General features: G+C 38.8%; 57 protein-coding genes (2 of these 57 cut by a window edge). 42 read left to right on the top strand and 15 right to left on the bottom strand.

Going from position 1 to position 57,671, the window contains the following annotated elements; translation table 11 throughout:
* From pdxK to WKH56_RS25720, 3 genes are all read right to left on the bottom strand, one after another.
* Window positions 1–365, bottom strand: the start of a protein-coding gene (gene pdxK / locus WKH56_RS25730; protein WP_047749570.1) for a pyridoxine/pyridoxal/pyridoxamine kinase. 460 nt of this gene lie to the left of the window's left edge; only the first 365 of its 825 coding nucleotides appear in the window; the start codon lies at window positions 363–365; its stop codon lies beyond the left edge, outside the window.
* Between the two features lie 326 nt (window positions 366–691).
* The gene (gene ald, locus WKH56_RS25725) at window positions 692–1,825 is read right to left on the bottom strand and encodes an alanine dehydrogenase (protein WP_013059863.1); all 1,134 of its coding nucleotides are present in this window, start codon (window positions 1,823–1,825) and stop codon (window positions 692–694) included.
* 252 nt (window positions 1,826–2,077) lie between these two features.
* Entirely contained in the window at window positions 2,078–3,313 is a 1,236-nt protein-coding gene (locus tag WKH56_RS25720; protein ID WP_028411954.1) for a PucR family transcriptional regulator, read from the bottom strand.
* Between the two features lie 396 nt (window positions 3,314–3,709).
* Between WKH56_RS25720 and gndA the strand changes: the two genes are divergently transcribed.
* Window positions 3,710–5,122: an NADP-dependent phosphogluconate dehydrogenase gene (gndA, locus tag WKH56_RS25715; protein ID WP_310884137.1), complete on the top strand. Its 1,413-nt coding sequence runs from the start codon at window positions 3,710–3,712 to the stop codon at window positions 5,120–5,122.
* Window positions 5,123–5,164: 42 nt separating this feature from the next.
* Here the strand turns inward: gndA and zwf are convergent, their stop codons facing one another.
* Both zwf and WKH56_RS25705 read right to left on the bottom strand, forming a co-directional pair.
* Entirely contained in the window at window positions 5,165–6,667 is a 1,503-nt protein-coding gene (gene zwf / locus WKH56_RS25710) for a glucose-6-phosphate dehydrogenase (RefSeq protein WP_013085508.1), read from the bottom strand.
* 305 nt (window positions 6,668–6,972) lie between these two features.
* A complete protein-coding gene (locus WKH56_RS25705; protein WP_013085507.1) occupies window positions 6,973–7,419 on the bottom strand; it encodes a staygreen family protein in 447 nt (148 codons plus the stop codon).
* Between the two features lie 177 nt (window positions 7,420–7,596).
* On the opposite strand from WKH56_RS25705, the gene WKH56_RS25700 reads away from it, so the two are divergent.
* The 3 genes from WKH56_RS25700 to WKH56_RS25690 all read left to right on the top strand — a co-directional run bounded on the left by WKH56_RS25700 (window position 7,597) and on the right by WKH56_RS25690 (window position 9,079).
* Window positions 7,597–8,271 (top strand): uracil-DNA glycosylase, encoded by a 675-nt coding sequence (locus WKH56_RS25700; RefSeq protein WP_342836942.1) that lies wholly within the window; start codon window positions 7,597–7,599, stop codon window positions 8,269–8,271.
* A gap of 115 nt (window positions 8,272–8,386) precedes the next feature.
* Entirely contained in the window at window positions 8,387–8,692 is a 306-nt protein-coding gene (locus tag WKH56_RS25695; protein ID WP_231503786.1) for a YwdI family protein, read from the top strand.
* A 15-nt stretch (window positions 8,693–8,707) separates the two neighbouring features.
* On the top strand, window positions 8,708–9,079 hold the full coding sequence (locus WKH56_RS25690) for a DUF423 domain-containing protein (RefSeq protein WP_034264472.1): 372 nt from the start codon (window positions 8,708–8,710) through the stop codon (window positions 9,077–9,079).
* 24 nt (window positions 9,080–9,103) lie between these two features.
* Here WKH56_RS25690 and gerQ read toward each other — a convergent pair whose 3' ends face one another.
* The 3 genes from gerQ to hemQ all read right to left on the bottom strand — a co-directional run bounded on the left by gerQ (window position 9,104) and on the right by hemQ (window position 10,932).
* Complete coding sequence (gene gerQ, locus WKH56_RS25685; RefSeq protein ID WP_013059855.1) at window positions 9,104–9,583, bottom strand: spore coat protein GerQ; 480 nt, start codon at window positions 9,581–9,583, stop codon at window positions 9,104–9,106.
* 26 nt (window positions 9,584–9,609) lie between these two features.
* Window positions 9,610–10,032, bottom strand: a complete 423-nt coding sequence (locus WKH56_RS25680) for a cell wall hydrolase (protein ID WP_016765947.1) — start codon at window positions 10,030–10,032, stop codon at window positions 9,610–9,612.
* 156 nt (window positions 10,033–10,188) lie between these two features.
* Window positions 10,189–10,932: a hydrogen peroxide-dependent heme synthase gene (gene hemQ, locus WKH56_RS25675; protein WP_013059854.1), complete on the bottom strand. Its 744-nt coding sequence runs from the start codon at window positions 10,930–10,932 to the stop codon at window positions 10,189–10,191.
* A 276-nt stretch (window positions 10,933–11,208) separates the two neighbouring features.
* On the opposite strand from hemQ, the gene pta reads away from it, so the two are divergent.
* Entirely contained in the window at window positions 11,209–12,180 is a 972-nt protein-coding gene (gene pta / locus WKH56_RS25670) for a phosphate acetyltransferase (RefSeq protein ID WP_310884136.1), read from the top strand.
* Window positions 12,181–12,211: 31 nt separating this feature from the next.
* Here the strand turns inward: pta and lipL are convergent, their stop codons facing one another.
* Together lipL and WKH56_RS25660 are read right to left on the bottom strand one after the other, a co-directional pair.
* Window positions 12,212–13,063, bottom strand: coding sequence for an octanoyl-[GcvH]:protein N-octanoyltransferase (lipL, locus tag WKH56_RS25665; protein ID WP_063248436.1), 852 nt, complete (start codon window positions 13,061–13,063; stop codon window positions 12,212–12,214).
* Between the two features lie 128 nt (window positions 13,064–13,191).
* On the bottom strand, window positions 13,192–13,866 hold the full coding sequence (locus WKH56_RS25660; protein ID WP_033580385.1) for an RsfA family transcriptional regulator: 675 nt from the start codon (window positions 13,864–13,866) through the stop codon (window positions 13,192–13,194).
* Between the two features lie 201 nt (window positions 13,867–14,067).
* Between WKH56_RS25660 and WKH56_RS25655 the strand changes: the two genes are divergently transcribed.
* The 3 genes from WKH56_RS25655 to WKH56_RS25645 all read left to right on the top strand — a co-directional run bounded on the left by WKH56_RS25655 (window position 14,068) and on the right by WKH56_RS25645 (window position 16,326).
* A complete protein-coding gene (locus tag WKH56_RS25655) occupies window positions 14,068–14,292 on the top strand; it encodes a YuzB family protein (RefSeq protein WP_013059850.1) in 225 nt (74 codons plus the stop codon).
* 193 nt (window positions 14,293–14,485) lie between these two features.
* Window positions 14,486–15,793 (top strand): HD domain-containing protein, encoded by a 1,308-nt coding sequence (locus WKH56_RS25650; protein ID WP_013059849.1) that lies wholly within the window; start codon window positions 14,486–14,488, stop codon window positions 15,791–15,793.
* A gap of 23 nt (window positions 15,794–15,816) precedes the next feature.
* Entirely contained in the window at window positions 15,817–16,326 is a 510-nt protein-coding gene (locus WKH56_RS25645; protein ID WP_013085498.1) for a YwgA family protein, read from the top strand.
* 46 nt (window positions 16,327–16,372) lie between these two features.
* On the opposite strand, the gene WKH56_RS25640 is transcribed toward WKH56_RS25645, so the two are convergent.
* Window positions 16,373–16,558 (bottom strand): 2-hydroxymuconate tautomerase, encoded by a 186-nt coding sequence (locus WKH56_RS25640; RefSeq protein WP_063248435.1) that lies wholly within the window; start codon window positions 16,556–16,558, stop codon window positions 16,373–16,375.
* 273 nt (window positions 16,559–16,831) lie between these two features.
* Here WKH56_RS25640 and WKH56_RS25635 point away from each other — a divergent pair, with 273 nt between their 5' ends.
* Window positions 16,832–17,479, top strand: coding sequence for a site-2 protease family protein (locus tag WKH56_RS25635; protein WP_028411960.1), 648 nt, complete (start codon window positions 16,832–16,834; stop codon window positions 17,477–17,479).
* A 16-nt stretch (window positions 17,480–17,495) separates the two neighbouring features.
* Window positions 17,496–18,008, top strand: a complete 513-nt coding sequence (locus WKH56_RS25630) for a YwhD family protein (RefSeq protein WP_013085495.1) — start codon at window positions 17,496–17,498, stop codon at window positions 18,006–18,008.
* A 38-nt stretch (window positions 18,009–18,046) separates the two neighbouring features.
* Here WKH56_RS25630 and WKH56_RS25625 read toward each other — a convergent pair whose 3' ends face one another.
* Entirely contained in the window at window positions 18,047–20,113 is a 2,067-nt protein-coding gene (locus WKH56_RS25625) for a transglycosylase domain-containing protein (RefSeq protein ID WP_063248434.1), read from the bottom strand.
* A 266-nt stretch (window positions 20,114–20,379) separates the two neighbouring features.
* Between WKH56_RS25625 and speE the strand changes: the two genes are divergently transcribed.
* The 4 genes from speE (at window position 20,380) to argS (ending at window position 24,458) form a co-directional block, all read left to right on the top strand.
* Window positions 20,380–21,207: a spermidine synthase gene (gene speE, locus WKH56_RS25620; RefSeq protein ID WP_013059843.1), complete on the top strand. Its 828-nt coding sequence runs from the start codon at window positions 20,380–20,382 to the stop codon at window positions 21,205–21,207.
* Between the two features lie 75 nt (window positions 21,208–21,282).
* Window positions 21,283–22,161, top strand: a complete 879-nt coding sequence (speB, locus tag WKH56_RS25615; RefSeq protein WP_047749572.1) for an agmatinase — start codon at window positions 21,283–21,285, stop codon at window positions 22,159–22,161.
* 189 nt (window positions 22,162–22,350) lie between these two features.
* Window positions 22,351–22,791: a YwiB family protein gene (locus WKH56_RS25610; RefSeq protein WP_014457736.1), complete on the top strand. Its 441-nt coding sequence runs from the start codon at window positions 22,351–22,353 to the stop codon at window positions 22,789–22,791.
* The gene (argS, locus tag WKH56_RS25605) at window positions 22,788–24,458 is read left to right on the top strand and encodes an arginine--tRNA ligase (RefSeq protein WP_310884135.1); all 1,671 of its coding nucleotides are present in this window, start codon (window positions 22,788–22,790) and stop codon (window positions 24,456–24,458) included. The genes WKH56_RS25610 and argS overlap by 4 nt, the downstream gene beginning before the upstream one ends.
* Window positions 24,459–24,490: 32 nt before the next feature.
* Here argS and uvsE read toward each other — a convergent pair whose 3' ends face one another.
* Window positions 24,491–25,444 (bottom strand): UV DNA damage repair endonuclease UvsE, encoded by a 954-nt coding sequence (gene uvsE, locus WKH56_RS25600; protein WP_034263994.1) that lies wholly within the window; start codon window positions 25,442–25,444, stop codon window positions 24,491–24,493.
* Between the two features lie 24 nt (window positions 25,445–25,468).
* Complete coding sequence (gene cls / locus WKH56_RS25595) at window positions 25,469–26,662, bottom strand: cardiolipin synthase (RefSeq protein ID WP_051137078.1); 1,194 nt, start codon at window positions 26,660–26,662, stop codon at window positions 25,469–25,471.
* A gap of 198 nt (window positions 26,663–26,860) precedes the next feature.
* Here cls and WKH56_RS25590 point away from each other — a divergent pair, with 198 nt between their 5' ends.
* The 9 genes from WKH56_RS25590 to WKH56_RS25550 all read left to right on the top strand — a co-directional run bounded on the left by WKH56_RS25590 (window position 26,861) and on the right by WKH56_RS25550 (window position 40,120).
* Window positions 26,861–28,972: a (Fe-S)-binding protein gene (locus tag WKH56_RS25590; protein WP_063248433.1), complete on the top strand. Its 2,112-nt coding sequence runs from the start codon at window positions 26,861–26,863 to the stop codon at window positions 28,970–28,972.
* A gap of 104 nt (window positions 28,973–29,076) precedes the next feature.
* Complete coding sequence (locus WKH56_RS25585) at window positions 29,077–30,240, top strand: acetyl-CoA C-acetyltransferase (protein WP_028411968.1); 1,164 nt, start codon at window positions 29,077–29,079, stop codon at window positions 30,238–30,240.
* 15 nt (window positions 30,241–30,255) lie between these two features.
* Window positions 30,256–31,110: a 3-hydroxybutyryl-CoA dehydrogenase gene (locus WKH56_RS25580; protein ID WP_063248432.1), complete on the top strand. Its 855-nt coding sequence runs from the start codon at window positions 30,256–30,258 to the stop codon at window positions 31,108–31,110.
* 12 nt (window positions 31,111–31,122) lie between these two features.
* A complete protein-coding gene (locus WKH56_RS25575) occupies window positions 31,123–32,250 on the top strand; it encodes an acyl-CoA dehydrogenase (RefSeq protein WP_028411970.1) in 1,128 nt (375 codons plus the stop codon).
* An 11-nt stretch (window positions 32,251–32,261) separates the two neighbouring features.
* Window positions 32,262–33,395 (top strand): acyl-CoA dehydrogenase, encoded by a 1,134-nt coding sequence (locus WKH56_RS25570; protein WP_048021714.1) that lies wholly within the window; start codon window positions 32,262–32,264, stop codon window positions 33,393–33,395.
* Between the two features lie 27 nt (window positions 33,396–33,422).
* The gene (locus WKH56_RS25565; protein WP_014457745.1) at window positions 33,423–34,067 is read left to right on the top strand and encodes a TetR/AcrR family transcriptional regulator; all 645 of its coding nucleotides are present in this window, start codon (window positions 33,423–33,425) and stop codon (window positions 34,065–34,067) included.
* The gene (gene icmF / locus WKH56_RS25560) at window positions 34,064–37,306 is read left to right on the top strand and encodes a fused isobutyryl-CoA mutase/GTPase IcmF (RefSeq protein WP_140451804.1); all 3,243 of its coding nucleotides are present in this window, start codon (window positions 34,064–34,066) and stop codon (window positions 37,304–37,306) included. Before WKH56_RS25565 ends, icmF begins: the two co-directional genes overlap by 4 nt.
* 349 nt (window positions 37,307–37,655) lie before the next feature.
* Entirely contained in the window at window positions 37,656–38,192 is a 537-nt protein-coding gene (rpoE, locus tag WKH56_RS25555) for a DNA-directed RNA polymerase subunit delta (protein ID WP_033580392.1), read from the top strand.
* A 320-nt stretch (window positions 38,193–38,512) separates the two neighbouring features.
* Window positions 38,513–40,120 carry a CTP synthase gene (locus WKH56_RS25550; RefSeq protein WP_033580393.1) on the top strand — a complete coding sequence of 536 codons (1,608 nt, stop codon included), beginning with the start codon at window positions 38,513–38,515 and terminating at the stop codon, window positions 40,118–40,120.
* Window positions 40,121–40,158: 38 nt separating this feature from the next.
* Here WKH56_RS25550 and WKH56_RS25545 read toward each other — a convergent pair whose 3' ends face one another.
* Window positions 40,159–40,689 carry a DUF2529 family protein gene (locus WKH56_RS25545; protein WP_033580394.1) on the bottom strand — a complete coding sequence of 177 codons (531 nt, stop codon included), beginning with the start codon at window positions 40,687–40,689 and terminating at the stop codon, window positions 40,159–40,161.
* A gap of 237 nt (window positions 40,690–40,926) precedes the next feature.
* Between WKH56_RS25545 and WKH56_RS25540 the strand changes: the two genes are divergently transcribed.
* The 19 genes from WKH56_RS25540 to wecB form a co-directional block, all read left to right on the top strand.
* Entirely contained in the window at window positions 40,927–41,301 is a 375-nt protein-coding gene (locus WKH56_RS25540) for a response regulator (protein ID WP_087944205.1), read from the top strand.
* Between the two features lie 224 nt (window positions 41,302–41,525).
* The gene (locus WKH56_RS25535) at window positions 41,526–42,383 is read left to right on the top strand and encodes a class II fructose-bisphosphate aldolase (RefSeq protein ID WP_013059826.1); all 858 of its coding nucleotides are present in this window, start codon (window positions 41,526–41,528) and stop codon (window positions 42,381–42,383) included.
* Between the two features lie 137 nt (window positions 42,384–42,520).
* The gene (fsa, locus tag WKH56_RS25530) at window positions 42,521–43,165 is read left to right on the top strand and encodes a fructose-6-phosphate aldolase (RefSeq protein ID WP_063248430.1); all 645 of its coding nucleotides are present in this window, start codon (window positions 42,521–42,523) and stop codon (window positions 43,163–43,165) included.
* A gap of 207 nt (window positions 43,166–43,372) precedes the next feature.
* Window positions 43,373–44,659: a UDP-N-acetylglucosamine 1-carboxyvinyltransferase gene (locus WKH56_RS25525; RefSeq protein ID WP_028411974.1), complete on the top strand. Its 1,287-nt coding sequence runs from the start codon at window positions 43,373–43,375 to the stop codon at window positions 44,657–44,659.
* Between the two features lie 525 nt (window positions 44,660–45,184).
* Window positions 45,185–46,459 (top strand): transcription termination factor Rho, encoded by a 1,275-nt coding sequence (gene rho, locus WKH56_RS25520; protein WP_014457752.1) that lies wholly within the window; start codon window positions 45,185–45,187, stop codon window positions 46,457–46,459.
* A 154-nt stretch (window positions 46,460–46,613) separates the two neighbouring features.
* Window positions 46,614–46,814 carry a 50S ribosomal protein L31 gene (gene rpmE / locus WKH56_RS25515; RefSeq protein ID WP_013085477.1) on the top strand — a complete coding sequence of 67 codons (201 nt, stop codon included), beginning with the start codon at window positions 46,614–46,616 and terminating at the stop codon, window positions 46,812–46,814.
* A 204-nt stretch (window positions 46,815–47,018) separates the two neighbouring features.
* A complete protein-coding gene (locus WKH56_RS25510) occupies window positions 47,019–47,633 on the top strand; it encodes a thymidine kinase (RefSeq protein WP_153252841.1) in 615 nt (204 codons plus the stop codon).
* Between the two features lie 138 nt (window positions 47,634–47,771).
* Window positions 47,772–48,839, top strand: a complete 1,068-nt coding sequence (prfA, locus tag WKH56_RS25505) for a peptide chain release factor 1 (protein WP_013059820.1) — start codon at window positions 47,772–47,774, stop codon at window positions 48,837–48,839.
* Window positions 48,839–49,690, top strand: coding sequence for a peptide chain release factor N(5)-glutamine methyltransferase (gene prmC, locus WKH56_RS25500; protein WP_275210634.1), 852 nt, complete (start codon window positions 48,839–48,841; stop codon window positions 49,688–49,690). The genes prfA and prmC overlap by 1 nt, the downstream gene beginning before the upstream one ends.
* 121 nt (window positions 49,691–49,811) lie before the next feature.
* A complete protein-coding gene (spoIIR, locus tag WKH56_RS25495) occupies window positions 49,812–50,705 on the top strand; it encodes a stage II sporulation protein R (RefSeq protein ID WP_310884134.1) in 894 nt (297 codons plus the stop codon).
* A gap of 85 nt (window positions 50,706–50,790) precedes the next feature.
* Window positions 50,791–51,237, top strand: coding sequence for a GNAT family N-acetyltransferase (locus WKH56_RS25490; RefSeq protein WP_047749577.1), 447 nt, complete (start codon window positions 50,791–50,793; stop codon window positions 51,235–51,237).
* Window positions 51,238–51,429: 192 nt separating this feature from the next.
* The gene (locus WKH56_RS25485; protein ID WP_098627061.1) at window positions 51,430–52,470 is read left to right on the top strand and encodes an L-threonylcarbamoyladenylate synthase; all 1,041 of its coding nucleotides are present in this window, start codon (window positions 51,430–51,432) and stop codon (window positions 52,468–52,470) included.
* A gap of 67 nt (window positions 52,471–52,537) precedes the next feature.
* Complete coding sequence (locus tag WKH56_RS25480) at window positions 52,538–53,098, top strand: manganese efflux pump MntP (protein WP_028411979.1); 561 nt, start codon at window positions 52,538–52,540, stop codon at window positions 53,096–53,098.
* 231 nt (window positions 53,099–53,329) lie between these two features.
* Complete coding sequence (locus WKH56_RS25475; RefSeq protein WP_028411980.1) at window positions 53,330–53,758, top strand: low molecular weight protein arginine phosphatase; 429 nt, start codon at window positions 53,330–53,332, stop codon at window positions 53,756–53,758.
* A gap of 79 nt (window positions 53,759–53,837) precedes the next feature.
* Complete coding sequence (gene rpiB / locus WKH56_RS25470; RefSeq protein WP_028411981.1) at window positions 53,838–54,299, top strand: ribose 5-phosphate isomerase B; 462 nt, start codon at window positions 53,838–53,840, stop codon at window positions 54,297–54,299.
* A 35-nt stretch (window positions 54,300–54,334) separates the two neighbouring features.
* Window positions 54,335–54,886: a TIGR01440 family protein gene (locus tag WKH56_RS25465; RefSeq protein WP_028411982.1), complete on the top strand. Its 552-nt coding sequence runs from the start codon at window positions 54,335–54,337 to the stop codon at window positions 54,884–54,886.
* 117 nt (window positions 54,887–55,003) lie between these two features.
* The gene (locus tag WKH56_RS25460; RefSeq protein ID WP_013059811.1) at window positions 55,004–56,248 is read left to right on the top strand and encodes a serine hydroxymethyltransferase; all 1,245 of its coding nucleotides are present in this window, start codon (window positions 55,004–55,006) and stop codon (window positions 56,246–56,248) included.
* 213 nt (window positions 56,249–56,461) lie between these two features.
* Window positions 56,462–57,091, top strand: coding sequence for a uracil phosphoribosyltransferase (gene upp, locus WKH56_RS25455; protein WP_013059810.1), 630 nt, complete (start codon window positions 56,462–56,464; stop codon window positions 57,089–57,091).
* Between the two features lie 22 nt (window positions 57,092–57,113).
* On the top strand, window positions 57,114–57,671 hold the 5' portion of the coding sequence (wecB, locus tag WKH56_RS25450) for a non-hydrolyzing UDP-N-acetylglucosamine 2-epimerase (RefSeq protein ID WP_063248427.1). 594 nt of this gene lie beyond the right edge of the window; the window shows 558 of its 1,152 coding nt (coding positions 1–558); the start codon lies at window positions 57,114–57,116; its stop codon lies off the right edge, out of view.

Here is a 57,671-nt window from a genome sequence, read left to right as displayed (position 1 = left end):
TCCGGATGAAGCGCTTCGTCTTCTCCTTTACATACCATCACAGGATCTACTACAACATTTTTTAAATCGTATTCTTCAATTGTTTTTGCCGCTAGTTCAATAATTTCCACTGAGCCAAGCATACCCGTTTTTAGAGCTTGTACGCCTACGCCTTTTACAATTGTTTTCAGCTGCTGTTCAACAGTGGAAGCTTGTTGTGGAAATACGTTATGAGACCAGCTGTTATCGGGATCCATTGTTACAATTGTTGTTAAAGCTGTCATTCCGTAAACACCAAGTTCTTGGAATGTTTTTAAATCCGCTTGAATGCCAGCTCCGCCGCTGCTATCAGAACCAGCAATGGTTAATGCTTTATTCATTGTCATAAAAAATCCTCCCGTATTTTAAGTTCATAGAGAAAATAGAGTAAAACTTCCACCGGTCGGTCTTTAGCTGCCCAATGTGTTTTAGATAACTTTCTTCCATTCACTTTTCCTTCTATTTTATCGCTTTTAATGTAGATATTCAATTTCTAAAAACTGTATGAATCCTACGTGGAATTTAGAATTATGACGACTGCCTGTAAAGCATGCGTCAAATGAAAAGTAAAGATACACAAAACTTTAAATAGTCGTGGTTTTTACAGTTAATTGCTGTTCATTCAAAATAAAAACGCCCTTAACAGAAGGTTAAGGACGTTTTTTATTATTTATTAGATAGAAGCTAATTCTTTTTCAAGAGCTACGTCTACTGATACATAATCGTAACCTAAATCATGTGCAACTGCTTCATACGTAATAGCTCCGTTTGCAACGTTCACTCCTAATTTTAACGCTTCGTTTTGAGCGATTGCTTTGTGAACACCTTTAGAAGCAATTTGAAGTGCGTAAGGTACCGTTACATTTGTTAAAGCAATCGTTGATGTGCGTGGAACTGCTCCTGGCATGTTCGCAACTGCATAGTGTACAACACCGTGCTTTTCATAAGTAGGCTGATCGTGTGTTGTAATGTGGTCAATTGTTTCAACGATACCACCTTGGTCGATTGCTACGTCAACAATAACAGAACCTGGCTTCATGGTTTTCACCATTTCTTCTGTTACGAGTTTTGGAGCTTTTGCACCTGGGATTAATACTGCACCAATCACTAAATCTGACTCTGCTACTGCATCCGCAATGTTATAAGGATTTGACACTAGCGTATTGATTTGGTTGCCAAAGATATCGTCTAATTGACGTAGGCGTTCAGGACTTAAATCAATAATCGTTACATCAGCACCGAGGCCGATTGCGATTTTTGCAGCATTTGTACCAACACCGCCGCCTCCAATAATCGTTACTTTTCCGCGGCTAACTCCAGGAACACCCGCTAATAAAATTCCTTTTCCGCCGTTTGATTTTTGAAGGAATTGTGCACCAATTTGAGCAGCCATACGTCCTGCTACTTCGCTCATAGGTGTTAATAGAGGCAATGTACGATTGACTGCCACTGTTTCATAAGCAATAGCCGTTACACCGCTATCTTTTAATGCTTTTGCCAGTGCTGGTTCAGCTGCTAAGTGAAGGTAAGTGAATAAGATAAGACCTGGTCTAAAATAGCCGTATTCACTTGCTAATGGTTCTTTTACTTTCATGACCATTTCAGCTTGTGCCCACACGTCAGCTGCTGTCTCAACAATTTCAGCTCCGGCTTTTACATAATCTTCGTTTGTGAAGTTACTTCCAATACCCGCTTCATTTTCAATTAATACACGATGACCTGTACCAACAAATGATGCTACGCCTGCTGGTGTAATCGCTACTCGGTTTTCGTTGTTTTTGATTTCTTTTGGTACGCCAATAATCATGATTAATTTCCCCCTTGGTCGTTTGTATATCTTTAGTATAAAGAAAGTTTTGTGAAATTTCTTTGTCTAGAAAGAAGAATTGAAGAAGCGGTTTTTGTTTAAACACACAAATGTAACCGCTTACTTATCAGAATTTTTAATTTTTATGTCAGGTTATCTAACATTGTTAAGGGAAGAAAACATAAAAAAAGAGCTATTTATTTATCGTAAAATAAATAAATAGCTTTCTGTTAAAAAATATAACATTATCTGTTATTTTTTATATTTCATTAACTTAATATCAATATAAAGAGTCATTTTTTGATTAACATCCTTTAAGTTGATATCACCAATCTCTGAAATTCGCTTTAATCGATAGCTAAGTGTATTCATATGCACATTTAATTCTTTGGCTGCTTCATTAATATTGTTATCATTATTTAAAAATACTTCAAGAGTCTCCACCAAGTTACTGTTATGACGAAGGTCATAATCAGTTAGCTTCTTTAAAGAATGGTTTTCAAATTGATCTTGAACGCGCTTGTCTAAAATAACATCTAGAAATTGATAAATACCTAATTCTTGATAGTTAATAATCTCTTTTGTTTCTTCTGGAAACTTACTTTTCATATCTAATACGTTCAAAGCTTCTTTATAGCTTTTTTCGATATGATCGTGCGATGAATAAATACTGCTGCAGCTGGCTTTAATTTGAGTAACATCAAAGCGTTCATGCATGTTTCCTCTAAAATAGTCTACAAAATCTCGCTGTTCATCAAGAGGATTTTCAACCGCATCCAAAGAAAGCAGTAAGATTAAATCATTGCAATCAATCGTATAAAGAACGATTTTTAAGCGGTGCATTGTTTTCAACATATACGAAATTTGGCGTTCAGCTTCAGGCGTAATATCTTCTTGGAAGCGGAAGATAGCAATGGAAAACGCTGATGGAGCCGTAATTTGAGCTTCATAAAACGCTTCTGAAATTTCTTGACGAGACTTAATGTGGCCAGTTAATAATTTCCAGAAAAATTCCTGTGAGCGCTCTTCTCGTTTGTATTTTCGAATTTGAAGCTGCAGCAATTTGTTTTTTAATACATTCGCAGCTTTTTTTAATAGCTCCACCTCTTCATCGCCTAAGGCTTTCTCAATTTCCACAGCCCAAATGAATCCTAGAACTTCTTCATTTTTCCAGATAGAAATGGCTATACGATCTCCAAGCCCGATTTCATTTATATTTTTCACACGCACAGGTTCATTTGTCTCAAGCAGTTTCGGAATAATGCCTTCTTTCCATAAGTTGTTAATGACTTTTTCCGGAACTCTTCTTCCAATAATCGTAGCAATACGCGCTTGGTCCGTTCTTTCATCATGGGTGCTGTAAGCTAGTAAGCGATGATTAGCATCTTCAATCGTAATAGGGCAGTTCAATACCTCGCTAATGCGATCAGCAAATTCTTCAAGCGTATCAAAATTTTCTTTGAACGGATCTTTGATTGGTTTTGTCATATATAAAATCCCTCTTCGTAAAACAAAATAAGTACTAGTGCAGCTTTTTTAGCTGCAGTAAATATAGTAAAACGGTAACAACCGTGTTGATCATCAATTCATTGAAATGATTAACTGCTTAATATTTTAACAAAAGTAATTGTTTAAGAAAATGTTAAAATGCGTCTAAAGGTAGTTAAGAATGTACGGATGATTAGTAACTGCGTTCATTTCACTTATTTTATCGAAATTTTCTTCAAAATAATCAATGTTCGGTGAGCATGATTCTTTTCAAATGTGTATAATAAAACGTATGATTATGGTTATATCAAACTTGAATCTGTAACTTTCTTTATGATATGTTCAGTTACGATTAGGTTGACCAATTCATATTACACATGAAGGGAAGAATTTAACATGGCAAAACAACAAATCGGTGTTATCGGTTTAGCGGTTATGGGGAAAAACTTGGCGCTAAACATTGAGAGCAGAGGCTATTCTGTTTCAGTTTATAACCGCTCTCCTGAAAAGACAGAAGAGTTCCTAAAAACAGAAGCAGAAGGTAAAAATTTTGCAGGTACATACAGTGTGGAAGAGTTTATTAATTCTCTTGAAAAACCGCGTAAAATTTTATTAATGGTTAAAGCTGGTGCTGCTACAGATGCAACAATTGATTCGTTAAAACCATACTTAGAAAAAGGCGACATTTTAATCGATGGCGGAAATACATTCTTCCAGGATACAATTCGTCGTAACAAAGAGCTAGAAGAATTAGGTATCCATTTCATCGGTACAGGCGTATCCGGCGGAGAAGAAGGCGCATTAAAAGGACCTTCAATCATGCCTGGCGGACAAAAAGAAGCATATGAACTTGTAAAACCAATCTTAACAGCTATTTCAGCGAAAGTTGAAGGCGATGATTGCTGCACATACATTGGACCAAATGGTGCAGGTCACTACGTAAAAATGGTTCATAACGGCATCGAGTATGGCGATATGCAGTTAATTTGTGAAGCATACTTCATCATGAAAAACGTATTAGGCTTAGAAACAGATGAATTACATAAAGTATTTGCTGAATGGAATAAAGGCGAGCTAGATAGCTACTTAATTGAAATCACAGCTGATATCTTTACGAAAAAAGATGAAGAAACAGGTAAAGCACTTGTAGACGTTATTTTAGATACTGCAGGTCAAAAAGGTACAGGTAAATGGACAAGCCAAAGTGCGCTTGATTTAGGTGTACCACTACCAATCATTACGGAATCTGTATTTGCACGCTTTATTTCAGCTATGAAAGAAGAACGTGTAAAAGCAAGCAAAGTATTGAGCGGTCCAAATGCAGCTGCATTTGAAGGCGATAAAACCGAATTAGTAGAAGCAATTCGTAAAGCATTGTACATGAGTAAAATTTGTTCATATGCGCAAGGGTTTGCTCAAATGAAAGCAGCTTCTGAAGAATATGACTGGAATTTACAGTACGGTGATATTGCAATGATCTTCCGCGGTGGTTGTATCATCCGTGCACAATTCTTACAAAAAATTAAAGAAGCTTACGATCGCGATGCAGATCTAACAAACTTATTGTTAGACCCATACTTCAAGGATATCGTAGAAGGCTATCAGTCGGCTCTTCGTGAAGTTATTTCAATTGCGGTTAAACAAGGTATTCCTGTACCAAGTTTCTCAAGTGCATTAGCTTACTATGACAGCTACCGTACAGAAACGCTACCAGCGAACCTTTTACAAGCGCAACGTGACTACTTCGGAGCTCACACATATCAACGTGTTGATAAAGAGGGCGTATTCCATACTGAGTGGTTAAAATAAAAAACAAGAAAAGCAGCTGTATACTACAGCTGCTTTTTTTGTTTACTCTTTAGGTGAGAAGTTGTCTTCTCCGACTGGCCACCAGTGGAAACCGTCTTCAGCAAGCAATGCGTCTGATTCTTTTGGTCCCATTGAACCTGATTCGTAGTTCGGGAAGTTTTGTGCTTTTGTGCTTTCCCATGCTTCTGAGATAGTATCAACAAATTTCCAAGAAAGGGCTACTTCATCCCAGTGAGTAAAGTTCGTTGCATCTCCAAGCATGCAATCATAAATAAGGCGTTCATAAGCTTCCGGTGTATTCATTTTATCTCCACAGTTATTGCAATAGTTCAAGTTAATCGGTGTGGATGATGTGGCACCTGGCGTTTTACGCGCGTTCAAGTGAAGCGTAATGCCTTCTTCCGGTTGGATATGAATGACAAGCAAGTTTGGATGAATTTCTTTATCTTTATTGAAGTACAGGTTCATTGGTAAGTCTTTGAACTGTACAACAATTGTCGTTGCTTTTTCTTTCATGCGTTTACCTGTACGGATATAAATCGGTACGCCAGCCCATCTGAAGTTATCAATCATAAGCTTACCAGATACAAATGTAGCGGTATTAGACTCAGGATCAACCGAGTTTCCTTCGCGATAGCCGATAACTTCTTCTCCTTCAAGTACACCTTTGCCGTATTGACCTCGTACAAAATAATCATCTACTTCATCCACTGATAAAGAGCGAAGAGCACGCAATACTTTTACTTTTTCACTGCGAATTTCTTCCGGTGTTAATTTAATCGGCGGTTCCATTGCAAGTAGGGCCACCATTTGAAGCATATGGTTTTGTACCATATCTCGAAGGGCACCTGAAGATTCATAGTAACGGCCACGGTCTTCTACACCAAGCGTCTCACTAGACGTAATTTGGATGTTTGAAATGTATTGGTTGTTCCACATCGGTTCAAATAGAGCATTTGCAAAACGGATAACTTCGATATTTTGCACCATTTCTTTACCGAGATAGTGGTCGATACGATAAATTTGATCTTCCTTAAATGCATGGCGAATTTGTTCATTTAATTCTTTAGCAGAAGGATAATCATGGCCAAACGGCTTTTCAATGACTAGGCGGCTCCAGCCTTCTGTTTGTGTTAAACCTTCATTTTTTAAATTCGAAGCAATCGTTCCGAAAAATTCAGGTGCCATTGCTAGATAGAAAATACGATTTCCAGGCACGTTGTATTGCTCATCAAGGCTTTCTGTTAGGCTTTTTAATTCTTGATAAGAAGCGACATCTGTTACGTCAAACGGTTGGTAATAAAAATGTGAAGCAAACTTTTCAATGTCAGCGTCACTGTTTTTGAAACTGCTCACTGATTTTTTTACATTTTCGCGTAATTCGTCATTAGTCCAAGGTCTTCTTGCGACACCAACAACAGCGAAATCTTCCGATAGTTTGTTCGCTTTATATAAGCGGAAAATAGAGGGGAATAACTTACGTTTTGCTAAATCACCTGTAGCGCCAAAAATTACGATAATGGATTTTGGTTGTACATTTGTCATTACTTCTAGGACCTCACTTTGTCGTAGTTACGTTCAATTTTTTTCCGCTTTAACAGACAACACTTAAATGAAATCTGGGGATTCATTGCCCGTTAAACTCGGCCTTTATAAACAAACGAATGATTGCTTGTTTACCTTTTCCTTTATGTATAGAACTACTAATAAATTGTAACGATTTTAAAGGGTTAACGCAAATAGATTAAAACAATTTGTAGTTATTATTCCATGTTTTTAACAAGTTTAAAAGTATTTTGTTTCGAATACGGAGAAAAAGCTACCGTTATTTTAACAGTAGCTTTTCTCATTTATTTATATTGATACAGGGAACCGATAGATTTTTTTGTTGAAAATGGCAGCTCAGGGCTATCGGCAATGATAAAAATAGGACAGTGCATTAAAAGTGGATGTTTTTCGAAAAAGGAAGCATCAGCGTGATAGATAGACGATAGAATAACAGGGAGTTGTTCTAAAAAGTGAAGGTAGCGTGTAATGGTTTCATCTGTTGATGTATGCGCACCGATGTAATAATACACAGTAAGGGAATAAAAACCTTTATCGAAGACGAAGGATGCTAAATATTCGTTCCGCTCTTTTTGCATATGATCGTAGGCAAATTCAATGCCGATTTGAATGGAAGGAACAGAAGTGTGTTGACCTGGGAAAACGGTGTATTTTCTTGGTATCATTGGTTCAACGGGTGTAACACCCAGGCTGTAGGTTACGTCTATTTGGTGGGGATTGCTGATGATCATATGGAATCCCTCCTTTAATATAAAAATACACTCTTTATAAGTGTATACAAAGTTTCATTGAACATGACAATATTAAAATATGCCCAGGCTCTCAGCGTATTTAAAGCAGGCAACGTTTGAGCAGGCGGCAGAGTTTACGATAAAATAACAAAAAAGATTATTATGAGGTGATAAGCAATGAGTATTTTAAAAAATGACTGGGCTCCTTTATTAGAAGAAGAATTTCAAAAAGACTATTACATACAGCTTCGAGAATTTTTAGTGGATGAATATAATCACCACACCATTTATCCTGATAAATATGATATTTTTAACGCTTTACACTACACGGATTATAAAAATGTAAAAGTTGTCATATTGGGACAAGATCCTTATCATGGACCAAATCAAGCGCATGGACTGAGCTTCTCTGTTCAACCAGGAGTCAAAACACCGCCTTCTTTAGTGAATATTTACAAACAGCTGAAAAATGAAATGGACTATCACATTCCGAATAACGGTTATTTAGTCAAATGGGCAGAACAAGGTGTTCTTTTGCTTAACACTGTTTTGACGGTTAGAAGAGGGGAAGCGAATTCTCACAAAGGAAAAGGATGGGAACAGCTGACGGACCGCATTATTGAATTAGTGGCACAAAAAGAGGAGCCGGTCGTGTTTTTGCTGTGGGGCAAACATGCACAAGCTAAAAAAGAGCTCATTCATCATTCACACCATTTAATTTTGGAAAGCCCGCATCCTAGCCCATTTTCAGCTAATCGAGGCTTTTTTGGCAATAATCATTTTCAACGAGCAAATGAGTTTTTGCTCCAACACGGACGTCAATCCATCGATTGGCAAATTGATGATGTGTAAAAGTGAGCATTTCATGAAGATTAGCTTCAGACATAGCCTCCTATTTCATCTTTTGATAAAATAGCTGTATAAAGTCATATTGAATGTAAGATGAGGTGTCTACATGGATATAAAAATGGCGCAGCTCCTTGATAAAATTAGTGCAGAAGTACAAAAAGCGAAGCACCATTCGAATAGTGGGAACGTTCGAGATCAATTGGTTGCTATCAAAGCACTGTGTGAGCTTGCATTAGATCAAAATGAAGAGGTTTCAGCATCGAAACCTGTCTCGGTTTCAAAACCTGTTGTCATGTCTTCACCGGAAATTATGCAATCGCCTGAGATTATGCAGCAACAGATTATTCAGTCATCCAAACCTAATTTTGAAGGAACGAAATTGAAATCAGATGATGCAAACGGCGATAGTTTGTTTGATTTCTAAAGTGAGGAGAAAAAAATGAAACTATTTTTAATAATCGGTGCAATCAATGCGATGTTAGCGGTTGCTCTTGGTGCTTTTGGAGCACACGGGTTAGAAGGGAAAATCTCAGAGAAGTATTTAGAGGTATGGAAAACAGGAGTGCAGTACCAGATGTTCCATGCAATAGGACTATTTGTCATTGCGTTTCTATTAAGCAAATTTCCTCAGTCTTCTTTGTTAACAGCTTCGGGCTGGATTATGTTTGCAGGGATTGTGCTGTTTTCAGGCAGTCTCTATGTATTAAGTACTTCCGGTATTAAAGTTCTTGGCGCGATTACTCCGCTAGGTGGAGTTGCATTTATTGTGGCTTGGATTTTAATTGTTGTTGCAGCTGTAAAATGGCTATAAAAAAACCCCTGAAAAGGGGTTTTTTTAACGCGGAGAATAATTGCTCAACTGCTGTCCTCCACCGCTAAACGGATAATTATATTTGATTGGACCCTCAAAAGTAATGTAATCGAGATAAACCATAAGCAGTAAATAGCGGGTGCCAGTTTGCGGATCACTTAAAATGATATGATCGCGTCCGGCTGCTTCAATTTCTCCTCTAAAGACCTTCGCGTTCCACTGCGTATTATTTTCAAACGTCATATATACAGTCGCTATTTTTCCTCGATTCAAACGTAAAATATTTTCAATATATGATTCTTCAATGGGCAGTTGATTTGGGTCTTGCGGGGCACCACTGCCTCCAGAAGAGGTAGGGGGCGGACCTCCTTGACTTTGCCCTTGAACCTGCTGGCCGCCTGGCTGGGGCTGCTGCGGCTGAGGCATATAATAAGGGTAGTTTGGACTCATATACGGATTTTGCATATATTGCTGTTGCGGTTGATTAGACTTTGGTTTTTTCATAGGAACCTCCTTCAAACAAAAAGAAATTAGTAAACTCCTGGACAATCAGCTTGAGTTGGTGCAAAGAAACAGTGAGATTTAAATCGTCCTGTGTTATTTTGGTTATACCATTGAGCAGGACAGTCGCCGCTGGGCTTGAAAAACCACAGTGAGTTTTCCGCGGGGTTAAAACGTTCCCCTCTTAATACACGTCGTGCAAGTGTAATTTCAGACTGGCGGGCACGCTGATAAAAGTAGCCTTTTTGAGTTGCTTCAAATCCGCCTGGGTTTTGAAATACCATCTGACGAATGGTTCTTATATTTCTAAAATCCAAACAGGGAGCTTTAGCGCGGTTCACGCCTACATTTCCTACCAGTAACATCCCTTGTTTTCCTTCACTTTCAGCTTCAGCTCGAATGAGTCTGGCTAGGAGCTTAACATCTTCTTCGTTGTGTGCAACGACTGCCATTATCCCACCTCGCTTACTTGTGACACTGTTGTATATATATGGTCCTGTAGATGCGAATATGCCATGGGTAGAAAATAAAAAAACCTGTTTCCAAGTGGAAACAGGTTTTTTATATACTAAATTTTATAAAAGAGATGAACGCTTTTGCAGCTTAGTTTAAACGTGTAAAAAGCGTGCAATAGCTTCTTCTTTTAATAAATTTCCGACAAAGAAGCTGCCAAATTCCCCGTAGCGAGCACTTACTTCGTCAAAACGCATTTCGTATACTAATTTTTTAAATTGAAGAACGTCATCTGCAAAAAGAGTAACGCCCCACTCATAATCATCAAACCCAACAGAACCCGTAATGATTTGCTTTACTTTTCCAGCGTATTGACGTCCAATCATTCCGTGGCTGCGCATTAAGCTGCGTCGTTCTTCCATAGGAAGCATGTACCAATTGTCATTTCCTTGACGACGTTTATCCATTGGATAAAAGCAAACGTGACTAGCTTTTGGTAAAGTTGGATATAGTCTAGCTTGGATTTGAGGATTTTCATAAGGATCCTCCCCAGCAGGTAAGTAGTTGCTTAATTCAACTACTGATACATATGAATAAGTAGGAATGGTAAACTCAGCAAGCTTTGTTTTGTTAAATTCTGTTTCAATTTCATTTAGTTCTTCCATAGTAGGACGAACAAGCATTAGCATAAAATCTGCTTTTTGGCCGACAATGGTATATAAAGCATGACTGCCTTGCTTTTCAGCTTCAGTTCCTTTCCATTTCTCAATCAAACCTAAAAATTCATGGATGGCCGCTTGGCGATCGTCGCTTGATAACTGCTTCCAAGCGCCCCAATCGATTGAACGGAAATCATGAAGTGCATACCAACCGTCTAATGTTTGTGCTGCTTCTGCCATTTCGTTTCACTCCTATTGTCCGATTATGATAAATTCCAATTCTACTATATCATAGTTTGTCCGAAGAACTGGAATGAAAAACCTGTGATTTTGTGACTAAACTTTAAACAATTGTTGCAAAGTAAAAACAGGTTTTATTTTGAGTGTTAGCGGAAAATTAAGAATTAAAAGACTTTTTCGTAATCATGGATTCTTGAAGGACATGCCTTTGATTTTTAAAAAAAGTGGAGTATCCTATTATGAGAAAAGTTTTTTACATATCGAGGAGGATTTACTTTGAGTGATTTATTTACAGGTTTAAAACAAAAAGTATCAGCTAGCGATGTATCAATCGTATTCCCAGAGGGATTAGATGAGCGCGTATTAGGTGCTGTTTCTCGTTTAGCTGCCGACAATACCTTAAAGCCTATCGTTGTTGGAAATAAAGACGCGGTAGCATCAAAAGCAGCAGAATTAAACGTAAAATTAGACGGTGTTGAGGTTTTAGATCCTCAAAGCTACTCTGAATTTGATGAAATGGTGGCAGCATTTGTTGAGCGTCGTAAAGGCAAAGCAACAGAAGAAGATGCTCGCAAAATTTTATTAGATGAAAATTATTTTGGCACAATGCTTGTTCATATGAACAAAGCTGACGGTCTTGTAAGCGGAGCTGCTCATTCTACAGCAGACACAGTGCGACCTGCTCTACAAATTATCAAAACAAGACAAGGTGTTAAGAAAACATCTGGCGTATTTATCATGGTTCGCGGCGATCAAAAATACGTATTTGCTGACTGTGCAATCAATATTTCACCTGACAGCCAAGATTTAGCTGAAATTGCTATCGAAAGTGCTCGTACAGCTGAAATGTTCGATATCGATCCTCGTGTTGCTATGCTAAGCTTCTCAACAAAAGGATCAGCAAAATCTCCGGAAACAGAAAAGGTAGCAAACGCAGTAGAAATTGCAAAAGAATTAGCACCAAGCGTAACATTAGACGGCGAATTCCAATTCGATGCAGCATTTGTTCCTTCTGTAGCTGAAAAGAAAGCACCAGGTTCAGTGATCAAAGGAGATGCAAACGTATTTGTATTCCCAAGCCTTGAAGCAGGTAACATTGGTTACAAAATTGCACAGCGCTTAGGAAACTTCGAAGCAGTAGGTCCAATCTTACAAGGTCTAAACAAACCGGTAAACGATCTATCTCGCGGTTGTAACGAAGAAGATGTGTACAAGCTTGCTTTAATCACAGCTGCTCAAGCACTTTAATAAAAAAACTCCGTCCTAGGGCGGAGTTTTTTTATTCGGCTAATGAACCCAACGCTTTTTCATTGCGGTCATACATGCGCTGCAGCTGCGTCTCAAACAGCATTTGTTCGGTAGCATTTAAAGGCATATTTACAAGAGAAGAGCTCATGCTATTCAGTGTTTGCAATAAAAGCAGCATGACATCAGAAACGGTTAAATCAATCTGTAATAGTTCAGATAGAGAAGCCATTGTATGAGGCTCGATATTTGGGTATGAAAATTTAGTTTCTGTGTTTTGGAGCCCTTTTTTGTAAAACTCTTGAATGAGAGAAGCGCGTTTAGAGCCGCTTCCGTTAACGCATAAGTAAATTTGTACGGCCACACCGCCGCGAACGCGTCGCTGTGAAATGCCTGCAAATTTTTGATTGCGAATGCTCAAATCAAAGCTGCCGGGACAATAGGATCCTACGATTTCCTTCGCTTCAATTGCGGTACCGTAAGATGCAAACATGGCCTTAATCAAATCAAACATGGCTTCATAGCCACGATCAATATCAATTCCTTTTTCTGCATCTGGAAAAATTAAAGAAATGTTTAGAACATCTTGATCAAGTGCGACAGCGAGGCCGCCTGAATTGCGGACGATTGTTTTATACCCTTGTTCATGTAAATAAGCTGCACCTTCAGCCAGGTGAGGGAGCTTTGTATCTTGAATGCCTAATACAATCGTATCGTGATGCACCCATGAGCGCATGACAGCTGGAGATTCACCTCTTCCAACGGTTGTACAAAGCGTGTCATCGATGGCAAAAGAATGACGGGCATCAAAATGAGGACCTAGACTGGATTGATCAATAATACGCCAAGCGGGCTGTGCTAAAAGTTTCAAACTATTCTGCTGCATATCTCAAACCCCTTTATAAACAGTAAACGAACATATTATAGCATAAAGGCGTCAGGTCATTGTCTGTAAAATAGAAAAAGAAGAAAGCAGAGCCAAGTTTGACATCCCTCTTTCTTCGTTCGTGTAGCTTATTCAGCCATTTTCTCAAGATTTCCGTTACGATCCATTTTAAACGTAGTAGAAGAACGCTCTTCTTCATCAAATAGAGCTAACTTTCGCGCACGGTTCATGATTTGCATTAATGTTTCATAGTCTTCTTGAATAGTAGTAGCATTAGCTTCGAGATGTTTAATTTGTTTTTCCAACTCTGTGTTTTTCTTAGCTAACTCTGCATTTTCTTGCATCAAGCGTTTGTTTTCGCTTTGCAATGCTTGTAAATTGCTCGCTTGATTTGGCATTGTTTGCAAGAAGCGAATAACATCAGCCATTGAAAGCTCCTCACTGCTGCTTCTTTCTACGTGTGTTTCAGGTAAGCTATATGTTGCTGTAGGCGCAGACATCATTTGTTCCACATGCTCTACAGATGCTGGTGGCGTATATAATAATTTCTTTTTGCCCTGCTCTTGTCCAAGTGCACGCATACGCTGTTTTCGCTGTTTTTTAGCTAGCTGCAGTGCTTTTTCATACTGATGGCGTACAACAGCATTCCATCTGAATCCACATGCTGCTGAAGTTCGATTTAATTCATCTCCAACTTCTTCAAACGCATTTAACTGCGTACTTCCTTCGCGGACATGGCGCAATACTGTTTCAGCTAATAATAAGTCGTTTTCTTCTGTCCAAGCATCTTGTCTATCTTTCACTTTGTTCACTCCTCTATTTTCCATGACTCATAGTAATCATGTTTTGTAGTATCATCATGTACAAAAAATCCATACTTTATACCATTTCTTCTAGGAGTATGATAGATTTTGCTTCCTTCTTTAACTTGCATCGGACTTCAAATAGGGGTAAAATACCCCTTAGACAAAATGATGAACCAATTTTGAAAGGATTGTGTCAACATGGCAAATGAATTTAGAATTTGTGATGATTGTCAGGCAACAAACGTCAAAACGTTGTTACCTCGACTTAAAAAAATAGATGAACAAGCTGAAGTACAAATCGGTTGCCAGTCTTATTGTGGACCCGGACGTAAAAAGTCATTTGCATTTGTAAATAACCGTCCTGTAGCAGCGCCAACAGAGGACGAATTAATCGAGAAGATTGAAAAAAAAGTAAAAAAATAGATAGTGAAACAATAAATAGCTGCTTTTCTGCTACTTATTTGTCGAACGAGCTTCTTACAAACAGAATCGCCTTGTTTGTTAGGTAAATCACCTTGGTTGCTTGACAAGGTGATTTTTTATTCTGAATAGGAAAATAGGAAGTGAGTGTCGAAAAATTATAGCAACAACAAAGTGAAGATAGAGAGGTATGTAAATGACATATCCTAATGAAAAACTCAGTGAAGAAAAAGTATTTAAAGATCCTGTTCACCGCTATATCCATGTAAGAGATCGTGTTATTTGGGAGCTAATTGGGACAGCCGAATTTCAAAGGCTGCGTCGTATTAGACAGCTAGGAACGACATACTTAACGTTTCATGGGGCTGAACACAGCCGTTTTAGTCATTCCTTAGGTGTTTATGAAATTGTGCGCCGTATTATTGACGACGGTTTTCAAGGACGCCCTGAATGGAATGAAGATGAGCGTCTTCTTTGTCTTTGTGCTGCTTTACTGCACGATTTAGGTCACGGTCCGTTTTCACATTCATTTGAGAAGGTTTTCCACTTAGATCATGAAGAATTTACACAAGCCATTATCGTAGGTGACACGGAGGTAAATCAAGTGTTGACGAAAGTGGGAAAGGATTTTCCTAAAAAAGTGGCCGAAGTAATCGCGAAAACATATGAAAATAAGCTTGTCGTTAGTTTAATTTCCAGTCAAATTGATGCAGATCGCATGGATTATTTGCAGCGTGATGCGTATTACACAGGAGTAAGCTACGGTCACTTTGATATGGAACGAATTCTTCGTGTTATGCGTCCTCGGGAAGACCAAGCCGTGATTAAACACAGCGGTATGCATGCGGTTGAAGATTATATTATGAGCCGCTACCAAATGTACTGGCAAGTGTATTTTCATCCTGTTACGAGAAGTGCTGAAGTTATTTTGACAAAAATTTTACATCGCGCGAAAGAGCTCCATCATCATTACTATGAGTTCAAGCAGGAGCCCACTCATTTTTATTCGATTTTTGAAGAAGAAATATCGCTAAAAGAGTATTTGAAATTAGATGAATCTGTTATTTTATTTTATTTTCAAGCATGGGAAGAAGAAGAGGATGAAATTTTATCTGATCTATGCCGAAGATTTATGAATCGTCAGCTTTTTAAATACATTGAGTTTAATCCAAATTCACAAATGAAAATGTGGATGGAGCTTACAACACTTTTTAAAAAAGCGGGCATTAACCCAGATTATTATTTAGTCGTCGATTCTTCAAGCGACCTACCATACGATTTTTATCGACCGGGTGAAGAGGAAGAACGTTTGCCGATTCATCTGTTGATGCCAAATAATGAAGTGCGTGAATTATCACGTCAGTCGGAGATTGTTGAAGCAATTTCAGGGAAAAAGAGAACCGATCATAAATTATATTTTCCACAAGATCTCATTGATCAATTGTCGTCTAAGCGAAAAGTTAAAGATCAGATTATAAACTTACTAAAAGGAGATCAGAGTTAAATAGTATAGGAGTTGAAGGGGCTGTGTTAAACGATCACGCAAAGATTGTGAAAGTATTTTCCGCGGCGGGAGAAGTTGTTGGCAGAAAAAAGTTACAAAAGATGATATTTATCGGAAAAAAACTGAAGTTTCCTTTTTATGAAAAGTATAATTTTCACTTTTTTGGACCTTATTCTGAGGAATTAACGCTTCGAATTGAGGAGCTGTGTAACTTGGGCTTTTTAAGTGAAATTAAAGAGAAAAAAGGCGGGTATATGCAGTATCGTTACGTATTAACAGAAGCGGGAGAAGGATTTTTAAGTCACTATGACTTAGAGCTTCCTCACTTGCAGGAATGTATGAAGGATATGAACGAGCAAAGCTCTAAATTTTTGGAGCTCGTCTCTACGATTTTATATTTTGATAACTTACCTAAAGAAGAAGTAAAAGAAAAAGTGTTTACGTTAAAGCGTAAGCAAAACTATACAGAAGAAGACATTGCAGAAGCATACGAATATATTGAAAAACTTCAGGCAACTCTGTCTGTACATTAAAAAGATGCCATAGGTCAACTCCTATGGCATTTTTTTTATGTAGGCGTTATTGATCGCTCATGCGCTTGCCCGCTACAGCGTAATGGTTTTTAGACATTTCTTCGATGATAATGGATACTTTTTCAGGTGATGCACCTGTTGTTTCTACAACAGCATCCGTTACTTTTTCAACAAGAGCTCTTTTTTGATCCTCTGTACGGCCCTCAAGCATCTTAACAGTTACAACTGGCATAATGTGTACACTCCTTTTTGGTCAGTATATGATTAGTGTACCCGTTTTCTGAATAAAATGACAGTATGAGGTAGTGATGCAGGTCATAATCTGTAGTATACTTTTTATCATAACATCGATGCTAAAAACCAGGTGGGGCCATAGGGAGCCCATGTCTGGTTTTTGAGACCTTTGAGGCCATATTCAAGAAGTCTTGTATCCTTCTTCGTAAGCAAACGGTTTATTTAGTAGATATGATGTGTAGAAATTATTTTAAAATAAAGGAGATAAAGAGTGGAACATTTTTTAGCTTTTTCATTGCAAGACCTTCCTTACGTGGTGATGACCCTTATTGTTGCATTCACACTGCATGAGTTTGCACATGCGTATGTAGCTTATTTATTTGGAGACCACACGGCTAAAAAGCAAGGAAGGCTAACGCTTTCTCCGCTGGCACATTTAGATCCATTTGGAACGCTTTTGTTAATTATCGCAGGTTTTGGGTGGGCGAAGCCGGTTCCTGTTAATCGCTATTTCTTTAAAAAGCCTCGTTTAGCTGGTATTCTAGTATCGATAGCGGGACCGTTTAGCAACTTGTTGTTGGCATTTATCGGCTTGCTTATTTACTATTTGATGAACAATGCCGCAGTGGACAACGATGCGCTTTATCGTTTTTTTACATTATTTATTCAAATAAACCTAACACTAGGTGTATTTAACTTGTTGCCTTTTCCGCCTTTAGACGGCTACCGCGTGATTGAAGATCTCGTTCCGCCGTCTACGCGAGCCAAAATGACGCAGTATGAGTCTTGGGGTATTTTTGTATTTTTGATTCTTGTGATTACACCTCTGGATCGAATTGTAATCTGGCCGCTTCTAAACGGAGCAGCAACGTTTGTGATGAATATCTTTCAGCAGATATTAGCACCACTGATTTACTAAATAGAGGAGGCTTACTATGACTCAGCCAAAAAAGAAAAGTATAGGATTTAATATCATAAAAGACGATTCAACCGACGGCCACGGCGGCTACGGGGTTGGAGCGTTAAGTTTAGAAAACATTTCACCGGTTTTTGTTTGCCCAAGCGATGAAGAAGTATTTGTCGATATTGGTGCGATGCATGCCAGAAGTGTAGTAGAAAAAGGAATTAAGTTCTTACCGAATAAAGACGAGGTGCCAAACGGCAAGTTATATTGGCTTGTATGGGTAACGATTGATCGCAAGCAAGAAGGACCTTACTACGCAGGTATGACAGCATGTGAAATGACCGTTGATCGTGAAATTCGCCGCGGCTATAAGTCACTTCCTGAACATGTAAACAAAATGGATAAATCCTTAAAACGACGCATTATGGTAGAAGAAATGGATAACAAGTCTAAGGCTTTGCTTCGTGAGTTTTTGAAGTCTCATAATGAAGAAATCTGGACGTTATCTAATGATGACTTAAAAGAAGCGCTTCAAACATCGTAATGCTAAAAAAAGCTTAAGGCCAAGGCCTTAAGCTTTTTTTAATCAAACCATTTTGGGAACCAGTGAAATTTTTTACCTTCTGTTTCACGCTCTTTTTTCTTCGTTTTTACTGCATGATCGATGTGATCAGTACAATATGTTTTAGGTTGTGTTCCAGTTAAATAATAAGCTTTATATTGAACAGGACATGATTTGGATGCTAACTTTCCATTTTGAGGATTAATGTTGACGCTCATTAATCCGTTTGGTGCTTTAAACTTTTCTTTTTTCTTCCCTTTTAAAGCATCTTCCATAAATAGCGCCCACATTTTTTTTGCGTATCCTTTTTCAGCTACATCATCCATTGTCCTTCCTTGATCATATCCAACCCAAACGCCTGAAACGAGCTGAGGAGAGTAGCCAATCATCCAGCTATCCGTAGAGGTTGTGCCGGATTTTCCCGCGTAAGGACGAGATACATATTTAGAAATAGGCTTTCCTGTGACGGTTGTATAGCCATTTAGCTTTTGATTAAACATGCCTGTCATTAAATGGGTAGTAAGAAAAGCATAGCGTTTATCAATGACTTGTTTCCGTTCAGAAGGAGCTTGATAAACAACTTCTCCGTCATGGGTTTCAATTCGTTTAATAAATGTTGGACGAATTTTTTTTCCGCCATTAGCAAAGATGCCGTACGCATTAACCATATCAATGACTTTGACAGGTGAAGTTCCAAGAGCTAAAGATGGAACTTTCTTTAAAGGTGATGATATACCAAGTGTTTTAGCGGTTTCGATCAAGCGATTTTCCCCAATGAACAAATGCGTTTTTACCGCATAAATATTGTCTGAAAGTGCGATGGCTTGAGCCATTGTAATAGGCGCATCTGCATAATAATTGTGATAGTTACTAGGCGTGTATGTCGAAACACCATCTTCTAATTTGAACGTCGTTTCTTCACTTTTCATTGGAGTGGATTCAGTAAAACCATCTTTTAATGCCGCATAGTATAAAAATGGCTTCATCGTTGAGCCAGGCTGTCTTACTGCTTGAGTAGCGCGGTTAAACGGGCTCTTTTCATAATCTCTTCCACCAATAAGAGCTTTCACTTGTCCATTTTGAGGATTCATCGCAACAAATGCACTTTGTACGTCTGAAGAGCTGCTGATAACATCTTTCATTTTTTCTTCTGCCGTTCGCTGCATCTTTTCGTCCAGCGTTGTATAAACGCGAAGTCCATTTGTATAAATCATGGTTTCATCAATGCCTAAATCTTGCTTTAATTCTGCTAGCGCTGCATCCATAAAGTAAGAAGCGTCTTCTTTGTTAGGATCTTTTTCAGCAGGCTTTGAAAATGCTAGGGGAGTTACCAGCGCTTTTGTTGCTTGCTTCGACGTAATAATTCCATCCTCTTTCATGAGAGATAAAATGATATTTTGTCGTTTTTTTGCATTTTCCTGATGAATAAGAGGAGAGTAGTAGCTAGGGCCTTTTGGAATACCGGCTAACATACTCGCTTCACTTAACGTCAAATTTTTGGCGTGCTTATCAAAGTACAGCCTAGCTGCCGCTTCAATTCCATAAGCTCCATGGCCGTAGTAGATCGTATTCATGTAGCCTTCTAGAATTTGGTCTTTGCTATAATTCATTTCTAACCGAATCGTATACAGAGCTTCTTGAAGCTTTCGAGTCCACGTTTTGTCGTGCTCTAAAAACAAGTTTCGTGCATACTGCTGAGTAATAGTACTCGCACCTTGTACTTTTCCCATAGCTTTTATATCAGCTACAATTGCTCCGGCGATTCGATGCATATCAAAGCCGTGATGCTCATAGAAGCGCTTATCTTCAACGGCTAAAGTCGCATCTTTTACGTAAGGTGAAATTTGATTAAGTGAAACCCAGTAGCGCTTTTGTCCATTGTGAACTTCATCAAGAACTTTACCGTTTGCTGAGTAGAAAACAGCTGTTTGAGAAACGTTTAGCGGAGGGGGGCCAGCGATTTTGGCGTAGAGAAAGATGCTTATGTAGGCAAACAACAATAAAGCCCCCGCTAATATACCAAGGACGAGAAGAATTCGGAAGATGCGTCTTGCCTTTTTTAAATGTTCGGTTAATACCGTTTCCATTTCTATTCACCACCAATATGTGTCACTATGCACCATACATGTTGCTTTCAACAAAACAAAATTCTATTAAAAGAGCGGTGCAAGTAGATTCTAAAGCTTGTATCTATCATCAGTATGAAATAGAAAAGGAGGTTTTAAACCTCCATTGCTAAAAATTTTACTTGCTTTTTTGCTGAATTCATCTATACTTTTTTCATGTTTGTATAAATTATGTTAGGGTAATCTATGCATAGGTTAATTCTCAAAATAGAAGGGAAGATTTTGAAATGGAATTATGGTTCACAGAAAAGCAAACAAAGAACTTTGGTATTACAGCTAAAATTAATCGCACTTTACATACAGAGCAAACGGAGTTTCAAAAATTAGACATGGTTGAAACAGAAGAGTTTGGTAACATGCTCCTACTTGACGGTATGGTTATGACAACAGAAAAAGATGAGTTCGTTTATCATGAAATGGTTGCACATGTACCGTTATTTACGCATCCAAATCCAGAAAACGTACTAGTTGTAGGTGGAGGAGACGGAGGCGTAATCCGTGAAATCTTAAAACACCCAAGCGTAAAAAAAGCGACGTTAGTTGATATCGATGGAAAAGTTATTGAGTACTCAAAAAAATTCTTACCTTCAATTGCGGGTAAACTAGAAGATCCTCGTGTTGACGTACAAGTAGATGACGGATTTATGCACATCGCTAAAAGCGAGAACGAATATGATGTCATTTTAGTGGATTCAACAGAGCCAGTAGGTCCAGCTGTGAATTTATTTACAAAAGGATTCTATGCAGGTATCTCAAAAGCACTTAAAGAAGATGGTATCTTTGTTGCTCAATCGGACAATCCTTGGTTCACACCAGAGCTTATCTCAAATGTTCAGCGTGATGTAAGAGAAATCTTCCCGATTACACGTCTATACGTAGCAAATATTCCAACATACCCAAGCGGTTTATGGACATTTACAATGGGCTCAAAGAAACATGATCCATTGGAAGTAAGCGAAGATCGTTTCTTTGATATTGATACAAAATATTACACAAAAGAATTGCACAAAGCGGCATTTGCCTTACCTAAATTTGTGCAAGATCTTATTAAATAAGTTATCACATACAAGTGAGATGCCAGAGGTTTAAGGCTGGCATCTTTTCTATGAGTAATGAAGGAGGAACAAAATATGCGTTTTGATGAAGCTTATTCAGGTAATGTATTTATTGGCAGTCACCCTGTTTTTGAAGAAAGTGAAGCGGTTCTTTACGGAATGCCAATGGACTGGACAGTTAGCTATCGTCCAGGTTCACGATTTGGCCCAACTCGTATTCGTGAAGTATCAATTGGATTAGAAGAATACAGCCCGTATTTAGATCGGGAGCTAGAAGAAGTGAAATATTTTGATGCAGGAGATATTCCACTTCCATTTGGGAATCCTCAGCGCAGCTTGAACATAATTGAAGAGTATATCGACCAGCTTTTAGCAGCGGACAAGTTCCCATTAGGCATGGGCGGAGAGCATTTGGTTTCTTGGCCTGTTATGAAAGCTATGTATAAAAAATACCCGGATTTAGCCATTATCCATATGGATGCTCACACAGACCTTCGTGAAGAGTACGAAGGAGAACCACTTTCTCATTCCACTCCAATTCGTAAAGTTGCTGAACTAATCGGACCGGAGAATGTTTATTCATTTGGTATTCGTTCAGGAATGAAAGAAGAATTTCAATGGGCAAAAGAAAACGGTATGCATATTTCAAAATTTGAAGTTCTAGAGCCGTTAAAAGAGATTCTACCAACACTTGCAGGTCGTCCTGTTTATGTAACAATTGATATCGATGTATTAGATCCAGCGCACGCTCCTGGTACAGGAACAGTAGATGCAGGCGGTATCACATCAAAAGAGCTTTTAGCTTCTATTCACGCAATTGCTAAATCAGATATTCGTATTGTCGGAGGAGATTTAGTCGAAGTAGCTCCAATTTATGATCCGTCTGAACAAACAGCTAATACAGCAAGCAAGCTTATTCGCGAAATGATCTTAGGCTGGGTTCAAAAGAAATAAATAAAGTAAAAAGGCGGCCGCCTACGGCCGCCTTTTTTGTTTGAAATATGTGAGTACGTCAAACACAGTGAAAAAAGGAATTCTCGGCTTATCTATCATATTTCCTTTGAAGTATTATTGAATTCTTTCTTTAGAATGTTTATACTATTTAAGTTATAACGTATTCATTTTAATAAGGAAGTGTCTTTTGTGAGTAACGCTTCAGAAGTCAAAAAACCCATTGAAGTTAAAATTGTGACGGATATCCGTGATGGTCACCGAAAAGAGACAACATCGGTAAATGCAAAAGGTATGTATTATGAAAAAGGATCGAAAATTTATCTTACATACACAGAGCGCCAAGAGGAAATCGGAGATATTAGAACAATGGTAAAAATTAGCGAAGACGAAGTATCAATTAACCGAACTGGTGCTGTTCAAATGAAGCAATCGTTTCGTAAAAAGGTACAGATCGAAGGAACTTATATAAGCCCTTATGGACGTATGGATTTACTAACATTCGCTCATAACATTGAATATAAACAAATGACTCAAAAGGGTCGGTTATTTTTAACGTATGATCTAGAAGTACAGGGTCAGCCTACCGGGAAATATGCGTTAACCATTACATTCAAGGAGGAGAAAAAATGAACATCGTCGAACAAGTGCAGCAAAAATTAAAAGCTGAAATTCAAGATGCTGTGGTCAAAGCAGGACTTGCTGAAAAAGCAGAACTTCCAGAAGTTCTATTAGAAACCCCAAAAGATAAAACACATGGTGATTATTCTACCAATATGGCTATGCAGCTAGCTCGTATTGCCAAAAAAGCACCGCGTGTTATCGCTGAAGAGCTTGTAGCAAACTTCGATAAATCAAAAGCATCTATCGAAAAAATTGACATTGCAGGCCCTGGATTCATCAACTTTTATATGAATAACTCTTATTTAACGGAGCTTATTCCAACGATTATAAAAGCTGGTGAAGCATACGGTGAGACAAACGTAGGGAACGGACAAAAAGTACAGGTTGAGTTTGTTTCAGCTAATCCGACAGGAGATTTACATTTAGGACATGCCCGCGGTGCTGCAGTTGGAGACTCATTATGTAATGTTCTTGAAAAAGCAGGTTACGATGTGTCACGTGAATACTATATCAATGATGCTGGTAACCAAATTAATAACCTGGCTTATTCAGTAGAAGCACGCTACATGCAGGCTCTTGGTTTAGAGAAAGAAATGCCTGCAGACGGCTATCATGGTGCTGATATTATAAACATCGGAAAAGAGTTAGCAAAAGAGCACGGAGACAAGTATGTAAACGCCTCTGAAGAAGAGCGTTTTGAATTCTTCCGTCAATACGGATTAGATTATGAGTTAGCTAAATTAAAGCGTGATCTTGAACAGTTCCGTGTGAAATTTGACGTATGGTATTCTGAAACGTCTCTTTATAAAAATGATAAAATTTCAGTTGCACTTGAAACGTTGAAAAAACAAGGCCACGTATATGAAGAAGAAGGTGCTACGTGGTTCCGCTCTACAACATTTGGTGATGATAAAGACCGTGTGTTAATTAAAAATGACGGTTCATTTACGTACTTAACGCCAGATATTGCGTATCACCAAGACAAAATTCAACGCGGATTTGATAAGCTAATTAATATTTGGGGAGCCGACCACCATGGATATATTCCTCGTATGAAAGCGGCGATTCAAGCGCTTGGTTATGAAAAAGATACGCTGGAAGTAGAAATTATTCAAATGGTTCAACTGTATCAAAATGGCGAAAAAATGAAGATGAGCAAACGTACAGGTAAAGCAGTAACAATGCGTGACCTAGTAGAAGAGGTAGGCCTTGATGCAACTCGCTACTTCTTTGCGATGAGAAGTGCGGATACACATTTAGACTTTGATTTAGATTTAGCTGTTTCTCAATCTAATGAAAATCCTGTATACTACGCGCAATATGCTCATGCCCGTATTTGCAGTATTCTTCGTCAAGGTGAAGAGATGGGGATTCAATCAACATCTGACGCCGACCTTTCATTAATTAGTGCAGAAAAAGAAATGGAACTGCTGAAGAAAATCGGAGAGTTCCCTCAGGCCGTAGCGGAAGCAGCAACAAAACGTATTCCGCACCGCATTACGAACTATGTATTTGATCTTGCTTCTACGTTCCATAGCTTCTATAATGCAGAAAAAGTATTAGACAGCGATAATATAGAAACAAGTAAAGCACGTATTGAACTAGTGAAAGCTGTTCAAGTAACGCTTCAAAACTCCTTAAAACTAATTGGTGTTTCAGCACCTGAAAAAATGTAAATAAAAAAAGAGCCTCTTGGCTCTTTTTTTATTTAAAAAACAAGCGTGGCGCCTCCCGTACGCTTTACTCCTCTCATTGATGCTAAATCTTCCACTAATTTTAGCAGCGCTTTATCTTTTAACTTTGCTTCAATCATTACGTCAAAATCTTGTCCCATATCTTTAGCTATTTGCAAAAAAGGTGCGATGAAATCAGTTGAGACATAATCAGAGTGACTTCTAAATTCTTTTTCAGATTTAGGAGAAGAGATATGTACTTTTGGTTTTAATCCGATATGTTTCCACGTGTCAAAGATACGAGGGAGCAATAGGTCAAGAGGTTCTTCTCCTTCATTTGCTTTATGGTGGTGATAATCAAAGAGGAGAGGGACTTTCTCTTTTTCGCATACGGCTAATGTTTCTTCAGTTGTGTATGTTTTATCATCGTTTTCAAGAGTCATGCGCTTTTTAATGGCAGGCGGCAGCGTTTGAATGTTTTCATGAAATCGACCAATCGCTTTTTCTTTATTGCCATAAGCTCCTCCTACATGAATATTAATAAGAGCTTGATCAGCTACTCCCATCGCTTCAAGCATTCTATAGTGATAATCCATATCTTTTACCGCATTTTCTGTAATGTGTTTTTTGTCGCTTGTAAATAATGTGAACTGATTGGGGTGAAAACTCACGCGCAGCTGATGATTCCGAATCAATTCTCCTATCTCTGACCAGTCTTCTTGGAATGCATCAATGTAATTCCAAGCTACTTCAGGATGAGTAGCTAAAGGGACAAGAGAAGATGACAATCGATACAGCATAATTTCGTGGGCAATATTAAAATGCAAAGCGCGCTTAGTATGATTCAAATTTTGTTTTGTGACGTGATGAAGCTTATCCAGCCTCTCATCTTTTTTCATTTTTCCCCATCTAGTAAACGTGAGGGTTTTAGCAGGTGAGCAGTCCCAAAGCGACAGGGCATGTGATACATAGCCAAATCTAATTTTCATGATAAATCTTCCTCTTTTCGTTCATTAAAGTAATGGAGAAATAAAGGTTGCAAATCCTTGCTTTAGTTTTTCACTCCATTTTCGGTTTTTGACATCTTCTAAAGACAAAATTGGGCATTCCCCCATACAAGCTTTAAAGCTGTTCTTTACTTCTTCAATATACGTTGCATCATAGATTAAACAGTTGATTTCAGCATTTAAGAACAAGCTTCTTTTATCAAAATTAGCCGTTCCTACATCGCAGATAACATTGTCTGCAATTAATACTTTGGCATGGTAAAAACCGTAATAATATTGATAAATCATACAACCTGCTTGAAGTAATGTGGGAAGATAAGCAAACGCAGCATGATGAACAAGCGGTTGATCTGCACGCATTGGAATTAAAATATGAACTTTTACTCCCCGTGCACGAGCTTGGAGTAAAGCATTCATCAAAGGTTCACTTGGAATAAAATAAGGAGTACCTATATACAATTCCCTATTGGCTTGGTTGATAATCGATAAAAAGCTTTCTTCAAGTGAAAAACCTTCAGTCGACTTTAGCTGAATAACATAGTCTCCTTCAGAGGTTGGTGGAAAGTATCTTTCCACTTTACGCAGGTCTAAGCCGGTAGCAGCATACCAGTCGCTCAATAGTTGCATTTGAAGGTCTTGTATACCTTCCCCTTCCATACGCAGGTGGTAATCTTTCCACACCCCAAGCTTGGCGTCGAGTCCTAAATATTCTCTTCCAATATTAAAACCGCCAATGTAGCCAACTTTCCCATCAATAACGGCCATTTTACGGTGATTGCGTGCGTTGAGTGTATAAAACAAATAAGGCCACCGTAGCGTTCGACTGTAAGCAAAATGAACACCTTGTTTCTTTAAGAATGCAATTTTGTTTTTCTTGATTTTATAGCTTCCTACACGGTCTACCAATAATCTGACTTCAACATTTTGCTGTGCTTTTTGGACTAGTAAATCTAAAAATTCTTGGCTAATTTCATCATTTTGTACAATGTAAAACGATAAATGGATAAATGAAGAGGCATTTTCTATTTCGTGAAATAAATCTTTATACAAGACATTCCCGTCTGCGAACAAAAAGAGAGAAGCACGGCGTTTTGGAAAAGTATTTTCAGCCTGGGAAAATACTTTCTTTCCAACACCAAGGTCAATTGCAAGCCAAGCAATAAAAATAATAAAAAGTAAAATCACAATCATGCCGCTCATCATGTCACCTCTTTTCCCGATGTAAATACATTTTATGTTGTTCTTAGTGTCACCTTGTTTAAATAGAATATGAACAAAAGAACGAAAAGATATTGACTGAATGCTCATTCATTATATACAATGAAAACAGATATATTATCAGAAAATTTAGTCGTCAGGAGGAAAGAAAGGTAACAAATTATTCAAGGAGGGGACGAGATGACAGGGTTGCTGTGGGTGAATTTTCTCTTTTTTATTATTGTAACCGCTTACGCTATCTCTTTGTTTGTATATTTAATTCGCACACGCATTGAGTACATTCAATTAGGAAAAAAAGTTGAATTTGATCAGCGGTTAAAAGAAAGGCTGCAAAAAATTTGGGTGAATGTGTTTGGACAAAAGAAACTGTTAAAAGATAAAAAAAGTGGAATTATGCACGTCATGTTTTTTTATGGGTTTATTTTAGTTCAGTTCGGCGCGTTAGACTTCATTATAAAAGGTTTGCTTCCAGGTAAACATTTGCCGCTTGGACCTTTATATCCCGGCTTTACATTTTTCCAAGAAATTGTGACGTTTTTGATTTTAGTAGCAGTTGTCTGGGCTTTTCACCGTCGCTATGTAGAAAAGCTTGTGCGTTTAAAAAGAGGATTTAAATCTGGTTTAGTACTGATTTTTATTGGAGCACTTATGCTGTCAGTGCTTGTTGGAAACGGCATGTCAATCATCTGGCATAATCATGAACCAGCATGGACAGAACCGATTGCGTCATCTATTGCCATCTTGTTTAAGGGAATCAATGATACTGCCGCTATCTCCATTTTTTATGTTTCATGGTGGATTCACTTAGCCGTGTTATTGACGTTTTTAGTATATGTTCCTCAATCAAAACATGCTCATTTACTGGCTGGACCGGCTAACGTATTTTTTAACCGTGTTTCTAAGCCAGGTAAGCTTGAAAAGATTGATTTTGAAGATGAGACGCAGGAGACGTTTGGGGTTGGTAAGATTGAAGAATTCACGCAGCATCAGCTCATTGATTTATATGCCTGTGTAGAATGCGGTCGATGTACGAATATGTGTCCGGCAACGGGTACGGGGAAAATTTTGTCTCCAATGGATTTAATTTTGAAGATGCGCGATCACTTAACAGAAAAAGGAGCGGTTGTGACATCTAAGGCTCCTTGGGTTCCTACGTATGCATTCTCTAAAACAAAAGGAAATCAGCTGGCGATGATGGCGGCCAGCCAAGGCGGAGCAGAAGCCGCAGCAACAGCGGAATATAATCCCGCCCTAATTGGAGATGTCATTACGGAAGAAGAAATTTGGGCATGTACAACGTGCCGAAACTGTGAAGATCAATGTCCCGTAATGAACGAGCATGTAGATAAGATCATAGATTTACGACGTTTTTTAGTATTAACCGAAGGAAAGATGGACACGGATGCTCAGCGTGCCATGACGAATATTGAGCGTCAAGGAAACCCTTGGGGATTAAACCGAAAAGAGCGTGAAGAATGGCGACATGTAAGAGAAGATGTTCACATTCCGACTGTTAAAGAAGTAAGTAAAGCGGGTGAAACGTTTGAGTATTTGTTCTGGGTAGGTTCGATGGGATCTTATGATAACCGCAGTCAAAAAATCGCTCTATCGTTTGCTAAGCTTCTCAATGAAGCTGGTGTTTCATTTGCGATTTTAGGAAATAAAGAAAAAAATTCTGGTGATACGCCCCGCAGGTTGGGCAATGAATTTTTATTCCAAGAGTTAGCTTCTAAAAATATCGCTGAATTTGAAAAAAATGAAATCAAAAAAATTGTTACGATTGATCCACATGCTTACAATATCTTCAAAAATGAATATCCAGATTTCGGTTTTGAAGGAGAAGTGTATCATCACACAGAATTATTAGCTATGTTGGTGAAAGAAGGTAAGCTGACACCAAAACATGCGGTTAATGAAAAAATTACCTTCCATGATTCTTGTTATTTAGGAAGATATAACGAAGTATACAGTCCACCAAGAGAAATTTTGAAAGCGATTCCAGGTGTTAGTTTGATTGAAATGGATCGCAACCGTGAAAATGGTATGTGCTGTGGAGCAGGAGGAGGGTTAATGTGGACGGAAGAAACGACCGGCCAGCGCATTAACGTAGCGCGCACGGAACAAGCCTTAGCCGTTAATCCAAGCATTATCAGTTCAGGTTGTCCGTACTGCTTAACGATGCTAAGTGACGGAACAAAAGCAAAAGAAGTAGAAGAAAAGGTTCATACGTATGACGTAGCAGAACTGCTTGAAAAGTCAATTTATGGTGACGTGCAAGAACAGGTTTCATAAAGGAGAAGTAGAGATGGTATTCATCTCTACTTTTTAAAGAAAGGAAATTGAGCAAGCGTTCAATCGGCAAGGACAAAGAGTAGGAAAAAGGGGAGGAAACAATAGTGGGGAAAACAGTTATTGTGAGTGCAGTTCGAACACCTTTTGGAAAATTAGGTGGCAGCGTAAGCGGACTAAAAGCGGCAGAACTAGGGGGGAGAGCGATTCAAGCAGCATCAAAGGGACGTACAGAAATTGATTCCGTTATTATGGGGTGCGTGCTGCAAGGGGGCCAAGGACAGCTACCTTCTAGGCAAGCCATGCATTATGCAGGTTTACCGTGGCAAGTAGAGACGGAAACCATTAATAAAGTTTGTGCATCGGGTATGCGCAGTATTACAACTGCTGATCAGCTGATTCGATTAGGAGAAGCAAAAACAATCATTGCAGGTGGAATGGAATCGATGAGTAACGCGCCGTATCTTCTTCCAAAAGCAAGATGGGGATTCCGGATGGGAGATAGCGTGGTGACGGATTTGATGGTTCATGACGGTTTGACATGCAGCTTTACAGGGGTGCAAATGGGTACGTATGGAAATCAAATAGCTTCTGAAATGAATATTTCCCGAGAAAAGCAGGATGAATGGGCGCTTCGCAGTCATCAATTAGCGGTAGAGTCAGAAGAAAAAGGGAGATGGGATGCAGAAAGAATTTCAGTTGATATTCCGTCTAAAAAAGGAACGATAACGGTTCAAAAAGATGAAGGACCAAGAAAAGATACGTCGTTAGAAAAACTCTCGTCTCTTCGGCCTGTATTTGGCCACAGTGGAACCATTACAGCAGGAAATGCACCTAGCGTGAATGACGGAGCAGCTGCGCTCATGCTAATGGATGAAGATGTGGCGAAAGCAAATGGCTATGAGCCGTTGGCTACGATTATAAACCATACTTCTCTTGCGATGGAGCCAAGGGAATTTCCGAAAACGCCTGGGTTTGCTATTAACAAGCTACTGCAAAAAACAAAGAAGACAGTAGATGATATTGCGCTGTTTGAAATCAATGAAGCTTTTTCAGCAGTAGCATTAATGAGTATGGAGATTGCAGGGCTTCCGGCTGAAAGAGTAAATGTGAACGGCGGGGCAGTGGCACTTGGACATCCGATTGGAGCAAGCGGCGCCCGTATTGTTGTAACGCTCATTCATGAATTAAGACGACGAGGCGGCGGACTAGGCATTGCGTCTATTTGCAGCGGCGGCGGCCAAGGTGATGCCATCATGGTAGAAGTGTAAAAGGGGGAGATCAACTTGAATATTGAAACAGTTATGGTTATTGGAGCAGGTCAGATGGGAGCAGGCATTGCGCAAGTATTTGCTGCGAGCGGATATCAAGTTTCTTTGTATGACGTTGATCAAAAAAATACACAAAAAGGAATAGAAAGTATTGATAAACGTCTGAAAAAACAGGTGGAAAAAGGTTCTCTCTCAGCTAAGGAATATGAAGGGATTATGGAGCGTCTTCACTTGGCAAATGAAATAACAGCAGCACAAAAAGCAGATTTAATCGTCGAAGCGGTTGTGGAAAAGATGGAAGTCAAGCAAGCCATTTTTGCGGAGTTGGATTCGTTAGCCCCGAGTCATACTATTTTAGCAACCAACACGTCTTCGCTTCCTATTACTGAAATTGCAGCTGTGACCACTCGACCTGAAAAAGTAATTGGCATGCACTTTATGAATCCTGTTCCCGTGATGAAGCTCGTTGAAATTATTAGAGGGCTGGCTACTGCTGATGAAGTGTATCAAGCAGTCTATGAAACAACAAAAAAATTAAATAAAACCCCGGTGGAAGTTCATGATTTTCCAGGGTTTGTTTCAAATCGAATTTTAATGCCAATGATTAACGAAGCTGTGTTTACGCTCTATGAAGGTGTAGCAAACGAAGAGGATATTGATCAAGTGATGAAACTAGGAATGAACCATCCAATGGGACCTTTGACATTAGCAGATTTCATCGGCCTCGATACATGTTTGTTTATTATGGAAACGCTCCATAAAGGGTTTGGTGATGACAAATATCGTCCTTGTCCATTGCTTAGGAAATATGTAAAGGCAGGATGGCTTGGTCGAAAAACAGGAAAAGGATTTTTTACGTACGAAACATAAAGGAGTGGCAAAATGATCTTTTTTACGTCTGAACAACACATGATTAAAAAGATGGTAGCTGATTTTAGTGAAAAAGAAGTCGCTGCGGCTGTGCCAAACATGGAAAAGGGTGAATTTCCTCGAGGTTTATTAAAGCAGATGGCTGATCTTGGCCTGATGGGCATTCCCGTTCCTCAAACATACGGAGGAGGTGGACTGGACTTTGTGTCATACATGATTGCCATCCACGAAATATCAAAAGTAAGTCCAGCCCTCGGCGTCATTTTGTCTGTTCATACTTCTGTAGGTACGAATCCTATTGTCGTATTTGGGACGGAAGATCAAAAACAAAAGTATGTAAAAAAACTTGCGACAGGTGAATATTTAGGTGCTTTTTGCCTAACAGAACCTAGTGCAGGGTCTGATGCCGCAAGCCTAAAAACAAAAGCAGAACGAAAAGGAGACCACTATCTTTTAAATGGGTCAAAGCTTTTCATTACAAACGGGGGAGAAGCGGATACATATATTGTATTTGCTAAAACGAATCCCGAACGCGGGTCGAGAGGGATGAGCGCCTTTATCGTTGAAAAGACGATGGAGGGATTTTCAGTAGGAAAAGATGAACATAAGATGGGTCTTCACGGTTCTCGAACGGTTCAACTGCACTTTGAAAATATGCAGGTGCCTGTAGAAAATCGTCTCGGAGAAGAAGGTGAAGGATTTCGAATTGCTATGGCTAATTTAAATGCTGGAAGAATTGGTATTGCTGCTCAGGCGGTAGGAATTGCTGAAGGTGCGTTAACAGCAGCCAAAAACTATGCAAATGAACGATATCAATTTGGAAAGCCGATTTTATCTCAGCAGGGAATTGCCTTTAAGCTGGCTGATATGGAAACGGCTGTTGAATCAGCGAAGCTTTTAATGTACAGAGCCGCTTTTTTATATGATCAAAAACTTCCTTGCAAAAAAGAAGCCTCAATGGCGAAATTGTTTGCTTCCCAGACGGCTATGAATGTAGCAATCGATGCGATTCAAGTTTTGGGAGGCTATGGTTATATGAAAGATTATCCAGTAGAGAGGTATTTTCGTGACGCCAAAGTGTGCGAAATCTACGAAGGTACAAGCGAAATTCAGCGCATTGTCATTAGCAGTCAACTATAGGGGGAATAATCATGTTTTTTAAACTTTCAGAAGAGCACGAAATGATTCGAAAAATGGTGCGAGACTTTGCCAAAAACGAAGTGGCTCCGACAGCTGCACAACGAGATGAAGAAGAGCGTTTTGACAGAGGAATCTTTACACAAATGGCTGATCTAGGATTAACAGGTATTCCATGGCCAGAGCAATACGGAGGAATCGGCAGTGACTATCTAGCTTATTGCATTGCCGTTGAAGAACTATCTAGAGTATGTGCATCAACAGGCGTTACGTTGTCGGCTCATACTTCTCTTGCCGGCTGGCCAATCTATACATTCGGAACAGAAGAACAAAAACAAAAATACCTGAAACCTATGGCAACGGGTGAGAAAATAGGTGCTTATGGGTTAACGGAACCGAGTGCTGGATCAGACGCAGGAGGAATGAGAACGCTCGCTGTAAAGGACGGAGAAGATTATATTTTAAATGGTTCTAAAATCTTTATTACAAACGGCGGCGAAGCGGATATTTACGTCGTATTTGCTCGCATCGATCCTAATGAAAAACGCACGAGCGCTTTTATTATTGAAAAAGATATGCCGGGATTTTCAGTTGGTAAAAAAGAAAAGAAACTGGGCATTCGCTCTTCACCTACCACAGAAATTATTTTCGAGGACTGCCGTGTTCCAAAAGGAAATTTGCTAGGAAATGAAGGAGAAGGATTTAAAGTTGCCATGATGACGCTAGATGGCGGCCGAAATGGTATTGCAGCGCAGGCGGTAGGAATTGCTCAAGGAGCGTTAGATGCGGCGGTGGCTTATGCAAAGGAACGTCAGCAATTTGGAAAGCCCATTATTTCTCAGCAAGGAATTGCTTTTAAGTTAGCCGACATGGCCACGAGTATAGAAGCTGCCAGACTGTTAACCTATCAAGCTGCTTGGCTCGAGTCTCAAGGGCTGCCATACGGCAAAGAATCAGCTATGTCAAAATTATATGCTGGGGATACAGCAATGAAAGTAACGACAGAAGCTGTTCAAGTATTTGGAGGGTACGGTTATACAAAAGATTATCCAGTAGAACGTTTTATGAGAGATGCAAAAATCACGCAAATTTATGAGGGTACACAAGAAATTCAGCGTCTCGTCATTTCTAGGTATCTTGCTAAATAAAACACTTGTTGTAGGAGAGGTGAAAAAATGAAAAAGAGAGAAGTTCTCACATCCATTAAAGATGAAAAGCTGATTGTAGAGCGTCGTAATCAAATGATTAAAGGGGCCGTCACGCTATTTAAGGAAAAAGGTTTTCACCGAACAACAACAAGGGAAATTGCCAAAGCCGCTGGGTTCAGTATCGGTACACTTTACGAATATATTCAATCTAAAGAAGATGTTTTATATCTTGTATGTGACAATATTTACGATGAAGTGAGAGAGCGATTAGAAGAGATGGTAGTGGATCGTTATACAATCGCTGAGCTTCAACAAGCGATTCAGCACTATTTTAAAGTTGTGGATGAGCTTCAAGATGAAGTATTAGTCATGTACCAAGAAGCGAAATCGCTGTCTAAAGATGCGCTTCCATATGTATTAAAAAAAGAGCTGGATATGGTTGAAATGTTTAAGGTTATTATCGAAGGCTGCGTAGAAAACAATCAATTTGCACTTACGGATAAAGAAATTTCGCTGTTTGCTCATCATTTATTTGTTCAAGGTCAGATGTGGGCATTTCGCAGATGGTGGCTGCAAAAGCATTATTCACTAGAAGAATATACAAATATGCAGTTGGATTTTTTACTTAAAAATTTTTCATTTCAACAACTGTGTGAGGGGGAGACAGTTTGAATACAAGCAAAAGACCGCTTCGTTTTTTAACCGCTTCTAGCCTGTTTGACGGCCACGATGCGTCTATTAATATTATGAGACGGATTCTTCAAGCCAAGGGGGTAGAAGTCATTCATCTGGGGCATAACCGATCTGTCGAAGAAATTGTTAACGCTTCCATACAAGAGGATGTTCAGGGGATCGCCATTTCTTCTTACCAAGGCGGCCATGTAGAATATTTTAAGTATATGTACGATTTACTCCAAGAACAACAGGCTTCTCATATTAAAATTTATGGCGGCGGCGGCGGGGTAATTATTCCGAGTGAGATTCAAGAGCTTCATGATTACGGCATCTCTAAAATCTTTTCTCCGGAAGATGGACGAAAAATGGGGTTAGAAGGCATGATTCAATTCATGATCGATGATTGTTATTACACAAATCCCCCTGCACTGCCGAATGATCGAACCTTAACGCCGGCTAATGACCGTTTAATTGCCCAGCTTATTACATGTGCTGAAAATGAAGCCTATGAATACACAAAAGAGCATGCAGCCGCTCTTGAAGAAATACGAGAAAGTGTAATCGACAGCGAGACAGATCAAAAAATACCGGTTATTGGAATCACAGGAACAGGAGGAGCGGGGAAAAGTTCGCTTACGGATGAATTAGTAAGAAGGTTTATTGAACATATTCCAGATATTCATGTAGCTGTTTTATCCGTTGATCCAACTAAACAAAAGACTGGAGGAGCGCTTCTTGGGGATCGAATTCGCATGAACATCGCAGCGTCTCCTCGTGTGTATATGAGAAGTTTGGCCACGCGTTCATCTGGACATGAGCTATCGGCGGCCATTCGAGATGGAATTGCCGTCGTGAAAAAAGCGGGCTTCGACATTATCATTGTCGAAACAAGCGGCATCGGGCAAGCTGATGCTCAAGTTAAAGATATTGCAAACGTCTCTCTTTATGTCATGACAAGCGAATTTGGCGCGCCGTCGCAGTTAGAAAAGATTGAAATGATTGATTACGCAGACTTTATTGTCATCAATAAATTTGAAAAAAAAGGTTCCGAAGACGCAAAAAAACAAGTGCAGCGTCAATATCAGCGCAATCATCAGCTGTTTGAAAATAGTCTCTCTACGATGCCAATTTACGGAACAATCGCGAGTCAGTTCAACGACGGGGGAACAAATATTTTATTTGAAGATCTTGTAAATCATCTGCATCAAACATGCCGTACGTCTTGGCACGTAGAAAAATCATCAGAGCGCGTAAGTGAAAAGAAATATACCATCATTCCTAATGATCAACAGCAATATTTACAGGAGATTGTAAACAGCGTTCGCTCTTATCACCGCAATACGGACGTTCAAGCGCAAACAGCGCGTAAATTTTATCAGCTAGAGGGTGCTCTCGAAGAAGTGGAAACAGAAACAGCCAAGCAAGAGCTCACTCAGCTAAAGGAGAAATATCAAAAACAGCTAACGGCCGAATCGATTGAAAAGCTGGAAAACTGGCCTAAATTAAAAAGTCAGTATCGGCAAGAAGAACTTATTACAAAGGTAAGAAATAAAGAAATTAAAACGTCTTTGCAAGTTGATACGCTATCAGGACTGCGTATTCCGCGCGTGGCCCTTCCAAAGGTTGATGAATACGGGGAAGTTCTTCGTTTTCTTTATAAAGAAAACGTGCCAGGTGCATTTCCATACACAGCAGGTGTTTTTCCGTTCAAACGAAAAGGTGAAGATCCTAAGCGTCAATTCGCAGGTGAAGGAACACCAGAACGAACCAATCGCCGCTTTCACTATTTGTCAAAAGATGATGAGGCCAAGCGTTTAAGTACAGCGTTTGATTCTGTAACGCTTTATGGAGAAAATCCGGATCCAAGGCCGGATATTTTCGGGAAAATTGGCGAAAGCGGCGTAAATGTCTGTACGCTTGATGATATGAAACTTTTGTATAAGGGATTTGATCTTTGCCATCCTTCGACTTCCGTTTCGATGACGATTAATGGGCCGGCTCCGATATTATTAGCTATGTTTATGAATACAGCTATCAGCCAGCAGGTAGAAAAGAAAGAAGAAGAATTAAAGCGTCCTTTAACGGAACAGGAATACGAGGAAGTAAAATCGGGTACGTTGAAACAAGTAAGAGGAACCGTTCAAGCGGATATTTTAAAAGAAGATCAAGGCCAAAATACGTGTATTTTTTCCACAGAATTTGCGTTAAAAATGATGGGAGATATTCAGCAGTACTTTATTGACGAGAAAGTGCGCAACTATTATTCTGTGTCTATTTCAGGCTATCATATTGCTGAAGCAGGGGCGAATCCAATTTCTCAGCTCGCGTTTACATTAGCCAACGGTTTTACGTACGTGGAATATTACTTAAGCCGAGGGATGCATATTGATGATTTTGCTCCTAATTTATCGTTTTTCTTTAGTAATGGACTTGACCCTGAATACACGGTTATTGGACGTGTGGCAAGAAGAATATGGGCAATTGTGATGCGTGATAAATACGGCGCAAATGAACGCAGTCAAAAGCTTAAGTATCATATTCAAACATCCGGCCGATCGCTTCATGCACAGGAAATTAATTTTAATGATATACGTACGACGCTGCAAGCCTTAATGGCTCTTCATGACAACTGCAACTCTCTTCATACCAATGCGTATGATGAAGCAATTACAACACCGACAGAGGAATCTGTACGTAGAGCGATGGCCATTCAACTAATCATTACAAAAGAGCATGGACTCACTAAGAATGAAAATCCATTACAGGGCTCTTTTATTATTGATGAACTAACAGACTTGGTAGAAGAAGCGGTATTGGCTGAATTTCAACGCTTAAATGATCGAGGCGGCGTTTTAGGTGCGATGGAAATGCAGTATCAGCGAGGTAAGATTCAAGATGAATCGATGGAATACGAGATGCAAAAACATACGGGAGCTTTACCTATTATAGGAGTAAATACGTATATTAATCCAAATGAAGAGGAAAGTTCCTCAGTTGATGACATGCAGTTAGCCCGCGCATCAAAAGAAGAAAAAAATCATCAAATTAATCAGCTTCAGAAGTTTCAACAGCAGCATGAAGAAAAAAGAGAAGACGCGCTGAAAAGGTTAAAGAAAGCTGCAACAGAAGGAGAGAACATTTTCAAAGAGTTAATGGAGACTGTTAAAGTAGCCAGCTTAGGAGAAATTACGCGAGCTTTATATGAATGCGGTGGGCAATATCGTCGAAATATGTAATAATGTATCGTTAGTATATAGTGATATATTAAAAGCCGCGATGACTATTTTTGGTCATCGCGGCTTTTATAGACTTAACCCTAACGGACTCAGAATAACTGATGGTGAATTCCTTTTGGTCAAAGGATACTGTTGGTGTATCAAGTAGAATGTATTATAGTAATAAAATGTCTATTTTTTCGTTGTTTTATGCGAAATTCTCGAGAATTTTAGAAACGAGGCTAGCATAAATGTATTGAATTTGTTTATAATGAATGGTATGTATTTATTCGTTTCCATCATTTACACATATGATGAATTGATTTAATAGATTTTCGATATACATAGCCATAGAAAGGATGTGCCAGATTTGAGTTTAGCACAGTACTCAAAAACGGATTTAAAAGAAATGTCGATGATTGAGATTGCTTACGCGCTTCTAGAAGAAAAAACAGATCGTCAAGCAATGTCATTCCAAGAAATTATTGCTGAAATTAAAGCAGCAGCGGAAATGTCAGATCAAGAATTAAAAACGAGATTAGCTCAGTTTTATACAGATATTAATATTGATGGTCGCTTTTTAACAGTAGGGGACAACCATTGGGGTCTTCGTGGATGGTATCCTTTTGACCAGGCTGAAGAAGAAGTTATTCCGGTTGCAAAACCTAAAAAGAAAAAAGCGAAAAAAGCTGTTGTTGAAGAAGTTGAAGACTTTGATGATCTAGAAGAAGATTTAGATTATGAAGATGTTGACGATCTAGACGAAGAAGAAGATTTTGAAGACATCGACGAGCTAGAAGAAGATGAAGATGATCTTGCAGAAGACGATTTTGACGATTTAGAAGATGATCTAGACGATGATGAGGAAGATGAAGAAGACGATTATGAGGACGAAAAAGAAAAATAATCCTTCTTGACTTTTTCAAGCGAAGTAGGTAGAATCTTTTTTGGGCTCTTTAAACAAGCATTTAAAAAGTTTTTATTTAAAATAGACTATTGCTCCCAATCCAGTTTTGGTATTGGGAGCAATTTTTTTATTTTATTTATCAATGTTTTACACCCCGATATGTTCTTATAAATCCTTGATAGAAACTTTCTTTTGGTTCTTGAACGTTTCACATTCATAAGGTTTCTTATAATTTCGCATGCACAATGAATGAATTGTGATTGTTTATGTGAAAACTTTTAATATTGTACAGTTCAAATTATTTAGAGGGGGAAGTATAGATGACAAAGTATATTTTCGTAACAGGCGGTGTTGTATCATCTCTAGGAAAAGGGATTACAGCAGCTTCTTTAGGCCGTTTATTAAAAAACCGTGGGTTGAACGTAACGATTCAAAAGTTTGATCCATACATTAACGTAGACCCAGGAACAATGAGTCCATACCAACACGGTGAGGTATTCGTAACAGATGACGGCGCGGAAACAGACTTAGACTTAGGTCACTATGAGCGTTTTATCGATATCAACTTAAATCGCTACAGCAATGTAACAACAGGTAAAGTATATTCAACAGTATTGAAAAAAGAGCGTCGCGGTGATTATTTAGGCGGAACAGTTCAGGTTATTCCGCACATCACAAATGAAATTAAAGAACGCGTTTTCCGTGCAGGCAAAGAAACAAACGCAGATGTTGTTATTACTGAAATCGGCGGAACGGTAGGAGATATTGAATCACTTCCTTTCCTAGAGGCTATTCGTCAAATCAAAAGCGATATTGGCCGTGACAACGTTATGTATATTCACTGTACACTTGTGCCATATTTAAAAGCGGCTGGTGAAATGAAAACAAAACCAACACAGCATAGTGTAAAAGAATTACGTAGCTTAGGTATTCAGCCAAACGTGATTGTTGTTCGTACAGAAATGCCAATTTCTGAAGATATGAAAGATAAGCTAGCTTTATTCTGCGACATTGATCCAAAAGCAGTTATTGAGTGTGCAGACGCTGAAACATTATATGAAATTCCACTATCTCTACAAGAGCAGCACTTAGATCAAATCACATGCGATCACTTGAAATTAGATTGCAAAGAGGCAGAAATGACTGAGTGGAAAGCACTTGTTGAGAAAGTAAAAGGACTTTCAAACACAACAAAAATTGCATTAGTTGGTAAGTATGTAGAGCTTCAAGATGCTTATATTTCTGTTGTAGAAGCAATGAAACATGCTGGATATGCATTCGATGCAGATGTAAATATCAAGTGGGTAAATTCTGAATTTGTAACAAAAGAAAATGTTCAAGATTTACTTGGTGATGTAGACGGTATCTTAGTTCCAGGTGGATTTGGGGATCGTGGAATCGAAGGTAAAATTGTGGCAACACAATATGCACGTGAGCAAAAAGTTCCATTCTTAGGTATTTGTTTAGGTATGCAGCTAGCATCAGTTGAGTTTGCACGCAATGTATTAGGATTAGAAGGCGCACATTCAGCAGAAATTGCACCTGAAACAAATTATCCAATTATCGACTTATTACCGGAACAAAAAGACGTAGAAGACTTAGGCGGTACATTACGCTTAGGATTATATCCTTGTAAATTGTCTGAAGATACGCTTGCATATGAAGCATATCAAGATGAAGTGGTGTATGAGCGTCATCGTCACCGCTATGAATTTAACAACGAATATCGCCAGCAAATGGAAGAGAAAGGCTTTATCTTCTCTGGTACAAGCCCGGATGGCCGTTTAGTTGAAATTGTAGAGCTTAAAGACCACCCATGGTTCTTGGCTTCACAATTCCACCCAGAATTCACGTCTCGTCCAACAAGACCGCAACCATTGTTCAAAGAATTTATTCGCGCATCAATGGAGTCAGGCCAAAACAAATAAGTGAAATAAAAACACGCTGTCTTTAGACAGCGTGTTTTTTATTCATATTCTTCTACGATTTCTTTTAATGTAAAAATTAAACCGTAGTACGCGTATAAAGCGACCATCATTGCTGGAAAACCAAATCTTGAGCCGTCTTCTCCAGGAATAAGGGGCTTTAACAATTTTGTATCAATATGAGCATCTGCGAGTGCTGTTAAAGAAGGTTCGGTTATTTCTTTAGGGACAGCAGCAATGCTGACAAATGGAATATCGCGTTTCTTTAAACGTTCAGCTATTTCCACAGCTTTGTGATCTGTTGAAAATCGAGAGACAAGCAGTACGCGATCGACGCTAGTCAGCTGATCCAATTCATGTAAAGGCAAAGGTTTTGCCTGACTTAAAGGTTCTGCACTGCTTAGTGCTTCTAGTGTAACGGCATGCATTTCTTCTACACCATAAATATAGATAAATCCTTCTCCGACAGAGGCCTGTGCTAAAATACGCGCGGCATCTTCAAATTGGAATTCTTCTTGTTCTTCAATTCGTTTAAAAAAACCTGAAAGTTGAGTTGTGAAAATTTTAAGCATAGAATCTCCCTTCGATTTAAGCGGCTAAAGCCGTCTATCTACACATTATAACGAAAAAAGCTATCTGTATTCTATCTTGAAATGAGCTACAATGAAAGTAAAGTGCAATGAAGTTAGATGGATGACAAAAAAAGCTATGTTTTGTAACAATTTCTCTAATTAGCAGGGATTTTTGTTTTAAAGGCGAAATACATATGTTAGTTTTGTCTGTAGAAGAGGAATATAAAAGGTGGGATTATATTGGCAGAGAAAATTTTAATTGTTGATGATCAGTATGGTATACGTATTTTATTAACGGAAGTGCTGCAAAAAGAAGGCTATACGACATTTCAAGCGGCGAACGGCTTCCAGGCGATTGATATTACAAAAGAGCAAGCACCGGATCTTGTCTTATTAGATATGAAAATTCCAGGAATGGATGGAATCGAAATTTTAAAAAGGTTAAAGCAGCACGATGAAACGATTAAAGTCATCATTATGACCGCTTATGGTGAATTGGATATGATTCAAGAAGCAAAAGATCTAGGAGCGTTAACTCACTTTGCAAAACCTTTTGATATTGATGAAATCCGCAAAGTTGTTAGGGAATATATACCAGTAAAGTCGAATTAAGGTTTTGGTAGGGTTTTCATCCTAACAAATTTTGAATATCAGCCTAAAAATGTTGCTGTTTTCATTGTTAGTTGGTATCCTAATTACTGTATTCATAATTCGACAATCTATTATGTAAAGATGCGCGTTGTTTCTACATGAAACACTCAATTCAAGAGCATACTATTTGAGTGTGCCTTTTGGTTAGCATCTAATCTAAGGTTGATTTTAAGGAGGATTTCAATATGCCTTTAGTATCAATGAAAGAAATGCTTATTACAGCAAAAGAACAAGGCTATGCAGTAGGTCAATTTAACTTAAATAACTTAGAGTTTACTCAAGCTATTCTTCAAGCAGCAAAAGAAGAAAACTCTCCAGTTATTCTTGGTGTATCTGAAGGTGCAGCACGCTACATGGGCGGTTTCAAAACTGTTGTAGCAATGGTTGAAGCTCTAATCGAAGATTACGACGTTCAAGTACCAGTTGCAATTCACTTAGACCACGGTTCAAGCTTTGAATCATGTGCAAAAGCAATCCATGCTGGATTCACTTCTGTAATGATCGATGCTTCTCACCACCCATTTGAAGAAAACATTGCAATTACTTCTAAAGTAGTTGAACTAGCTCACTTCCACGGAGTATCTGTAGAAGCAGAACTAGGAACTGTTGGTGGACAAGAAGACGACGTTATTGCTGAGGGTGTTATCTATGCAGATGCTAACGAGTGTGAAGAACTTGTTAACCGTACAGGTATCGATTGCTTAGCTCCAGCATTAGGATCAGTTCACGGACCATACAAAGGTGAACCAAACCTAGGTTTTGCTGAAATGAAAGAAATCGGAGATCGTACAGGCTTACCATTAGTTCTACACGGTGGAACTGGTATTCCAACAAAAGATATCCAAAAATCAGTTTCTTTAGGTACTGCTAAAATCAACGTAAACACTGAAAACCAAATTGCTTCAGCTAAAGCTGTTCGTGAAGTATTAGCTGCGCAACCTGAACAATATGATCCACGTAAATACTTAGGACCTGCTCGCGAAGCAATCAAAGAAACGGTTCAAGGTAAAATGCGTGAATTCGGTTCTTCTAACAAAGCATAATTTGAAATCTTCGGATGGCCTGTTTGCAGTTAGTTGAGTCTGAAAAATAAAACCGTCTTATTTTTATTGTAAGGCGGTTTTATTTTTACTATAATTTTCTTATCATTCTGAATACATAACACAGGGGGATGGCATTCATGAAGTTTTTTATTGATACGGCTAATTTAGACGAGATTAAGGAAGCGCATTCATTAGGTTTGTTAGCGGGGGTTACAACAAATCCTAGTTTAGTAGCTAAAGAGAACATCACGTTTGAAGATCGTCTTCGTGAAATTACAGAGTTCGTTGAAGGATCTGTAAGTGCAGAAGTGATTGCGCTTGATGCAGAAGGCATGATTCGCGAAGGAAAAGAGCTTGCTGCGATTGCGCCGAATATTACAATCAAGGTACCGATGACTCCAGATGGCTTAAAAGCAGTAAAAGAATTTAATAGTTTAGGTATTAAGACAAACGTTACGCTTATTTTCTCAGCTAACCAAGCGTTAATGGCAGCAAGAGCAGGTGCTACTTACGTATCGCCTTTCTTGGGAAGGTTAGACGATATTGGTTTTAATGGCCTCGATTTAATCTCAGATATTGCAGATATTTTTGCAATTCATGACATTCCATCCGAAATTATTGCAGCATCTATTCGTCATCCGATGCACGTAACAGAAGCTGCAAAAAATGGAGCACATATTGCGACAATTCCTTACAAAGTTTTAATGCAATTGTTCAAACATCCGTTAACAAATGCAGGAATTGACCAATTTTTAGCAGATTGGGAAAAACGAAATGTCTAAACATGTATAAATTTGTGTGGCATTTACCATCCTGACAGGTGAATGCCATATTTTTCTTTTATCTTGTCGAAACTATACATGATTTTTTCATTTTCGTGTACACTAGTAGGTAATAGGAAAAATAACCATTCTTTTAGGTATTCTTTGTACCAAAATTTTCCTCAATTACTAGGTGAGAAACTTTCTTTCACTAGAAGGGAGCTATAAATGGAAAAGTTAAAAATACAAGGTGGCTTTACCTTAAGTGGATCCGTCCGCGTCAGTGGTGCTAAAAATAGTGCCGTTGCGCTTATTCCAGCAACAATTTTAGCCGAGTCACCTGTTACAATTGAAGGTCTGCCTGATATTTCAGACGTGCAGTTATTAGGGGATTTAGTTGAAGAAATTGGTGGGAAAGTAACCATTGATAACGACGAATTAACAGTAGATCCATCCGGAATGGTTGCAATGCCTTTACCGAACGGAAAAGTAAAAAAATTACGCGCTTCTTATTATTTAATGGGGGCGATGTTGGGACGCTTTAAAAAAGCGGTAGTTGGTCTTCCAGGAGGCTGTTACCTTGGTCCAAGACCAATCGATCAGCACATTAAAGGCTTTGAAGCTCTTGGTGCGAAAGTAACAAATGAGCAAGGAGCTATTTACATTCGAGCTGATGAACTGATTGGTGCTCGAATTTATTTAGACGTTGTGAGCGTAGGAGCAACAATCAATATCATGCTAGCTGCTGTGAGAGCAAAAGGGCGTACCGTTATCGAGAATGCTGCTAAAGAGCCTGAAATTATCGATGTAGCTACGTTACTGACAAGTATGGGTGCCCGTATTAAAGGTGCAGGGACGGACGTTATTCGAATTGATGGCGTAGATCAATTAAAAGGATGCCGTCATTCCATCATTCCAGACCGAATTGAAGCAGGCACGTATATGATTATGGGAGCGAGTATGGGAAAAGAAGTTGTTGTTGACAACGTTATCCCTCAGCACCTAGAGTCATTAACGGCTAAAATGCGGGAAATGGGTATTCATATCGAAACAAGCTCAGATCAGATTCTCGTAGCGACTCGTCAGCTGTTGAAGCCCGTAGATATTAAAACGTTAGTATATCCAGGTTTTCCAACTGATTTACAGCAGCCATTCACGACGCTTCTAACAAGAGCATCAGGTACAAGCGTTGTGACAGATACAATTTACGGTGCAAGGTTTAAGCATATTGACGAGCTGAGACGAATGAATGCATCTGTTAAGGTAGAAGGACGTTCAGCTATTATTAATGGTCCCATTCACTTACAAGGTGCACGTGTGAAAGCGTCGGACTTACGAGCAGGAGCAGCCCTTGTAACCGCAGGCTTAATGGCCAAAGGGATTACAGAAGTAACGGGTTTAGAGCACATTGACCGAGGTTACAGCCATTTAGTAGACAAGCTATCGGATTTAGGGGCAATGATTTGGCGTGAAGAGATGACTCAAGAAGAAATTGAACAATTTCAAAATTCATAGAGGCAAATTGCACAACAGTCAGGAAAGCAAATTCTAGAAATGAGCCGTTAAATAAGCTACACAGGTGTAGGAACGTTCTTCTATGTCTGTGTAGCTTATATATTTATGAATAGGGTAAATAGATAAAAAGGGGAAGCTAAAAGATAAATTTCACTTCTTATTTTAACGTCCAGTTTATTTCCTTTAATGTGAAATTATGAAAAGGTTTTCCTTGCTTCTCTTAAGCTATTAAATTTCCTTTTTTTTATTCATCTTCTAAAGTAAAAAAAGATTGATTAAAAAGATAGAAAAAGGTTAGAATATAAATTGCTACGTTAAATTTATCAAGATAATATAAATGGTTTTATGTCGGAATTATTCTTCTAAAAGTGTATGGTTAATCAATTGATTCTACTTATTATACTTCAAAGGTTATATTCTCCATTTTCACAGATTTATTCCATCCATATCATCTCTCAATTTTATATTTGAATTTAATATGGGAGGAACGGTTAAAAATTATTCATTATAAAGCGTGGTGTCCTAATGAACTTAACATTATCCAGTTTAGAAAATATGAAATTAAAAGAGCTATATGAACATGCTCGTGAGTATAAAGTTTCGTACTATAGTAAATTAACGAAAAAAGAACTTGTCTTTGCTATTTTAAAGGCTCAAGCTGAACAAGATGGGCTTTTATTTATGGAAGGCGTTCTTGAAATTATTCAGTCAGAAGGATTCGGTTTCTTACGACCAATTAACTATTCACCGAGTTCAGAAGATATTTATATCTCAGCTTCACAAATTCGTCGCTTCGATCTGCGTAATGGAGACAAGGTATCGGGGAAAGTTCGTCCTCCGAAAGAAAATGAGCGCTACTACGGGTTACTGCATGTAGAAGCAGTAAACGGAGAAGACCCAGAAACGTCAAAAGAACGCGTACATTTTCCAGCACTAACCCCGATTTATCCAAATGAGCAAATGCTGCTGGAAACTCAGCCAAGAAGTTTCTCTACGCGTATTATTGACTTGATTTCACCAATTGGATTTGGGCAAAGGGGACTAATTGTTGCGCCGCCAAAGGCAGGTAAAACGATGCTGTTAAAAGAAATTGCCAATAGCATTACAACCAATCATCCTGATGCGGAATTGATTGTTCTTCTTATTGATGAGCGTCCTGAAGAAGTAACGGACATTGAGCGTTCGGTTGACGGTGATGTTGTCAGTTCTACATTTGACGAAGTGCCAGAAAATCACATTAAAGTAGCGGAACTTGTCCTTGAACGTGCGATGAGACTTGTCGAACACAAAAAAGATGTTGTCATTTTGATGGATAGCATTACAAGACTTGCTCGTGCTTATAACTTAGTTATTCCACCGAGCGGTCGTACACTATCAGGGGGTATTGATCCAGCTGCTTTTCATCGTCCAAAACGATTCTTTGGAGCTGCGCGTAACATTGAAGATGGAGGCAGCTTAACCATTCTAGCAACAGCCTTAATTGATACAGGCTCTCGTATGGATGATGTTATTTATGAAGAATTTAAAGGTACAGGTAACATGGAACTGCATCTAGATCGTTCACTAGCTGAAAAACGTATCTTCCCTGCGATTGACATTCGTCGTTCAGGCACACGTAAAGAAGAGCTGTTAATTCCAAAAGAGCATTTAGACCACTTATGGGCAATTCGCAAATCAATGGCAGATGCTCCTGATTTTGCAGAAAAATTCTTAAAACGTTTACGTCAAACAAAGACAAATGAAGAGTTCTTTTCGATGTTAACGGAAGAGAAAAAAACGCTTCTAGCAAATAAACGATAAGTTATAAAACATGTGGTTGCAAAAGCATACAACCCTTGTTATAATTTCATCATGTGTGTTGATAAAGTACACAGTGAAATAGTTATTATTTCATCACTATCTTTATCAATAAACTCTGTTTCAGAATGATTCAGGGCGGAAGGAGATGAAACGAATGAAAACAGGAATTCATCCAAACTATAAAACAGTTATGGTTAAATGTACTTGCGGAAACGAATTTGAAAGTGGTTCTGTAAAAGAAGAGATCCGCGTTGAGACTTGTTCTGAATGTCACCCATTCTACACTGGTCGTCAAAAATTCGCTGAAGCTGGTGGCCGTGTTGATCGCTTCAACAAAAAATACGGTCTTAAATAATCACATTGTCGAAACAAACAGGCAAGTAGCTTAACTTCTTGCCTGTTTTTTTGCTTAAAAAAGTAGAAAAACAGTGTCTGCTTGATAAAAAAGTGGGTACTTTATCATAGGAATAAGATCTACATAGAAGACGTAGATTAAGTTAGTAGCGGTTCGCTCAGAAACGGAACGAGAAGAAGGGAGAGTCCCGCAGTGGTGTACGTAATGAAACAAAGCGGTTGGATAGAAGTAATTTGTGGCAGTATGTTTTCAGGGAAATCAGAAGAGTTGATTCGACGTGTGCGCCGTACGCAGTTTGCTAAACAAAAAGCACAAGTGTTCAAGCCTGCAATTGATAATCGATATAGTGAAGAAGCTGTCGTTTCACATAATGGTACATCTGTTATGGCTTATTCAATCTCAGCATCGCGCGATATTTTAAAGCGAGTAAATGAAGAGACAGACGTAGTAGCGATAGATGAAGTACAGTTTTTTGACACAGATATTTTAGAAATTGTTCAATCTTTAGCAGATCAAGGCTTTCGTGTGATTGTAGCAGGGTTAGACCAAGACTTCAAAGGTGAACCTTTTGGACAAATGCCCCAGTTAATGGCTATTGCAGAATCGGTAACAAAGCTACAGGCCGTATGCGCTTCATGTGGCTCTCCTGCGAGCCGTACGCAGCGTTTGATTAACGGTGAGCCTGCTTCTTATGACGACCCTATTATTTTAGTCGGTGCGTCTGAATCGTACGAACCAAGATGTCGTCATTGCCACGTTGTGCAAAAGTCCAAAGGACAGGCTGTGTCTGTGGACTCAAGCGAAATGGTCGAAAAATAAAGCAAGAATTTTATGATGATAAAAACAGAACGCGCAGTTCTGTTTTTTTGTTCATATACGTGTATTAACAAGGTTTTGACTCTATTTTAAAGCTATACTATAATTACAATGTTATGGATAAAGAATGAGGTGAATGACGTGTTTGATCGTTTAGAAGCGGTAGAGGCGCGCTATGAGAAGTTAAACGAACTTCTGAGTGACCCTGAGATCGTAAACAACCCCTCTAAGTTGAGAGAATATTCGAAGGAACAATCAGATATACAACAAACGGTAGCCGCTTATCAGGAATACAAAGATGTAAAAGAGCAGTTATCAGAAGCGAAAACGATGCTTGAAGATAAGCTTGATGCAGATATGCGCGACATGGTCAAAGAAGAAATTGCCGAGTTAGAAACGCAGCAAGAAGAGCTAGTTGAAAAGCTACGTATTTTATTAATTCCAAAAGATCCAAACGATGATAAAAACGTAATCATGGAGGTTCGTGGAGCGGCTGGTGGAGATGAAGCAGCGTTATTTGCAGCTAATTTGTACCGCATGTATTCTCGTTTTGCTGAATCACAAGGCTGGAAAACAGAAGTAATGGAAGCAACGACTACTGGAGTAGGCGGTTATAAAGAAATTATCTTTATGATTAACGGTAAAGGTGCGTACTCAAAGATGAAATTTGAAAACGGTGCACACCGTGTTCAGCGAGTTCCTGAAACAGAATCAGGCGGTCGTATTCATACATCTACAGCAACGGTAGCATGTCTTCCTGAAGCGGAAGAAGTTGAAGTGGACATTCATGAAAAAGACATCCGTGTAGATACATTTGCTTCAAGTGGACCTGGTGGCCAAAGTGTTAATACGACGATGTCGGCAGTTCGTTTAACACATTTACCAACAAATACAGTGGTATCATGTCAAGATGAAAAGTCTCAAATTAAAAATAAAGAAAAAGCAATGAAAGTATTGCGTGCTCGCGTGTACGACAAATTCCAGCGAGAAGCACAAGCAGAGTACGATGCAACGCGCAAACAAGCAGTTGGATCAGGAGATCGCTCTGAGCGTATCCGTACGTATAATTTCCCGCAAAATCGCGTAACGGACCACCGTATTGGTCTGACGATTCAAAAGCTAGATCAAATCTTAGAAGGCAAGCTTGATGAAATTATCGATGCATTAGTAATGGAAGACCAAGCGCGCCGAATGGAAGATTCGAACTAATGAAAGTATTTGAAGCCCTTAAGTGGGCTTCTTCTTTTTTGAAAGAGGCAAAGCGAGATGAAAACGCGGGAGAACTCTTGCTTCGCCATCACTTACAGATGACGAGAACTCATTTGCTAGGTGCTCTGCAGGAAGAACTAGAAGAAGAAACGCTAAAAAGGTTTGAACAAGATGTCCATGCTCATAAAGCAGGGATGCCTGTACAATATCTCATCGGGACAGAAGAATTTTACGGACGTTCATTTATTGTAAACGAACATGTATTAATTCCAAGACCGGAAACAGAAGAGCTCGTATATGGAATGATTTCTCGAATGAAAAAAGAATTTCAACACCAGTCTATTGAGCTTGTCGATATTGGAACGGGAAGTGGGGCAATTGCTATCACTTTATCGTTGGAGCTTGACAGCGTCAATGTTACAGCAACAGATATAGCTATAGAATCTTTAAATGTAGCCAAGGAGAATGCTCAAAATCTGGACGCTGCTGTCACGTTTATACAGGGAGATTTATTACAACCATTCCTATCATCAAATCAGAAATTTGATGTAATTGTGTCTAATCCGCCTTATATTCCAGCAGATGATGAATTGTCCACAGTGGTAAAAGATCATGAGCCAAATCGAGCTCTTTTTGGTGGAAAAGATGGTCTGGATTTTTATCGACGTTTTATGGAAGAGTTGCCATATGTGACGAAGTCAAACAGTATTATTGGATTTGAGGTCGGGGCCGGACAGACAAAAGATGTAGCTGAGATGCTGCAAAAAACGTTTCCGACAGCTTTTGTAGAATGTGTATATGATATTAATGGAAAAGATCGAATGGTTTTTGCACAACTTCGTGATAACTAAAAAAATCAGAGGGAATGATTTTCCCTTTGGTTTTTGAAAATCATGCATTTTTTTACTAAATTACTAGTTTAAGATATCTTGCTTTCGGCCATACTGTTCCTATGAAAGGGCGGTGGCCGAAATGAAGAAATATGCTATCATTTATTTTATTTTATTAATTATTGGAGCAAATGCTCAACTTATATATACACATAACCAAGTGCAGGCAGATCAGCCTGCAGTCATTCCAGACGAGGCAATTCGACTGCGTATTTTAGCAAACAGCGACGGTGAAAAAGATCAGTACGTAAAACGTCTGATTCGTGACCGTGTGAACGAACAAATTACAGAATGGGTAAAAGATTTAACATCTGTAACTGTAGCTCGAAAAACAATTAAAGAAAATTTGCCAGCGCTTGAGACAATTGCGAAAGAAGTGCTAAAAGAAGAAGGCGTAAATGAATCTGTTCACGTTAAATTCGGAAAAGTAGAGTTTCCTACTAAGTTGTACGGTCAGTTTTTATATCCAGCAGGTGAGTATGAAGCCGTGCTTATTACTCTTGGTAAAGGAGAAGGAGCAAACTGGTGGTGTGTACTATTTCCTCCTTTATGCTTCTTAGATTTTTCAAACGGTGAAGCGGTAAAAGCGCCAGAGCCATCTGAAGAAGAACCAAAGGCAGAAAAAGAAAAACCAGCAGCTTCTGAATTAAAATCTGCAGACAAAACAGATGATACGTCGGCTGAAAGTAAAGAACCCGCAGTGAAGACAGAAATTCAATCTGCAACTATTACATCGGATTCTATTAAGCAGAAAGCTGAGGAACCTTCTCAACCAACGGCATCTTCTAAAGAAGCAGCTGCAAAGGATACAAGCAACACAGCGAAAGAAGACACAAGCGCTAAGGCTGAGAAAAAGGAAAGTAAGGAAGCTGAAAAGTCTGTTTCATCTAAGAAAAAAGCTGATGCTAAATCGAAAGAAGATTCTGTAGAAGTTAAGTTTTTTGTAGTAGAATGGGTATCGTCCGTATTTAATTAATAGAATCATTAAAAATAAAATTCAGTTCTACTTTTTTTAACCATCTCATAGATTTGTTACTAGAAAACAAGTTGAGGTGATTAAAATGAGAGAACAATTAAAAATTGCCAGTAAAAATGATTATATTCGAATTCAGAAGTTTTTACAAAAAGCGGGTATTAGCACAGCGGGTGTAGAAGAACATATTCATCAATTTGTCATCATGGAAAGTGATGAAGGCGAGCTGCTAGCAACAGTTGGGTTTGAAAAAGAAGGCATGGACGGAATACTTCGCTCCCTTGTCGTGTCACCTTCTTTGATGCAATCTGATATTCTGCTGCTATTTAAAAGTATCGTTCAGCTGGCTCAAAAGCATGGTGTGAAGCAACTATATTTACTAACAAATAAGGCATCCTCTCTGCATTTTTTTCAAATGATGAATTTTCAGCAAACATCTTATAGTGCTCTACCTGATTTGTTAAAAGAACATTCGTATTTAAAACAGTTACCAAATCCTAAGGATGTCTACGTGATGTTTTATGCAGCTAGTTAAAAGGAAATGTGGATAAATCATTTTAATGGGGTATCCACAATGTTATTCACAAAAATCTAAGCTTTATCCACATTTTGTGGATAAAGCTTGTTTGCTGATATAATGAATGCATGTATTTTACTGTTTTTAATACATATTGTACTTTTAAAGTAAAAAAAACCTAGATATAGAAAGAAAAAGGAGTTGAAGAAGATGGAAACTAAGTTATGGGTTGTGGATAATTTTATGAACGAAAAAGATATTTATCCACAGATAGAAGAAGCAGCAGATTTGCTGCGCAACCACGAAGTGGTTGCTTTTCCTACAGAGACGGTGTATGGATTAGGAGGAGATGCAACATCGGATAAAGCTGTGGATAAAATTTTTGCAGCGAAAGGACGTCCTAGTGATAACCCTCTTATTGTTCATATTGGAGATAAAGAGCAGCTGCATACATTTGTAGAGTCAATTCCTTCAAAAGCAGAGAAAGTGATTGATGCTTTTTGGCCAGGTCCTCTTACCGTGATATTACCTAAAAAAGATCAAGTTTCAGATAAGGTTACGGCTGGTTTAAACAGCATTGCAGTGAGAATGCCATCACATCCGGTAGCTCTTGCATTATTGAAAAAAGTGGCTTTGCCTATCGCGGCTCCTAGTGCAAACCTCTCCGGCAAGCCAAGCCCCACTTTAGCTCACCACGTGATGAATGATTTAGAAGGGCGTATTAGCGGAGTTGTAGACGGAGGAGCGACAGGGGTAGGAGTAGAGTCGACTGTCCTTGATTGTACTGAAGAGATTCCTATTATTTTACGTCCAGGCGGCATTACTCAGAAAGAGTTAGAAAGTGTAATTGGTCCCGTAAAAGTAGATCGAGCGTTAATAAGTGATAAAGAAGCGCCAAAATCTCCAGGTATGAAATATACGCATTACGCACCTGATGCACCGCTTGTCATTGTTGACGGCAGTTCAGATTTTTTCCAATCTATTATTGATCACTATCAAGATCAGGGTAAGCGAGTAGGGGTATTAACGACATCTGAACATGAAGATGTGTATAAAGCCGATGCCGTCATTACATGTGGATCTCGCTCAAATTTAGAGACGGTTGCTAGCCACTTATATGAGTCTCTTCGTTCATTTAATGAGTGCGATGTAGATATTATCGTTAGTGAAAGTTTTTCTGAAGAAGGAGTCGGTCATGCCGTTATGAATCGATTAATGAAAGCTGCAGGACATCACGTGATTAAGCAATAAAATTCATCTTCTAAACCTTTTCGAATGTGCATATTTTGAAATAGGAGCACGTCCGAGGAGGGTAAAGATGAATGTATCTCAGTTAATTAGTGAAATGATCACGTTAGTCATTATGGCGTTTGCCTTAGGAATGGATGCTTTCTCAGTTGGTTTGGGAATGGGGTTAATTCGTTTACGCTTTCGCCAAATTTTCTACATTGGTGTTGTTATCGGTATATTTCATATTTGGATGCCGCTATTGGGCATGTTTATTGGACGACTTTTGTCTGATAAACTTGGAATGTTTGCTACCTATGGCGGTGGAATTTTATTGCTGATTCTTGGGGCGCAGATGATTTATTCCTCCTTTAAGCATGACGATACGCCGTTTATCAAACCAGTTGGCTTTGGACTGTTATTTTTTGCGCTCAGCGTGAGTCTAGATAGTTTTTCTGTTGGACTTAGCTTAGGTATTTTTGGGGCAAGAACGTTTTTGACCATTATTGTTTTTGGCGTAGTGAGTATGCTATTAACTTGGTTAGGACTGTTGCTCGGCAGAAGAGTACAAGGCTGGCTTGGTTCATATAGTGAGGCACTGGGCGGGAGCATTTTATTAGCTTTTGGCATCAAATTGCTATTACCTTTTTAACTATATATAAATAGGTAAAGGACCATGACCATGCAGGTTATGGTCTTTTTTTGCTTCTTTTAGATTACAGCAATAAAAAAAGGAAAGCGAAGGTGTTTTTTTCAAGATAAATAAAGAGATTATGGATAAAAAACACCCAAAAAAGCTAACTGGATTTATGCAAGCAATAGAGATACAATAGGGTGGAATATCAACATAGTCGCACATAGTGAAAGCAAGGGAGGATGTATCTTGAAAAACATCTTATTTGTATGTACAGGAAACACGTGCCGCAGCCCTATGGCAGAAGCGTTGCTGAAAGCTAAAAAAATAGATGGAATAAACGTGAAGTCTGCAGGCGTATTCGCTTCAAATGGAAGTGAAGCTTCTGTTCATGCACAAGTTGCCCTTCAACAGAAAGGCATAGCTTGTTCTCATGCTTCGGCAGCATTAACGGAAGAACAATTGATGTGGGCTACTTATATTTTTACGATGACGGAGCAGCATAAAATGCTAATTTTGAACCAAGCTCCATACGTAAGTGATAAATTATTTACGCTAAAAGAATTTGCCGGCGAGCAAGGTGAAGTATCTGATCCGTTTGGCGGATCATTACAGACGTACGAACAGACTTTAGAAGAGTTAGAGCGTATGATTAACAAAATAGTCGACAAATTATAAAAGGTCCCATAAATTTTTGCAGACTTAAACTGAACAAAAATTAATAGAAGATGAAGGTATGTATGAGGAGGAAACAAAGATGAAAGTAGCTATTGCATCTGACCACGGCGGTATAAATTTACGACAGGAAATTATCTCTTTAATGGAAGAATTAAATATTGAATATGTGGATTTAGGGTGTGAATGCTCAGCATCTGTCGATTATCCGGATTATGCACTTCCCGTTGCTCAAAAAGTGGCGAGCCAAGAAGTAAGCCGAGGCATTCTTATTTGCGGAACAGGCATCGGTATGAGCATAGCAGCTAATAAAGTAAAGGGAATTCGCTGCGCTCTAGTGCATGATACGTTTAGTGCAAAAGCCACAAGAGAACATAATGATAGCAACATTTTAGCAATGGGTGAACGCGTCATTGGGCCGGGACTTGCACGTGAAATTGCGAAAATTTGGTTAACGACAGAATTTGAAGGCGGGCGACATGAAAATCGCGTGAATAAAATTAAACAGTATGAGCAGCAAAGTGATGCAACAGTAACGGCATAATGTGAACGTATTCAATGGAAGAAAGGAAGAAAAACGTGTCTGAACTTACGAAATGGAAAGAGCAGTTGGAAACAGTTTTATCTGATTTTTCAGCACAAGTGCAGTTATCTTCAGAACATACACTTGTCATTGGATGCAGTACAAGCGAGGTAATTGGTGAAAAAATAGGAACCGCAGGCGCAATGGAAGTTGCAGAAATGATCTTTGATACACTAGCAGATTTTCGAAAAAAAACGGGTGTCCACTTAGCATTTCAATGCTGTGAACATCTTAATCGAGCACTGGTAGTAGAAAGAGAATTAGCTCGTAAAGAACGCTTAGAAATCGTTAGTGTTGTTCCTATTCATAAAGCAGGTGGAGCGATGGCTACACAGGCCTATGGCCAGCTTAAAGATCCTGTTTTAGTAGAGTTTATTAAAGCTGATGCTGGGATTGATATTGGAGATACATTCATTGGTATGCATTTAAAGCATGTCGCAGTACCCGTTCGTTGTACGTTGAACGCAGTTGGACACGCTCATGTTACTTTAGCAAAGACGCGTCCAAAACTAATCGGTGGAATGAGAGCGTTTTACGAACTTTCGTAATTAAATATATTAAAATAATACACATTTTTTCTTTTTTATTCTAAATAAATCATGTTACAATGTAGTTGAATTAACAAATAACGAACATTGCGAATACGAAACGAGGAGAGGATTTTGATGGAGAAACAACTAATGCAACAAGATCCAGCAGTTTATAATGCGATCAAGGATGAATTACAAAGACAACGTACTAAGATTGAGCTAATTGCTTCAGAAAACTTTGTAACAACAGCGGTAATGGAAGCACAAGGTTCAGTTTTAACAAATAAATATGCTGAAGGCTATCCAGCTAAACGTTACTACGGTGGTTGTGAACACGTGGATGTAGTAGAAGACTTAGCTCGTGATCGTGCAAAAGAAATTTTCGGAGCAGAGCACGTGAACGTTCAACCTCACTCAGGTGCACAAGCAAACATGGCTGTATACTTCACTGTTTTAGAGGCTGGAGACACAGTACTTGGTATGAATTTATCGCACGGCGGTCACTTAACGCACGGAAGTCCTGTTAACTTTAGTGGTGTTCAGTACAATTTCATCGAATATGGTGTAGATCGCGAAACACATCGCATTAACTACGATGACGTATTAGAAAAAGCTCGTACACACAAACCAAAATTAATTGTGGCTGGTGCAAGCGCATATCCACGCGCAATCGACTTCAAGCGTTTCCGTGAAATCGCTGATGAAGTAGGCGCTTATTTAATGGTAGACATGGCTCATATTGCTGGTCTAGTAGCTGCAGGACTTCATCAAAATCCTGTGCCACATGCTCATTTCGTTACAACTACAACACATAAAACACTACGCGGGCCACGCGGCGGTATGATTTTATGTAAAGAAGAATTTGCGAAAAAGATTGATAAGTCGATCTTCCCTGGTATTCAAGGTGGTCCATTGATGCACGTTATCGCTGCAAAAGCAGTAGCATTTGGTGAAGCATTACAAGATGAGTTTAAGCACTATGCTCAAAATATCATCGACAATGCTAATCGTTTAGCAGAAGGATTAAAGAAAGAAGGATTTGCTCTTGTATCTGAAGGAACAGACAATCACCTTGTGTTAATCGACGTAAGCTCAATGAATTTGACAGGTAAAGTAGCTGAAAAAGCGCTTGATGATGTAGGTATTACAACAAACAAAAATACAATTCCTTATGATGAGCAAAGCCCATTTGTAACAAGCGGTATCCGTATTGGTACAGCTGCGGTTACAACTCGCGGATTTGGCTTAGAAGAGATGGATGAAATTGCTTCTATCATCGGATTAACGCTTAAAAATATTGAAGATGAAGAAAAGTTAGCTGAAGCTAAAACACGCGTTGAAGCTTTAACAAGCAAGTTTGAAATGTATAAATCACTTTAAGAGAGACAGGCCTTTGTGCCTGTTTTTTTATGGAGAAAGTGGTAGCAATCCAATCATTTTTTGAATAATGCTTGAACTCAAAAACTTTTTTCTGTAAAATGAATGCAATGTATAAATTTAATTAGCAAGAGATATGTTTTTACTAGTACGTACCATTCAATTCGTTGAATGGTATTTTAATGTGTACATCTTTATATATAAGGAGAGATATCAATGGGCAAAGTATACGTATTTGATCACCCGCTTATTCAACACAAATTAACTTACATACGCGATGTAAAAACGGGAACGAAAGAGTTTCGTGAATTAGTTGATGAAGTGGCAAGCTTAATGGCTTTTGAAGCAACACGTGATTTACCGCTAGAAGATGTTGAAATTGAAACACCGGTTTGCAAAACAAAGTCAAAAGTTATTGCAGGGAAAAAGCTTGGTATCGTTCCAATTCTTCGTGCTGGTATCGGCATGGTAGATGGATTTTTAAAACTAATGCCAGCTGCTAAAGTTGGACACGTTGGCTTATATCGTGATCCAGAAACATTACAGCCTGTTGAATATTATGTAAAGCTACCTAATGATGTAGAAGAGCGTGACTTTATTGTAGTAGATCCTATGCTTGCAACAGGAGGGTCAGCTGTAGAAGCAATCAACTCTCTGAAAAAAAGAGGCGCTAAAAACATTAAATTTATGTGTTTAATTGCTGCTCCTGAAGGCGTGGAAATTGTAAAAGAAGCACACCCTGACGTAGATATTTACATTGCAGCATTAGATGAAAAATTAAATGACCATGGATATATTGTTCCAGGTTTAGGTGATGCAGGGGATCGTTTATTCGGTACAAAATAATTTGTAGATTTGGGTGATGAACATGAAGCAGCCAATTAAAGTAATGACGATATTCGGGACAAGACCAGAAGCAATTAAAATGGCTCCTCTAGTATTAGAGCTTAAAAAGCGACCAGAAGAGTTCGAAGCAATTGTTACAGTAACGGCTCAGCACCGTGAAATGTTAGACCAAGTATTGAGCATCTTTGACATTCAGCCTGACTATGACCTGAACATTATGAAGGATCGCCAAACCCTTATGGACGTAACGACCAGAGGATTACAAGGCTTGGACGACGTAATGAAAAAAGTAAAGCCGGACATGGTACTTGTACACGGTGATACAACTACGACGTTTATTGCTGGGCTAGCAGCTTTTTATAATCAGATTCAGGTCGGGCATGTTGAAGCAGGTTTGCGCACATGGAATAAATATTCTCCATACCCGGAAGAAATGAACCGTCAGCTTACAGGTGTTCTCGCTGATTTGCACTTTGCTCCAACAGATAAGTCTGCAGCTAATTTGCAAGCAGAGAACAAAAAAGAAGAGCGAATCTTTGTGACTGGAAATACAGCTATCGATGCGTTAAAAACAACAGTA

This window comes from Priestia sp. SB1 (genome assembly GCF_038898415.1).
This window is presented reverse-complemented; position numbering and strand designations above follow the sequence as displayed.

Excerpts from the sequence above, each read along its gene's own strand:
- WKH56_RS25690 (WP_034264472.1), top strand. The coding sequence starts at position 8,708 with ATGAAACTATTTTTAATAATCGGTGCAATCAATGCGATGTTAGCGGTT.
- spoIIR (WP_310884134.1), top strand. The coding sequence starts at position 49,812 with ATGAAGAAATATGCTATCATTTATTTTATTTTATTAATTATTGGAGCA.
- uvsE (WP_034263994.1), bottom strand. The coding sequence starts at position 25,444 with ATGAAAATTAGATTTGGCTATGTATCACATGCCCTGTCGCTTTGGGAC.
- lipL (WP_063248436.1), bottom strand. The coding sequence starts at position 13,063 with ATGCAGCAGAATAGTTTGAAACTTTTAGCACAGCCCGCTTGGCGTATT.
- WKH56_RS25625 (WP_063248434.1), bottom strand. The coding sequence starts at position 20,113 with ATGGAAACGGTATTAACCGAACATTTAAAAAAGGCAAGACGCATCTTC.
- WKH56_RS25480 (WP_028411979.1), top strand. The coding sequence starts at position 52,538 with ATGAATGTATCTCAGTTAATTAGTGAAATGATCACGTTAGTCATTATG.
- zwf (WP_013085508.1), bottom strand. The coding sequence starts at position 6,667 with ATGACAAATGTACAACCAAAATCCATTATCGTAATTTTTGGCGCTACA.
- WKH56_RS25700 (WP_342836942.1), top strand. The coding sequence starts at position 7,597 with ATGAGTATTTTAAAAAATGACTGGGCTCCTTTATTAGAAGAAGAATTT.
- WKH56_RS25570 (WP_048021714.1), top strand. The coding sequence starts at position 32,262 with ATGTTTTTTAAACTTTCAGAAGAGCACGAAATGATTCGAAAAATGGTG.
- WKH56_RS25705 (WP_013085507.1), bottom strand. The coding sequence starts at position 7,419 with ATGATCATCAGCAATCCCCACCAAATAGACGTAACCTACAGCCTGGGT.
- WKH56_RS25490 (WP_047749577.1), top strand. The coding sequence starts at position 50,791 with ATGAGAGAACAATTAAAAATTGCCAGTAAAAATGATTATATTCGAATT.
- WKH56_RS25550 (WP_033580393.1), top strand. The coding sequence starts at position 38,513 with ATGACAAAGTATATTTTCGTAACAGGCGGTGTTGTATCATCTCTAGGA.
- gndA (WP_310884137.1), top strand. The coding sequence starts at position 3,710 with ATGGCAAAACAACAAATCGGTGTTATCGGTTTAGCGGTTATGGGGAAA.
- hemQ (WP_013059854.1), bottom strand. The coding sequence starts at position 10,932 with ATGGCAGAAGCAGCACAAACATTAGACGGTTGGTATGCACTTCATGAT.
- WKH56_RS25650 (WP_013059849.1), top strand. The coding sequence starts at position 14,486 with ATGACATATCCTAATGAAAAACTCAGTGAAGAAAAAGTATTTAAAGAT.
- WKH56_RS25460 (WP_013059811.1), top strand. The coding sequence starts at position 55,004 with ATGGAGAAACAACTAATGCAACAAGATCCAGCAGTTTATAATGCGATC.
- WKH56_RS25590 (WP_063248433.1), top strand. The coding sequence starts at position 26,861 with ATGACAGGGTTGCTGTGGGTGAATTTTCTCTTTTTTATTATTGTAACC.
- WKH56_RS25525 (WP_028411974.1), top strand. The coding sequence starts at position 43,373 with ATGGAAAAGTTAAAAATACAAGGTGGCTTTACCTTAAGTGGATCCGTC.
- speB (WP_047749572.1), top strand. The coding sequence starts at position 21,283 with ATGCGTTTTGATGAAGCTTATTCAGGTAATGTATTTATTGGCAGTCAC.
- WKH56_RS25485 (WP_098627061.1), top strand. The coding sequence starts at position 51,430 with ATGGAAACTAAGTTATGGGTTGTGGATAATTTTATGAACGAAAAAGAT.
- WKH56_RS25655 (WP_013059850.1), top strand. The coding sequence starts at position 14,068 with ATGGCAAATGAATTTAGAATTTGTGATGATTGTCAGGCAACAAACGTC.
- argS (WP_310884135.1), top strand. The coding sequence starts at position 22,788 with ATGAACATCGTCGAACAAGTGCAGCAAAAATTAAAAGCTGAAATTCAA.
- WKH56_RS25695 (WP_231503786.1), top strand. The coding sequence starts at position 8,387 with ATGGCGCAGCTCCTTGATAAAATTAGTGCAGAAGTACAAAAAGCGAAG.
- upp (WP_013059810.1), top strand. The coding sequence starts at position 56,462 with ATGGGCAAAGTATACGTATTTGATCACCCGCTTATTCAACACAAATTA.
- speE (WP_013059843.1), top strand. The coding sequence starts at position 20,380 with ATGGAATTATGGTTCACAGAAAAGCAAACAAAGAACTTTGGTATTACA.
- WKH56_RS25535 (WP_013059826.1), top strand. The coding sequence starts at position 41,526 with ATGCCTTTAGTATCAATGAAAGAAATGCTTATTACAGCAAAAGAACAA.
- ald (WP_013059863.1), bottom strand. The coding sequence starts at position 1,825 with ATGATTATTGGCGTACCAAAAGAAATCAAAAACAACGAAAACCGAGTA.
- WKH56_RS25545 (WP_033580394.1), bottom strand. The coding sequence starts at position 40,689 with ATGCTTAAAATTTTCACAACTCAACTTTCAGGTTTTTTTAAACGAATT.
- WKH56_RS25575 (WP_028411970.1), top strand. The coding sequence starts at position 31,123 with ATGATCTTTTTTACGTCTGAACAACACATGATTAAAAAGATGGTAGCT.
- fsa (WP_063248430.1), top strand. The coding sequence starts at position 42,521 with ATGAAGTTTTTTATTGATACGGCTAATTTAGACGAGATTAAGGAAGCG.
- prmC (WP_275210634.1), top strand. The coding sequence starts at position 48,839 with ATGAAAGTATTTGAAGCCCTTAAGTGGGCTTCTTCTTTTTTGAAAGAG.
- rpiB (WP_028411981.1), top strand. The coding sequence starts at position 53,838 with ATGAAAGTAGCTATTGCATCTGACCACGGCGGTATAAATTTACGACAG.
- rho (WP_014457752.1), top strand. The coding sequence starts at position 45,185 with ATGAACTTAACATTATCCAGTTTAGAAAATATGAAATTAAAAGAGCTA.
- rpmE (WP_013085477.1), top strand. The coding sequence starts at position 46,614 with ATGAAAACAGGAATTCATCCAAACTATAAAACAGTTATGGTTAAATGT.
- WKH56_RS25720 (WP_028411954.1), bottom strand. The coding sequence starts at position 3,313 with ATGACAAAACCAATCAAAGATCCGTTCAAAGAAAATTTTGATACGCTT.
- WKH56_RS25510 (WP_153252841.1), top strand. The coding sequence starts at position 47,019 with ATGAAACAAAGCGGTTGGATAGAAGTAATTTGTGGCAGTATGTTTTCA.
- WKH56_RS25680 (WP_016765947.1), bottom strand. The coding sequence starts at position 10,032 with ATGGCAGTCGTTGCACACAACGAAGAAGATGTTAAGCTCCTAGCCAGA.
- WKH56_RS25565 (WP_014457745.1), top strand. The coding sequence starts at position 33,423 with ATGAAAAAGAGAGAAGTTCTCACATCCATTAAAGATGAAAAGCTGATT.
- gerQ (WP_013059855.1), bottom strand. The coding sequence starts at position 9,583 with ATGAAAAAACCAAAGTCTAATCAACCGCAACAGCAATATATGCAAAAT.
- cls (WP_051137078.1), bottom strand. The coding sequence starts at position 26,662 with ATGAGCGGCATGATTGTGATTTTACTTTTTATTATTTTTATTGCTTGG.
- WKH56_RS25630 (WP_013085495.1), top strand. The coding sequence starts at position 17,496 with ATGACTCAGCCAAAAAAGAAAAGTATAGGATTTAATATCATAAAAGAC.
- WKH56_RS25640 (WP_063248435.1), bottom strand. The coding sequence starts at position 16,558 with ATGCCAGTTGTAACTGTTAAGATGCTTGAGGGCCGTACAGAGGATCAA.